Here is a 57,048-nt window from a genome sequence, read left to right as displayed (position 1 = left end):
GGTCAGTACCTCACTCCACCAGACTTGGCTAATCTGATTGGCAACCTGATAGACGTGTGCGAATCCGACCGAGATAAGCGCACCCAGCCGTATGTCATACATGATGATTGCAGTGGGGCAGGTAGCTTGACGTTACCAGCAGCACAGAGAGAAGCCAGAGTAGGACGCCACCGCACGCAATTACTCAATTTAATGGTGAACGACATTGACCCATTGATGTGTTGCGCAGCGGCCCTGCAGTTCGTATCGAGCATGGTGGTTCATGAGCATGACCTTCATCAGCTGAGAGTCATTTGCTCGAATGCGCTCACAGAGACGAAGCCTAATAGTAAGTCGATGGTAGTCATCAAGACTCCTGAAAAGGTTCTCTTGAACGTCAAGCTCGCTCATGACCAGCACATGCATGAAAAGCTTAAACTGTTCAAACATATGAATTCATTGACCAATAGGATTTTAAATAAGAGTTAGGGTAATTTTTGTCTAACCCTAAAAATATAAAATCCAAATGGTACGATATTTACACCTAACCCTGATTTTACGACAATGCAAATGGTAATATATTTATATGAAAAGCAATTATGCCGACATATTCGAAAGGTAATTAAAATGACAACATTAAACAAACCCGCAAACGAAAAAGCCCAAGCAGCAGCAAACACCAACTACAATGAAATACTAGGCTTGGGATTCAAGATAGAAATTAGATCTCAATCCAATGGTAAAAGCAGAGCTTATCTCACAGATAATAAAAACGAAAGAATCATGGAAAATGGTGTTCCGATATCCATAGACTTTTACGATAACAAGGGTCAATCCGTTAACCCAGTGAGATCACGCGAAGGCTCACACCTAGATTACGGATTAAAATTGTTGCTGGAAAAAGCTAAAAAGGCAAAACTGACGGAAACGCCTGAACCAAAGAGCAAAAAGGTAAAATTCAAAATGTAATAACTCAAATAGCCCTAATGGGCTTTTTTTGTATCATACGAAACCTCAATCAATTAGCAGCTACCATCCAAGGTTCAACGTCCTCGCCAAGCAACGCCCTCAACACGTTCGTCTTCTCCCCTTCCTCCAGAATGTAAGCAGCCGCAGAGCAGGTCATAGGCCATGCCGCCAGGTTACCTACAGACAAGGATTCCAGATCCACGGCGCTAGAAAACACCTGATAAGGTTTTTTAAAGGGTTCGACGGGCTCAGACGAATATAATATATGAAAACCAACAACTAATTAAATGCCTCAATACCCTGAAAGAAAAAACATTAACCAAAAGGTGATTAATTTCGACCAATCACTTGCAAATAAAATAAAAATGATAAGATGTTAAAAACAACACTAAATAACCATTATGAATCTATACGAAGAAATTATTAAACAAGGCTACAAAATTGAGGAAATGCGCTCTCATTCAAATAAGAATCGCGTTTACATTATCAACGAACACAATGAGAGGATTGGCTATTACACCAGAATGGAAGGAACCAAAACAAAAATTATCCTGAAAAAAGAACCAATCTTTGAAGACTATTGTGCAGAAGTAGGAATTCTTGAAAGTCTTCGTTTTCCTAGAAACATAAACGGCAGTGCTTACAAGGCGATAAACAATTTATATAAAAAGTTTGTGACTTGGAAAAGAACAGAAGAAATTAACAAGTGCTTTGATAAGGTTCTAAATGAATTAATCAGCACTGAAAAAAATAATTAAATAAATGTGATTTTCTTTTGCTTATCACTTGCATTTTAAAAATAAATGGTATTATGTATATATGGGAAGTAATTAAACAACTCAAACAATGATAATAGGAGAAATAACCATGAAAATAAAAATCGAACATTCAACTCAAGAAGACAAAGCAGTAATCAAAGTTTATTGCCCTTATGATGATCAATTTATAAAAGGCGCGGGTAATTCAAGCGGAAAATTTAGCCATTCAGAAAACTGCTGGGTATTCCCTTCAAGATCAGAATCGAAAGCAAGAGCTTTGTTAATCGAGATCTTTGGTACTGATGACACAGCAACAAGCCCTAAAGTTGACGTTCGTGTGACTTTCCCAAGCATGTATTACGCGAACAAAGATGCTATCAGATTAGCTGGAAGAATGGTTGCTAGGGCTACGAGCAGAGACAGCAAAGCTGTTCTTGGCGATGATGTTGAATTAGTAACTGGCTGGGTTCGTGGTGATGGTAGCGCGAAAAACTGGGAAACCAGAACGAGCGAAGGTTCTGTATATGAGATATTTGATTTTGAAGCGTCAAAGCTTGAAGAATTACGCGCTTTGAGTTTCATTGAAGTAGAAGTGATTGGCGGCGAAGTTATTGAAGATACAATAACATTTAAAGAGTTGGTAAAATTTACATGCAACGTAAAAAACGACGAGCAAGCCACAATTATTGAATACCCATTCCTCGTAGTTGTGATGAATCATGACACAAAGACAATAGATATTGCTGGTCGCGATTTGCTGATGACGAACAAACAATGGAAAAACGCTTATTCATTATTCTCTGAAATAGTCGAAAAACAGTTATAACTGAGAATTAACTAAAATAGCCCATTAGGGCTTTTTTGTGCCCTAAAATAAATTACAAATAAAAGTGATTTTCTTTTGCTTATCACTTGCTTTTAATAAATAAATGGTATTATGTATATATGGGAGCAATTAAGCTATTCAAATAATAAAATCGGAGAAACAACATGAACACACTTAAAAGAATTTCACTAAAAGACCTTTCAACATTAAAATATACCTATAAAGTACAAGTAGAAGATTGGTCAATCTGGAATGATGAAGAAACCGAATATGATTACGAAACTTGGAATGAACAAAATTACGCAGGTGGATATATTGAATTAATACACGGCTCAAGAAGAGACGATAATCACTTCACTATCAGGCTTCAATGGATAGCACAACGCGATACAGAAACAGGAGAAATAGTATTCATTGAAATTGAAGATGGTTCTTTAATGGATACAACATTTGAATACGACAGAGAGAAATTAGAAATATATGATGAAGATTCTCAATCAGATTTAAGTGATTATCGTGAAAATGTAAGTTTATATTTCAACCCCAATCAAGTATCAACAATCCAAGAAATAATAAGATTATCGAACTGGGAAGCTGAAATAAAATCAGAAATGAAAGGACATTGCTAATTCATCGAAACAAATCAATTAACAAAAAATTACCAAAATAGCCCAGCAGGGCTTTTTTTGTACCCTACGAAACCTCACTCACCTACCTGCAATCTTTAATGGTTCAACGTCCTCACCTAGCAAAGCCCTCAACACGTTTGTCTTCTCCCCTTCCTGCAGGCTGTAAGTAACCGCTGTGCAGCTCACAGGCCATGCCACCAGGTTAGCAATGGACAAGGATTCCAGATCCACAGCGCTAGGCATCACTACAACAGGCAAAGCCTGCACAGGCTCGCTAGGGAAGTCATGACTGCCAGCACTGGCGGACGCCAAGCTCAAGGCAAGGAAACCGCACAGAAAGGCTCTGGTGAAACCGTTAACGTGCATCACAAATCACCTATCCCAAGCTTTTCAAGTTTCTGCCTTTTGATCTCATTCTTGCGCGCCATTTCCAACCCTATCAACTTCTCATTGTGGTCAATCACAGCTCGATTTTTAGCATCTTGCTCTTCAATCTTTTTGTCTAAATTCTGATTGATGCGTACACCAAGCAGAAAGACCAAAAACAATATCGCGCAAGCGAATGCAGTAATCAAAGCGGGACCAATACTGAATACCTCCCACACCTTCAAAACACCTAGAAAAATTACGAATACAAAAAGGCCATATTGCTTTGGTTTTGTTTTCTCACTCATGCTTCACCTTCTGTTGTTGTAGAGTTTTTACGTTCTTCTTCTGAGAACTGCTTGCGAATTTCTTCCTTTCTTTTTCTACTCTCTGCATCATAGCTTTTAGCCCATGCGTTATTTTTTACCACTTTATCAAATGCGTTACCTAGCATTGGTATGCCTGTACGAAGGGCATTTTGTAATTGTGGGTGCATGATGAAAGCTTGCATTCTAGAAACTGAATCATCGTGTATGGCATCCTCATTCGATATAGTTTTCATCACTCTATTGAATGAGTCGATTCCGTGTTTATAAATCATGAACAATGTGTAGATTGCGTAAACCACAACCATGAGAATCGAAAGAATATCTCCAATGAATGTTCCGTCGCTCATGCCAAGGATTCCCCAAATCACAGCTCTAGCGTCTAGATTATTACCCATGAAATTCATTACAAGCATAAACAACATCAAGATCATCATGAACGAAATAAGGTAAACGAATTTCCAGCCCATGATTTTGATGAACTTACTGTCGCCGCTTATGGTTGAATAGCTGAGAAGAACTGGCACTTCTATAAATTTGAAGAAAATCACGAAATAGACGAATTTAATCAATTGCCCCAAAATCATGAAAAACATGAGCATTGGCATTATGTATTTGCAAAAGAAACCCAAGGCAGCAAAGACATATCCAAGCGGTAAATACGCCGACATTATAATATCCATCGACTTAACGACTATCTGTAGGGTTTTACCACTTAACGTTCCTAAGAACTTCGCAAGCTTACCTGTAAACTTACTTGTGTTAATTCCAGCAGAAGACGACGAATCACTATTACCAATTAATTCCATCAAACCATCAAGCGCACCATCAGCAGCCCCTGTAAGTGCCTTGATTAATATAATGTTCACACCGAAATCAAACATTTCAGAGCCCAGTTTGTACATACCCGCAGCCAAACCAATATGGTAGTTATTCTCGCAGCTTTGAGGATTTGAAGCACATTGAGCACGACCTTTAGGAATAGACAAGCTAGGATCGAAACCTGCCATTTCCTTAATTGACGTAAAATCTAATCCAATCATCTCAAAAATTAGTTTATATAAATCGATCTTACTAAGAAAACTGTCGTTTTCCGTCAACGTCGAAGGCGTGATGTTCATGATCGGAGAAAGGTAAAGACCTTTGTAATCGACTGGTGCGAAAGGTGTCAGGTTACAGGCACCATCTGCGCCATTAGGCTTAACATCAGTGATTCCACACAAGATCTTTTTGTTTACATAATCATAATTCTTCACATCAGCATTATCCCAATACACGAAGAATGAATTCTTTAGTATCTGAGAACTTAGATTTTTATTGCTCTCGAATTGCGTAATGGCCTGTGAAGACAAAGCAGCACCTAGAATTCCCCTTTTGACATTAGAAAGCACCTCATAGGTAAGAATATCCAAGCCCTCTTTATTTTCCTGTAGAGCCTTCTTCACGCCAATGTAAAAAAGATCATAGGCACGGTTGAATGCCGTTAAATAGGCTAATTGTTTTGCTTTGAATTTTTTGGCATCAGATTCATTTGGGCTACCGAGAATTTCTATCTTTAATGATGAGGCATTGAGGGTCGCGCACTGCATATCAAAATCTATGCCTTGCATACGATTTAAATCACGCCCCTTCGTGTCATTTGGCAATTCATTGAATACTGCAATTGCACGTCTAGAAGCCTCATGCTCAAACCAATGAGTAGTGCAATACTCATCAAGCTTCGCCCTGACAATCGTATTCTTGAATGCATTGAGGGTATTTCTAAACGAAGCACCGTTTTTATCAAAATCATGTCCCATGTATGCGGACAAAATATTTGCTACATACTTAGCCTTAATCACCTCGGCATCTGCTGATTTACTAACACCTATTTCATCTATCTTAAGAATGTCCATCAACTCTTTGGTTTTAGAATACGCATCATCTACTATAGATTGCTCTTCTGTCTCAAATTTTCCATCAACAACATTCATTGATGAGGTTTGAAAATAATCATCATTGATTTGAGCGTTGTATTTTTTACCAAGCTTGAAAGCGTTATTAAGATATGTCGAAGAACCTCCCAACATCTCTGTACTAGCCTTTGCCCCTTTTTCGAACATCGACTTCATCGTGCCGTCATTAAGACTTTGACCAGTAAGAGTTTCAACATCACCACCATTAGATCCAATAACGAATTTACCTACGCTCGCTGGGTATCCTTTCAATGCCCTATCGCTCATAGAGTAATCAGCCGTTTTTCTCATTGGATAGTTGTGGACTTCATTTACCAGGTTAACGATATTTTTTACATTTTTAGTGACATCAACATTGACACTATCTAACCAAGAGTTCTCTTCTTTCGAGATTTCCAATCCGCTTTCAGCAGCTATCTTTAGCATCCCTTCTTTCGTATAGCCTGCTTCTCCAAGAGCAATACGATTATTTGCGAAAAGAGCATCTATTGTTCTTGTGTCTTCAGTTGCAATATCGTTAATACGTTCGACGTTTGCAGAAAAAACCATTTTTTCTTCGGGTCTGATTACGTTGTAATCATCGACCTTTGAAAGCTTGCCCAAACTGTCTGCAAGCAATTCTTTGTTGGAAAACATAATTGATATTGTGGCAAACAGCAGTGCAAACATGCTAAATGTCCAGGGCGAGACTATTAACATGACGATGGAGACGATACGGGTAGTGTTATTCTTCAACGATGCTTGAATGCTTTGGCTTTGATACCAGTCGACCAAAAACCTATAAACAATATAACCAGTTAAAGCGCCAACAATGATAATTATCATGTTCCACATATAAGAGGTAAACGCATCAAGCACTGGGTTTGGTGTGGAAAAATGATCTTCACTCATACCGCCGCTTTTAAGAATCGGCTTAATGGTAGATAAGGCGGTAGAGTTCCCACCTTCAAGAGAATAAATAACGCTTAAGGCTTGGTCTTCATTACAGCTGAATAACCCAGGTGTGATTTGTGAGGCAAGCCCTTTAGATTGAGGGGTTGCCGTTTTCATCACTTCACAAAGGTTTGAATATTCGAAAGCATGTGAGTGGGAGCCAACCAGCATGAGGAAAAGCATTGCCAGAATTTTGAATTGACGCATTAGGTTTTGGGTTTGTTTTCTTAATTATACCATTTCGAACTTTTTAATTAGCTGTTAGCTGTATTCTTTGTTTTTTTCAGCCATAAAAAAAGGCCGCACATGCAGCCCATTGTTTCCATCGCCTCATCACTTATCAGTGATGCTTACAATCTGCCTGTAGGCTACTGACTGGACACTATTGAGCTGGGCAGACCACAAGCACACACCAACGCCTAGAACGATCAAGCTGACCCATGCAGGCAATCCTGCGAACCCGACAGCAGCGACAAGCAGTGACGGGGCAAGGAAGCACACAGCAGCATCCTTGATGACCAATTTCCTTTCGTTGATGTACTCACCAGGTGAAAGAATATCTCCCACTAGGATCTCGCCAGCTTGCTTAAGAGCGCCCTTGAATCCGCTTATGTACGAAGCATCCTTTATAGCGCATTTCGTTCTGAGAGCAGTCAAGGAGAACACACCAAGCAAGCTCATCAGGAACGTCATCGTGAAAATGTAAAAAAGGAAGCTTGGGTTCAATGGCTCTTTAATGAAAAAAGAGATATTGGACTTGATAACGAATCCTCCAAGAAACGCTATAGGCAGGATGCGAACAAGGTTCATACCCACACCCTCAAGGAGATTCCTTTTTACGTGCAATAGACTTTTGATTTCAGAATCTGTTGGTTGATTTTTCATTTGTAGTAAAGTTTGTTTATGTTCCAATTATACCATTCCCTAAAATCAAAACCGCCATTAAAGCCGATTTAATTAATTATGGAGAAAACACAAAGCTTTAGATTCCAAAATAACACGAAACCATGCCAACAAGCGCGACTAAAAAAAATACGGGCAGCATCATCGTGTGTCTAACGAACGGTTTTAGCTTTGGAAAAAAAGGTACATACAGTATGGCAAAAGACAAAATTACAATAGCAGATGCTGGATATATCAAATCTTGAGAAACAATCATCAAACAATGGGCAATATGATGAATGGACCCGACGAAAACGTTAACTATTATCGCAATGAATTCTTTAGGCTTATCTAAAAATAAAATCATTGCAGCTAATATTATTAAAATAGAAATAGGCCAAAACTTAAACCTTTTGCTTTTGGATATTCTCATGATGAGTAAAGTTTGTTTGTGCTCTAATTATACCATTCCCTAAAAGCAAAACCGCCAGCTATGGCGGCTTTATAAATATTTAATTTATTGCAAAGTTAATTCAGAATTAATCGGGCACTCACTTGAGGAAAAAGTAAGAAGCATAGCCTATTAGAAGGATGCCTATAGAAATGTAAACTAATGTCGGTCTGAGCTTGGAAGGAATGTTATCGACAACAGACGTTGAGTACAAAATGTTTAGCAAAACCCAGTACAAAATCGAACCTGACAACCACATGACTGTATTAATTACAAATCCATTTTTTACTATCTCACTTCCAACGTAAAACCCAACAGCTCCGTATCCAAGATCAGTAGCAATATTTGACAGATAAATAATTGCATTTATAAACCGGTCTCGACCTTTGTCTTGATACAGAACGCGAAAAATCGAAGCGATGACTACAAGCACTGCGCCTGTTACAACGCCAAATTTTACGTTCACTCCGGTGATATTTTCTTTGACGATTTCTTCATTCCCTAGGTGTAAGAAAAAGATCGCAATCACCATTGTCAAAAAGAACGGATAGATCGAAACTTTTAATCCACTAAACAGAGTTTTTTTTGCTTGGCATTCACAGGTTGATGCGTTCATTAACGGTCCTTGTTATCACGTAAATTGAGCCAGGCAGTTTACCCAATGTGATGGCAGACAGACAGCATTACTCTTCGCCCAGGAACAGTGCAAACCACACATCCCACCAGCCGTTCCAAGGACGTGCCAGCGTCACACAGTCCTGCCTATCAAATGGATCTGACGGAAAGCTCTTATCGCTTCTGGATGACGTACACGAACCATCCAGACACAGCCGATCCAGCTACGGCCAACACATCAGCTTGACGAGCCGATTCCGGCTGCGCAGCGGTCGGATGCCTCACTCACTCCCCTACTCCCTTCGGATGACCACGACAGCGTGAACTCCACCAAGAGCTATGCACCATTGGGTAAGTATTGGATATTCAATAGAGCTATTTTTAAGCAGGATTTGAAGCAGGCAAGGTCAGGTTGGTAATGGACAAGTCCATTTCAACAATCTATCGCGCTCCGCTTGTTTGGATACCGCATTTTATAAAGCTTTCAGTGAATCAGTGTTATCGAAAAGCAGGTTTGAATCATTAAAAAAGTGAAAGCACCAAAATGGTATCTAATAGAAAATTGAGCGCTACCCAAATGCTATAATCTGAGAACAACAACCTGATAACACGATGATATACAAACACCTAAAAACCTATTACCGCTTTCTCAAGATAGCTAGAAAAATTAAGCAGGGAGAAATTTACAAAATTCTCCTAGACCATAGAAACTCTGTAGAAGACAGCATGCGTTTATGCTTAAAGGAAATCGAGCGTACTCAACCCACAAAATTCAGGAAAGCTCTGTTCAAATCAGTGCGAAACAAGGCAGAAGATTACACTCCACAGGCAATGAATTTAGCGAGATTGAACACCTCAAAAATAGAAATCGACAACGCTATTTATGAGTACAAACAGATCTATCTTTCGAGCAAGGTTAAGCAAAGGGCATTGACCTACGGGAACGACTTTTCAGATTTTCTAAAACTGAATTTCAGCTTTACAACAATCATGCTTGTTCTCGCATACACCGCGCATCAGAACTTAGACGAACTGATCATTTTCACCATAGCCAGCGCCGTCGCCATATACCTTTTCCAAATGAAATCCAATCGAACAATTTGCGAAATAAAAAATGCTATAATAGGTACAAACAAACAACATTAAAAATGAATATTTCCGAAAAGATTATAGACCTAAAAGCAAAGATTAAAACTAAGCAGGCTGCTTTTGACAGGCTAGCTGCTGAGATAAAAAAATTCGAAGATCAAGAAAATACTATTCGATCTAAACGAGACAAGGCCAACGAAATATTAAACAAGGTATCGGCCAGCGACAGCGCGAAATCTACCGCAAGAAAAACCTATAATGACTTAACAAAATCTATTAAAAAGAATGAAGCGTCAAAAAAGTCAAAGGTCGATGCCAGAAGTAAAATATCCTCAGAAATTTCCGAGTTGGAATATTCAATATTAGTAATTGAGGCTTTAGATTTTGTAGAAGAAATGAAGAACCTTACTAACATCCGAGACACCGCCAAACTAAAAGAAGCTTTCAAAACAAAACTTCAACCTCAAAATAATAATTACCCTCATCAGCAGTGAGGGTTGATTTATGAAAACGTATCTTAGATTTAGGTGTTCTGAACGGTTCAAAGCCGACTTGCAAAACCTTGTGTTTGCCTGCGGCTACACCCGGCTTCCAGAGGTGGTGAATGAGATTGAGGTTGTCGCCAAGTATCGTAAAGGCGTGAGCCTTTTCCTAACCAATCTTCATAGGGATAAAGACATCTACATTCCTCTGAAAGATCAGAAAAGCCTTGCCGGACTGAAGGACACGTTCAACAGAAATCAGAGCAACATCCAGCAGCTTTTCAACCTATGTGAAGGCCAGCAGTACACATCCAAGCAAGGCAAGACGGTCAAGCTCCCCAACGTGCTTACGATGCTTCTGAAGCATCACGTCAAGGTGAACCAGCTCAGTGAAAAATTCACGTATGTCCACGTCGAATACGTGGAACAAACCACTGGTACGGAGGCCGTGGCCAGGCGCAAATTCTTACGCAGCGCCCAGCTTTATACGGAGAGCGAAACGCGCCTATCTGCGCTGTTGGAGGACGAACCATACTGGTTTTTCAAGAAGGACGATGATCCGTTTACGCAGATCGTGAGGGCAATCGAAGAAGCCAAGATATACAAGATTGGGGTTAGCTCCAAGCATCCGTTCTTCGTTGAAAGAAAGCGCATTTACGACCTTCTGAATCGACGTGTCAGAGATGTGAACGAGCTGGTGAAAATCGGAAAGGACTACAAAGAATTGTTAGTTCGCACAATGCTTGAAGCGTCAAAGGCGTTGGAGCTTTTACACATGAAATATAGGAATAATAAAACGATAAGAATACGAGAAGAATAATGATAATTGCAGCACCATTAAAACAAAAATTTGCCAGCATTACATCAAACGCAAAAATAGAATACGTTGAATCCTCTGACCCTGAAATCAGGGGTAAGGTCAGGATCAAAGGAGCTGTTGCATACCTGTACCTTCCAAAAATCAATGACTATGGATTAGACACTCACGTAGGTGTCCAATACGCAGAAACGAATCTGGACGTACAGTTAGACTCACCGTACAAAATGAAGAAGCTTGGACTCTTCAAGAACGACTTTGATGAAAAGAAATACACGTTAAAATTCGCATCTACTTGCGCACATGAATTTATGCAGCATTCTAACCAAGGTAAAAAATCTTCGTCCAAAGCGTCTGATGCATTCTCGTTTATTGTTTCTTGTACAGACAACGAGCTTGCTAGCTTAAAGACTGACGAAGAAAAAGCAAAATTCCTTATCAATTCCGCCAAAGAAACTTTACTTGAGCTGTCTAATTCCAAAACGGATATTGCATTCAAATACATGATTGTTCCTCACCTTAAAGACGGGAATCCACACGTACACGTCCTAATGTCTACTCGTAGACTGGATGGGTATAGACCTAGCTTTTTCCGTGGCAAAAAACACAGCGGTATAATCAAGAAAATGAGAGACGTAAAATTCCGCCTCGAAGAGAAGTATCCATTCCTTTTACAGATGGAGCATGAAGACCGAGCTAAAACTATTGATGTATCAACAAATCCAAATACAGGAGAAGTCTTTGGAAAAGACGTTGAGCTAGTAAATAGAATTGAGTCAATCACCTCAAAATTCATTGGGCAGAACTTCTCTTATCCACAATTCACACTCGCGCTACGAGAAAGTGGTTTTGAGGTTGTGGATGATTACCTTAATGGAAAACAGCACATCAAGATCAAACACAAAGATTATAGCGATGACTTCCTTTCTATAGACACCCTCCCCCATCAAACGAAGGGTGTGCTTGAGCTTTATTCAGCTTACAAATACAAAGCTAACCAAACTAAAACAGACGTGTCCCTAATCGTTTCTAAAGCCGTGGCGCTCATTAACGCTTCAGACATGAGCAATGGATTTGAAGAGCTGAACAAAAAACTGTACCAGGAGCTGGGCGCACGGCTGGTGCCAAACATCAGCAAAAATAAAAGTGGCGAACGTAAGGTTAGCGGTTGGTCGATCTACCTGGACGAATTCGACTTCAAAATCTCTGCCAAAAAATCCGGCGTCATCATTGATAACAAGCTGAAAATCGACATGGATGAGGTCGAATCAATCAACAGTCTTTACCAAATGGTCAAGAAACAGAACATCCAAAAGCAGGTCACAGAAGCCACGACTAACGGCTCTATCACCATCGCAGATGGCAGGAAGAAGAAGATCAAATTCAGGTTCATCGACAACACTGAAACCCTCCAGGACTTCATCACAAGGTTCAACGAAAACAGTAGATACGGCCCATCCATCACAAAACAGATGATCGTGGGGAACACCGTTGTGTCGAAATTTAACCAGAGAGACGTATGCACAATCGTCGGTAACGCTGTCGAGACATACCAGACCGACCTGAATTCGGCACTCATCACCATGTCAATCCACGTTGCCAGAGGACACACCAAAATCCGATGCACAGGGGAGCCGAACCCAAGGACGCAAGCAAACCTTTACCTTGCATCACGTATCTGCGGGACAACGCTTCTGGACTACACCCCATCCCCGGAGCTTGTCAGAGAAGCAGATTCAATGATGGACAAAGAGTACAAGAAGCTCGTGATAGCTAACCGTCAGAGGGTGAAGGACGCAGTAGCCATGAGAACCACAGACCCAACCGGCAAATCGAAGAAGGTGTTCATCCAGACGAACAACAGGATGGATAGAGAGGTTGATGCCCGTCCGAAGCTCTATGGCTTCCTATACGGTATCCATAAGGGAATACCCTTCCAGGACTTTACCTACGTCCAGCACCTGAACGATCTGCCAAGGGCAGTGAAAAAGCGGGTGATTGACGACCTGCGCAAAGATGAGCAGCTTTCGGCCAACGAGCTAGACAGCATCCTCATAAGAGCGGGGATAACACTGGAGGACGCACCACCGGCAAAACCACCAGTACATGTGCCGGCACTTGCTGCGCAAGATCAGAAGCCAGCCCTTGCAACGCATTCAGCTCCAGTGGTCACAGAGCAGGAAAAGCCGGATCAGCCAGGTTCTTTAGCATCTGGTAAGTTTAGAGACCCTATCCGATCACCTAGTAAACCGGGGAAGGCATGATGGACTCTTCACCCTTTCCAGCACTGCCAGGCTCTTTCGGTTTCTGTCATGATCATCGTCAATGGAGGCTCCCAAGGATCGAAGCAGTTGGGGAGCCTGACGTACCTAAAGGATTATCATGTTCCGCAAAGCTCACATCATTACCTTTCCAGCCCTTATCGCGACGGTTCTTTTACTGACCGGCTGCCCGCCATCACCTGAATTTACGCGGTGGAAACGCCCTTCTACCTCTGTTGAGGGTGTCAAAGCCGCAATGACAGAATGTGGCGACCCGGTAGGCACTTCGATAACGGATTTGCCAATCAACGAACAGGTGCTGCAATTCCAGTGTATGAAGCGTAATGGCTTCATTCGCAAAGACGGTTTTGAATACTGTGAAGTAATGAAAGACATGCCCGCCTGCGTCGAGGAAAGGCAGGGTCATCCTCTCAGCTTATCCCAGCTCGAGGCTTTGCCATTTGTGGAGGACGAAGCATTTCACCCTATCAAGCCGAATTCTGGCCGGGATGAACGCATGCAAGTCACCTGGCGCAAGGCGGGAGCATCACCGCATTTCTCAGTCCAGATAGCCAATGATAGTGAAGCCCTGCCAGTGATGTACGCATGCGGCTATGCCAAACCGCTAGGGTCAAATCTGGACGTTGCAAGTATCGGAGACACAGCCAAAGCGCAACGCTGCATGATTGATCACGGCTTTGAGCCGAAGCATAAATCAACGCTGGTTTGCCTTATCTATCCTCAAGTGTCGGGCTGTCCGTCAACGGCATTGCCACGTTGACCTCTTGGATAAGTAACTAGGAAAGCTTGCCGACTGCTTTGATCTTCCCAGATTGGGGTATGAGCTGATAATTGAATTTTGTACACGAACGCTCACTGATCGTCTCTAAAGGTTAATCGTCTCACGGTGATTTTTTCAGGATTGCCCAAGACCTGAAGAAGAACATTGTTTTTTGAATTGATAATTACTTCCCCGAAAATTCTTTCGAATTTCGTGTGACTGAACTGCATGCTTGGAAGATTTATGTCGGCGCATAGCCCTGCTAAATAATCTGGGAGCCTAACATGCTCCGCATAATCTTTTGCTCCATCCATGAAAGGATAGGCAAACAGAAACTTCGGTCTGTTAGGGTCTTTCACTGCACCTGAATTCAAACGAAACACGAGGAACATAATGAAGGCAATGTCGAATGCAACTTCGTCGTATTTTTCGAAGCTGGCATCGCGGTCAGTTACCCATCGGAGGTGAGCGGGCTCCTTCAACTGATTTAGAGTTAAGAAGAGGAACGCGGCGAAAGTAGACGTCAGTAGAACCTGTCTCGCGAGTTTGGCATTAAATTGCTTTCGCTTAACATCAAGTGCAAACACTCCAAGAGCCTTATCGATACGTTGCCAGTACTCTTTATCTGCTCCAGGTTCGGTAGACCATGACGCAATTAATTCGCGCAGCCCATGGCAAAATGTGTGGATATTGTCGTCGGTAATGAAATCTCTAAGCAGCTTCGAATTTCGATCAACGATGAACGAAACGCTAAACGCCATTGGACAATTGAGATATGAGATCAGACCTTCAGAAGCTTGACGAGTTTTCTTCAAATCCTTGGGTGCTACATTGGAAATATATTCTGAGAAATTTTTATCAGTATCGTGATGTAGCGTGATGACGAACGAGAAGCTGTCGTTTGCCTTATCAATATTGCCAACGCAATAGTCTGAGTAGACATTCCATGCTGCATCTGTCGGGTACTTTTCGAACCATGCCTGCATATCGTGAGTGAGCGATGGGCTATTTTCGGTGAGCAGCTTTAATAAGTCGAACATGAGCATCCCTGCCTACGATGTGTAAATGCCATCCTACCAGTAGAAAAAATAAAAAATATAGCTGATAACGGCGAAGTCCTTTTTTATCGCAACGCATATCCCAACCGCCAGAAACAGAAAAGCCCGGCGAACCGGGCTTTCTTGAACCGAACGCTGCTTATTTGGCTGTTTTCAGCTTGATCACGTCACCAGATACGGTGGTGGTGTAGCCGTTCAGAACCCAAGCCCAAAACCATTTTTCCTGCACTTGGGTATTGATCAGTGCATCGCCACCTTTTGCCTGAATAGCGGAACTCTGTGCGCGAACAAAACGGTCGTTTTGACGAATAGGGATCAGACCGAAGAGCATCAGGCCAGTGGCGCTCGCCTCACTATGGCCAACGACAGTATATTGGCTGCTGTCGTACTGCTGGGTTTTCATGGCGGTGCCAGTGCAACCCGCGAGAACCAAACCACATGCTGCAGAAACGATGATTTTGCTAAAAGACTTCACGTAAAAACTCCATGGTGTAGAGCCCGGATCCAATTATCGGGCGGCGACACTTTACCCGAAGGAGTACCACTTATGCATATCCTACAAGGCTTCCTACAGAAACGCGGCGAGGGTTGGCACCCGCAGGTCATTTTGCTACCGTCGCGCTACGCTCGCTGACATTGAGGGATGTGGTGAGAACAGAAGCCCCGGAGGTATGGCGAATTCGGGGCTTCGCTTTACTCAGCAATCAGGCCCACGGTCTCATGCAAGCCATCGATACATCGAATAGCCAGGATGCGGTCAGTAACACTGCCATCCATAGCGCGCAACGCGCCCGTTCTTCCTCACTAGCTTCGTAGCGTCAAACGCAATTGATCAGGGTGGATTCTTGAGATCGTCATTCTCCCTTGGTCATACTCACCAGGAACTGAAATCAACGGATAGCACCATGCCCCTCACGCTGCCCAAACAAGCATTGCGCGACGATCTTAAAGAAGCAGCAGCCACCCTCAAATGGGCTGGCGTTGATCTGGTCGCAGTAGCTGACCGTATGAAGGCAACTGGCGATGAGCAAGCAGCAAGCGAGCTGCTGGAGATAGCTCGCTCATTCCAAGAGGTTGAAGACAAGTTAGAAGGTGATCCAGAGAGGGTGAAAGCTGGCTTATAAAACACTGACCAGGAACACTTTAGGGCTTGGGTTTCTTGCGAGCCTTCCCTACCAACGCTACAAGTCTCTTCAGCTCATCAGCATCAGCGTTGTGGATAACTTCAAAGAGAAAAGCCCTCTGCTCAATCTCCCCATCCAGATCCGCAAAAAACTCTTTGACCGGCACGCCAAGAATTTCAGCAAATTTGTAGACAGCCTCCACGGTTGGAACGTACTCGCCCGTTTCAAATCGACTGATCGTCTTGGGGTCGAACCCTGACCGATTGGCTAGCTCCGCTTGTGTGATTCCCTTCCCTAGGCGGTATTTCTTAATCGCTTTTGCAAGCACCACAGTTTTTCAGCCTGTTCACATATTTCAAACAAGCACTTCACAGTAAAAATCCTTGTCTACAAACGCTTCGTGCCATCGGATTTTTTGCTAAGAATACGATGGCTGGCGTAGACTCCGCTTTAGGTATCAGACGGCCACCATGCCGTCTGTCAGGGGCGCTACGTTCGATATGGTTGAGGATTCAGGGAATGGCAGATCGCGATGAGAATGATAAATGGTTGTCGTATGACGGCCAGAAGCACGAAACCCATTTTCAGGCCAACGAGCGTGACAAAGCCCACGGCAAGGAAATGCGTGAGACCTTTCAGAAAGAAGTCAGCCTGAAAGGCAACCTTGTCCAGATTATCTACCTTGTCGTCTGCGTCCTTGTATTTGCGGGTGCGCAGGGCTTTGAGAGTGGCCTGGGGTACGTCCTTCTTCTCCCGATGATTTGGGGTTTGTACGCGCTCACCAAATTCGTCAACAAATTCACACAAGAACAAAGAGACCGAGTGTTCGGATGGACAATCTTCATCATTGCGGTGATTTCAATAACGATGCTGGTGCGAGGAATCGTTAAATGAAAATCACTGACCTAATGCTTTCAGCTTTGATTTTCTCTACTGCCACGCTTGTTCATGCTGCCCCTAGCTTTTCGAAGAATGAAAGCTATCGGGTGGAACAGGTGAGTGCAGACATACAAGGTTTCGGCAATCAGATTTTAGATCAGGCAGGAAAATCAAAGTATCTAAAATTCGATTTACAAGGAACTGAATATGCCTACATCATTGAACGTCTTGGTTCAAACGATGTGCAATACACGGGAAATGCTAAAGACCTAAATGGTGTCATTTTTATTAATGTGAGAGCTTTCAAAGACGGTTTTGAGCTTCCAAAACAGGTCAGTACTTTTACACCTAGCAAATATAATAATGCGATCCGCATTGTAAAAATGGACCGTAATGATGATCGCCCTTACGAGTTCGACCTTGGAATGGATGAAGACAAACGGTTGTTCTTAATCGACGGCCCTACGTCTACGACCCACTTAGAGCAGGTCGATACAATTAAGAAGTACGTTTCAAGAAAAGACAAAAAAAGTGCTTACGCTTTCTAAACCTTACGCTTTCTAAATGGAATTTCATACCATGATCAAAAAAATCAGCAGTTTTGCATTTACAGCTTTGCTAATTTCAACAGCTACACTTGTACAAGCTGACACAAGCTTTTCGAAAAACGATAGCTACAATGAAAACCAAGTCAGCGCGGATATTCAGGGCTTTGGTAACAAAGTCATCGATCAGGTAGGCAAGTCGAAATATGTAAAATTCGACCAGCAAGAAACCGAGTATGCTTACATGATCACTAGGTATGCAGAGGGAGACATCAAATACACTGGCAATCCTGCCGATATGAAAGGTGTACGGTTTATAAAAGTACAACTCTTCGTGGATGGTACACCGGGGCATACTCAAGTGAGTTCGTTTACACCCAGCAAATATAATAACGCTATCAAAATCGTAAAAATGGATCGTGACGATGATAGACCTTATGAATTCGATCTAGGAATGGATTCAGACAACAAGCTTTATATAATCAACAAAAATGGAAGCACAACACCGCTCCAACAGGTCAATGAAATCAAACGTGATATTCCGCTGACGGAAAAAAACAAAAAATTCATTTGGTAGAAATAGTAATAAGGCAGTAGTTATAACTACTGCCTTCAAAAACGCACTCCGATTTTTTATCCACCGATGATTTTCAACCTTATGATTTTCTTTTCATCGGGGGTTAAATTCATTGTAGACAGTTTACCTACTGCAAAAAGGTAAGCGTCCTTGGTAGACGGAAGGTTTTGAGCAAATTCATCTTCAAAATTGTGGAAATATAGATTAGCTAATCTGTCAGCTTCAACAACCAAGTCATATCTAGCCAATTCCTCCGCTAATCGTCTTCTTTTGGCTTCTTGATTGTGAAGCCTCACAGCCTTAACGTAGTCATTATCTTTCTTATCTTCTAGCTCAAGCGCAATCGTTTCATATGTATTCATTTTTAGTAAAGTTTGTTGTTAAGCGAATTATAGCATTTCACTTTAATCAAATTTACCATTAAGCAAAAATAACAAAACAGACTCAAAGGTCTGTATTAATAGGTTTCCAATTCTCCCTAAATTCTTTATGCTTTTTCCGCTCAAGCTGGATATTCAGATCCAGACTCAAACATTCGTCAACCTCATCATCTGTTTTTTTATGCGTGATCGGCTCTTCATCATCGTAGTAGTTAAATGGCTTCTTTTTTCCTATTTTCATTTAACAGCCTCCTTACTGATAAGCTCAAGACTTAAGTCATGGAGCGAAGAAACTGCTGACTCACTGAAAGTGATAAATATAGGCGCTCTGAAATTCATCACTTTGATTTTTGTTATCTTCTGCATTTTTTTAGTAAAGCTTAAAAACTTATCCCCCTTGATTCTGGCTTTCACCAGGATCGACAGTCTCTTTAGCTGATCGCCTTCGATCTCAAGACTAAAAGCATTTAACGCATTTACATCATCGACAGTTATTTCCTTTTTCATTTTTGGCTTGTTTGTTTGTATTTATTATAGCATTTTAAAAATGGTATAATTTGAGAAACAAACCTTCTAATACAATGAAAACAATAAAAAGATGGCTAATGATTCTTTTAGCAATCGTCGCCATTTCACTTACAACAATTCCCAATAGCTTTGCAGAGCCAATAACAGGCCAAACAGCATCAGATCGAACAAGCAGCTTTGTGGGAACAGATGACAATGACGATGACTATGACGCAGTGATGGATAATTCCAACGAGGACGAATATCAATATCTAATTTCAATAATTATCTGGCTAACTAAAACAATCAGCGTATTTGGAGGGCTAATATTTATAGTCATAGCCTTTAAAAATATGGTTCTTTACACTGAAGTAGGCGCACAGGGCAAACACGAAGTTAAGAACAAGATGATTTTCGGTTTGATCATTGGTGTTTTAATGCTCAACATCACTTCTACCGTGGATTCTGTCGTTAAAACCTTCAACTCAGAATCTAAAGGGGCTTGCTATATAACCAATGAAGATGCATTTGAAGATTGGAAAATCGGTAAAAATAAGGATATGTGTTGGAGTGTTGCAAGCAGTCAAATATCAGGACCAACCTTTGACAAGGTGAAATCAATGATTGATTCGCAACATTCAGGAGAGCTAGAAGGGAATCTTAAAAACATAATATCTGGTTTACAGATGGTGGGCTTTCTATTTTTCGTGAATGCTTTATTTGCCCTTCATAAAATTTCCACGGGTTCAGGACAACGTAGTTTCATAGGCGTTATGGGACAGCTCTGCGCTTCTACATTAATAGTAGATTTAGTTCACACCATCGTCATAGTACAAGGGACTATGACCAAGCTAGGGCTTCAGGTATAAAAATAGCCCCATACGGGGCCTTTATCATTTTTAAGCTTATCACTCACTTATGAATTGGTCGAACAGACGCCTTGAGATTTCATGTCTACATTCGTTGTAGACTCCACGCTTGATAAGAGCCATTTTCAGCACATTTTCAAGATAGTCGAATTCTGATGAGGTTGGGTCAAAATCGTAGCTGACTAATATTCGTGCAGTTTTAAAAGCATCTCGCAAAAGCGCTTCTTCTTCTTTCTTGTACTCAAGAGCCCAGCGTTTGTAATCAGCCAGGGAACCGCCCTTCTCTTCCACAGGCGTAGCCGGTGGCGTTGCTATAGCTACGTCTAAGCTTACTTCTTCCTCTACCTGGACGATGCCTAGAGGCTCATACGATTCGCTCACACCAAGGGGCACAATCACGTCAGGCACAACGACAGGCCACTCATCATCCCCGATGCCTTGCGAAGGCTCAACAGAGGCTACTGCAGGCGCTAAGATGGGTGCTGGTGCTGGTGCTGGTGCTGGTGCTGGTGCTGGTGCTGGTGCTGGTGCTGGTGCTGGGAGCTTGATCGCGGCAAGTGATGCATTCAAGCCACGATGTTCAGTTATCGAGCTTAACGCTTGGATCAGTGAGTCAGTTCTTCCCGCGACGTTCTCTTTTGTTTTTTCTGTTCCGAATAGATCTGGTAAATCAATCTGCACTGGCGGTTCGTTAAAGTTTAATTCATTCATATTTTACACAGTTGTTTTTGTCATTATAGCAAATGCGATTAGCTCAAATGGTATAATACGTTAAATAAATAATTTCCCGCACATGACGAATTCAAACATCCACGTATTAAATCCTCAACTAAAACTAACATTTCAAGACTTCACAGCAAACGGAAAGCCATCAATCAATCAAAACCTAATTCAAGCCCTGGCGAAACTTCATCAAACAAATACCAGTGAGTTGATGATATACACGGCCCAAAGAAAACGCTTCACTACAAAGATTCAGGTGCATTTCACAAGAGACTTGCTACTAGAACGACACATCAGTATCACAGCACCAGATGCTATACGCATCGAACACGAACACCACTGCTGCTTTGAATTCGACATTACACATAATGGTAAATCCAAAACAGCTAATGAAGATTATTTGAAGCTACACCTTTGCCGCTTTTTCAAGGTTGTGGTGAATTACGACACTTGGGATTCTTTTACTAACGAAGACTACAGTAAAGCGTATAGGAAATTCATGCCGTACAGGAGCCCTTCAGAAACGGCCATCAAGATTAACCAAACAGATCTTCTTCAAGGTTTACGCTCAATAATAAAAGACCTTGAAGCCCCGGTCATCAAATACATTCCAAGCGGAGCCGAAGCATTCGCAGATTTAACCCAAGATATAGAAACACGAACACATAAGCTTTACGTTGCAATTGAAAACCCATTACAGGAATTGCATTGCATGGTCGCAGTGGATGCGACCACTTGCCAAGTCTTTGCATACTATCCAAAATCAAATCTAAAAGACCTCGCATATTTTAGTAACGTCTTTCTCAAAGAATCCTCCTGACAAAATGGTATAATTATAAAAACAAACTTAACAATCATGCAAAACTCAAAACCATCTACAACTCAACCTTATGCTAAATACTATAAAATTGAACGCCTCTTCAAATTTGCAATACTTGCGTTTGCCATATTGATAGCTTGCTCAATTTTCATGAGCCATTCCATTGGTAGTTTCAGTTTCATAGACTGGCTGGTGGTAGCATCTCAAAAATCAAATGTCACGCAAATCATTTGCGGCCTGATTGCTTACACCATCATTCCAATGGGTCTCTCTTACCTAATCATTTACAGAAGAAAAAACAGTCAGGCTAATGCCTGATTTTTCTTTATTCTATAAGGCGAGTTACATCACCTACAAATGGTATAATTAGAGAAGAAAAACAAACAATGACATTATGTTTAAAGCTAGTCTGACCAAAGGGCGAGAGATCCCGATCAATGACTTGGATGAATTGCTTTACAGCAAGACTTTCGACTTTGATCCGAAACCCAACACTCTCGATGAAATTATCAACGCTGAAAACTACACAGAGCTGACTAATCCTTTCATTCTCTACAAGTACAACAAAGAAATTGAATTTCTACTTTTCTTTTCGAACTGCCCAACGCGCAACGATTTAATTAACGCGCTTATCTTTGACGATTATTCACAACGCTTGGCTAACAAACCTTTCGCTTTTCGTTTGAAGTGGTTCTATGAGAAAGACCTGAAAGGCTTCCTAAATTCTTTATATGCTTTTCCTACTGACGCACTCAATGTCAGTGGCTATAGAGCTAATAGCCGTTGTACAGATCATCGTTTTAAAATCAGAAATGACTGGGCACAGATTCAAAACGAAGAATCATTAAACAACTTCACTACGAATGAAGAAAACTGGCTGGCCTTTGATGCTTTTCAATTATGCCAATTTGATGAGTGGGCTGAAAACGCCAGACCAAACAGCATTAATGAATACATCGCTTTTTTGCTAAAGAAAAACTATGCACGATACTTTACCCATTACGTGAATAAACCTGAATGGCTTAGATACCCAACAGACTATATGACGGAACACCCTACGCTTCATAAAGACTTGTTAATCAGTTATGAACCCTTTCTGAGAAAATACGGGCACCTGTTCCAAAGGTACAACGAGAAATATCTCAATAAAAAAGCAAAGTCTTACAGAGCCTTTCTTACGGCTAGTAAAGCTCAACAAAGAATAATGAAAATACTTTCAATACCAACCAATATCATGAGGATATTATGACAGACGAATATGAAGAAGACGCGATAAATCAAATGATGGAAAATTTAAATTCAGGGATAAACGGGGATGACGAAAAAGATATACCCAATCCAAACTCAGACATTCTTGATCAGATTTTCAACTCCGGCCCGCCAACGGAAGACAAATCGTATGCCGGGATTAAGAAGAAACTAGGCGCCCCGCTGGATAAATACTGCACTGCATTTGATCAAATAATCACAAGCAATTTTCTGAAACAACCAATCGAAACCTGTGCATCTCTAATGTTTGTCACTAGCATGATTAGGACTTACACAAAAATCAAACCCGGCTCATCCGAATGGAAAATGTGCATTGAAGAGGTAAAGGCATTCGTAAAACACATGGATGACTATTATAGTATTTTTAAGTACACCCAATTCGAAAACAACAAGATCAACACTCACTTTGTAGAAAATCTATTCGAGCTGGACAGGATTATTTTCAAGATGGGTTATTCGAAGGTCAAATGGGAATACAGACAACCCATGGAAATTCTAACAATCTGCCTAAAATTTCCAACGAACAAATCAGTGCTAGCCGAGATATTTACAGATTTACAGGGCGACCTTTAATCGCCTTTTCTGTAGGTGCTTGTCGTATCAAATGTGTAAAGTTCATCGAATAGAACATCTGCATTCTTCTGTAGTTTCTTATCCAAAAAGCTTTTCAAGTCTTCATCACCCACCAGGTGAGGCGCCTTCAAGGCATCATGACGAGCTACAGCTAACGGGATGCGCTGATTGTCAGCGAAGTACTGCCCGAGGTTAGAAGCCAGCTTACGCGCAATCACAGCTTGAACTTGTCCCTCCACGGAATCACGCCCAGCTTCCAGCACCGAGTCAGGCAGATCGATGCACGCAGCGTGGATTACGTCAGTGATGAGCCTTACAAGGCCCCCTTCTGGCGTTACAGCTTCATCAGCTACCAGGGAGAGAATGATCTGGCCTTCGTTCGTGGCTCCCACTGAGAACTCATGGTGTATGTCCCTTATGACGGAAAGAACAAGCTCTGCAGACTGGGTACGCACGTCCAGTACACAGAATCCCTTGGCTTTCATGAGAACAGAATCCAAGCCGTTGGCCGTGGCTGTCAACTGTTCACCATCATGGGAAACCACAAGCGGCAAGGACCGTGACGAGCGAATCATGGCGCTGATCAAACGTTCTCGACATCTATTGAGGAATTCAGGCTTCGCCACCAGCTCATCTGCAGCTTTGGAAGCCTCCTTGCTTCTTGGCCTTTGAGCTTGGTTAGGTACGAAGAAGGAGAACAGCCCCTTCATCGAAATCATGGTTTGTACCCTCTTTTAACTGCCTCACGCACTGTGTTGTCGTCTTGCTCATTCTTTTCAAGCTTGTGCATTTCTGAAAGAATTTTACCTCCATTAATGCCATTTAGCTCTAATGATACTTTGTGTAGATTTCCGTCTTTCGCTTTTTCACCAACAATATTTTTAGAATCTTTTGAAATAGAAATATCAATACATAAACCATTTGAAGCCTTTACTGTTAAATCTTCAAATGTGGATAGGTTGCCTTTAGAGTTCATAACAATGCTACGAATTGAATTGCTTATCTCTCTCGTGCTTAATTCTTGAAGATACCTTTCTCCTTTTTCTACGGTTTTTGTAAGAAATGTTGCAGATAGCTTTTTATCAACAGTCGAACCTGTCACATGCTGACCATCATCGCTGAACGTAATGTCTAAATTATGTTCACTTGCGAGGACTGGTCTTTTACTATCCAAGAAATCCAAATCACCACCGAAAACTTTCAGCATTCTTAACGTGCGTTGTTCTAATGCTTCTTGTGCAGTTATAGTTTTAACACCACCAGTCAGGGGCGGGGCTTGCGAATTCAATGGTTTCGCATTGTTGGTTGACTCCGCATCAACCTTGACAGGTTCGATTTTAGGCTTTAACTCATCCATCAAGTACCTGAAATCTTTATCAAGAACGACAATTCTCTTATGATCGATACCCGCAGCATGAAGGGTTTTATAACATGACACGAAATATTTTTTACGTTCTTCATGGCTTACTAAATCTGGATCTGTTGAAAGCTCAATGCTTTTTCTGTTCCCGGAATAGTTATGCCTTGCTTCAAAATCAACAACCTCTTGAACCCACGGACCATTGATATTTACATAAAATCTAACCCCCCCTGATCTATTGAGGTCAAATTGAGTTCTATTTCTTTCATCCGCTATCTTAATCTTTGAGTTAGAAAACTCCATTATAGACATATTGTATTTTTCTAGAATTACCTTCAACTCAGCTAGATAATCTTTTGCCTCAACCATTGAATTTTCAGGGCTTTTAGCCAGCTCAGACTCTGGTATTCGCTTTACATTAATACTAGCAATAACTTTGTCACGAAATGCCCCATCTGTATCAGTCAAATAATCATATTTAGTTTGACTATTGCTTCCCATGCCAAAGGTTTTAGACTCTTCAGCGAAAGCCTTCAATATATCATCGCTATACTGCTCTTGATTCTCCGGCAAATCATTGATGACACTGGGCGTTGAATCTGCATCTTGAAAAGATTGAATTACATCTACAGTATTCTCTGTGAATCCACCGTCTTTTTTTCCGCCGAAAACCTCTTTGAGATTATCTTTAATTTTGTCTATGAACTTCATTTTAGATTTGTTTGTTATTGCTTTAATTATACCATTTCGCAATCAGTAAATTATGCGCAAAAAAAGAACCCGAAGGTTCTCTTATTTCATTCACATCGAAGGTTTGTTTCTTCGACTTGTTTTCCTCTCTTCCACATCCACAGGTTTTGGCTCAAACAAAGCATCCGCGCTTGCTGCTTTGGCTGCATTGCTTGGCTTTATTTCTTTAAACTGATTATCTGCGCTTGAAATATTATTCAGTGCGTTGAACAACCCCGCCCCTAATTTTGAAGTCCCAACCACGATGCTACTTAGAGGAAATGTCTCCCTCTCTTTTGTATTACCATTTACTTTCGAAACAACCACGTCTTGGTAATCATCTGAAAATGACAAATCAATCCCATTTTTCTTTAGATAAGATTTTTGCTTAACAAAATTTTCGAGATTCATACCTGATCTTATGATCGCCAGTTGCCCTTGACCTTCAAGCGAATTGAAGACCCTTCTGTATTCTTCAGCATCAGGCATCTTCGAAGTATCAAATTGAAAATTTCGATCTGGAATGCTCGCATCACCCCCAATCTTTGTGACATTAAAGGTACTGCCATCATGTGATATTTTAATCTTTAGCCCTTCTGTTTTATCTAATTCTACCCCTCTATTTATCATATCCAATATAGAATCTCCCCTCCTGAACAACCCTTCGCCCAAAAAGATCTCTTCAATTCTATTTTTCACTACATCGGCGCTCTGCTCCGCAGGAATTTCTTCTTTTGGTTGAGCGACCTTTTGAGATGATTCAGCTACTGGTGCAGCAGGTTCAACTGGCTTTTCAACAGGCTTGTTTTGACTCACGACATTAACACCAGCTACAGCGGGCTCTTCTGGATTAGCTGCCTGTGCGTCGGTTTTGTACTTTTCAAGAATAGAATTGAATTGCTCGTTTTTTAAAAAAATACGGTCGAGACTAACGCCTGACTCTATCAACGTACCAATTGTGTTCTTGATAAATAATTCTTGCGCAGCAATTGCTTCTGGAGTCTTTTTAGAATCATCTACCCACACCTCAAGCACGGTGTCAGGCTGGTGAAACTTGAAGGGAGCTACTGCCCGCACTATGTCCTGATTCATCTGGCAATTCAAATCACCTTCATTGAATCGTATATCACCACTATGCTTTACACTCACATCAATGGCGCGTTCTTGCCCTACTTTGATGAAGAAAAGGTCTACACCATCATGTATGTCGTCTTTCTTCTGCATTACTTTTCTATCGTAATTTTTACCTATTTTCAGCAGAGCTGAAATAAACTCATCAATTGGTAGCTGTTCTTCGTCTTCATTGGAAAGCTTAGTCAAAGGCAGGGCACGTTTAACATTTACACCACCACTCATAACCTCTTGTTGTTCTGGTTGAGGCACTGGATCTGGTTCAGGTAATTTCTTAAAAACACCTTTTTTGGCAAGCATGTCATCAATATCTTTTGTTTGCTGTGCATCATCTATTTCGTTTCCTTGATTTCTTTTTGCCAGCGCTTGCTTTTCTTCTTCTTTTGTATACTTCATATTAGACTTGTTAGTTATATGAACAATTATATCATTTTCTTTTATAAAACCACGCTAAACAAATTGACAATAGGTTTTCCATCAATTATCTTCAGGCAATTCTTATTAAAAACACCAACACGCACGCACGCAAGGAACGAGTGAATGACTGACAAAGCCTCTCAAACTGAATACGAAACCGCCATTGGTGCTGATCTCCACGCAGCTCCTGCCAGGGAGCTGGGCGCAAAGGTTTTGAAGCACATGCTGTCTGTCACGACTTCATCAGCCTTGACTGACATCCACGCTCAAATCTCCGCTGCAGCGACGTCGGGCGATGACGAAAAGCTGGTTAAGCTTTTTGAAGAATTGAAAAATCTAAAAGATGCGGAAAAAGCCAACCTCAAGTCACTGGCAGACTTGAAGAAAAGCACTTCTTTTGAACGCGTTCTGTTGGCGTTCCAGGACGAATTCAAAGCCTTGGCATATGACATTTCGCTTGAGGTCATCAAAGGCACACACGTAGCGTTGAAAAATGCCGGTGGCAAAACAAAAGGCACTCGCAAAACCAGCGAGAAAGACCAATCCGCCGAGCCGACTTTTCACACCGTGACGCACAACGGTAAGTCTGAAAAGCTGTTCGCCCGCTGGGGCCGAGCTGCTGTGAATCTGAAACAAGACGAAAAAGTATTCACCTTGTTGGGCTTTAAGATCGTCAAGAATGAAGCAGGTAAGGAAACACTCGATCCGGCAACCATCAAACTTAAAGACGGCTCCGAGGTTCCAGCTAATCGACCAAACATCGTTAAGGCTATCACTGAGAAAACCGCTTTCGATGGTTACACCATCGCTTGATGGTTCCAAGCTGCTAGCATGAAGCCCCGGCCTATCGGGGCTTTTTTTCGTCTGCCATAAGGGACTGAACATGGAAGAAGATTTCCCAGAATATGAGGATTACCAGCGCCATCAGCGGCCCACACTCGTGGACGACAAGAGCCATCAAAATCACTGGCGGAATCGTGCCAATGACCTTCATGCCTCTGCCGGTGCCATTTGGCTTTCCATGTCAAACGGGCGTGGTCATCACGCCGCTAGGGAGCTTGGGTTAGGTGAAGGGTTCGACATGCACCTTGCCTGTTCCCACGTTTACCACATGCTGTGTGGGCTATCCTTGGAAGTCGCAATGAAGGCGGCGCTTGTTAGCCAAGGGATTACTCCACCTGAAAAACACGACTTGAATTTGCTGGCTCACCTACTCAGCGTGAAGAGAAACCCTGCGCAGAAGAAGATCCTCAATTTTTACCAGCACAGCGTTGTTTGGGCAGGACGCTATCCCGTGCCAGTGAATGCGACTGACGAGAAGCTGATCGACTACTACGAGATGGCCAACACCGTTCTGTACAAAGGCAAGACAGTGATTAAGGGCACGACCATCAACATCAAGACCTACTCACCCACTGGGGCAACGTCTTGGGAGCGGTATGACGCTCTCTACAAGAGCTACACAGCCCTATTCGATCATCGATACCCAGGAGCAACCCATGGAAGAGCTTGAGTCTGAATCCTTCCAGTTCAAAGAGGTCTGCGCTTTCTACGGTGCAGCTATGCACATGGCCCAGGTGGGTAAACTATTGCTTGATGGTTCCAAGCTGCTAGCATGATGCCCAAGCCTATCGGGGCTTTTAAAACATACACTCAGGAAGAGTCATTAATGCAATATCACTCTATTAATCCAGGTGACCGCGATCTAGAACTGCAAAGAGCCATTCAAAAAGCAACTTCGCTTGCAGACCATGTACTCCTTGTATCACCTAGCTCGATTAAAGATTTAAACCATCAGCTCGAAAAAGTGATTGGTAAAAAATTCATAACCGAACTGTTCAAAGAACGCCGTCTTCCTATCAAATTTGAAGATGGTCGTACCTGCACTTATTATCTCGCAACCACTGACACAAAATCTTCATTCCCCGGAGGTGTAGTCGTCCTTCCCTGGGCTTCTTTACAGTCTGTTTATTGGGCAGTTAAAAACTTTCCAAGCTCACACACCGTTTTTGTACCTAACGAAGATGCACAAAGCTCCATCAGAGGCGAGGGTAAAGATGAGTTAACCCTTTACTTACTAGATTATCCAAAATCAATTAATTATTAGTAGGGCGTAAAAACAGCTTCACGCTTAAAAAAGCCTCATTTCTGAGGCTTTTTTCAGAGTCTTATTTAACGCACTCTTTAACTGCTTTTCCAATTGAGTCAACATAAAAGGGTTTAGGCTGATTCCCTTTAATTCGCCATACGGTATAACCTTCTTTATTGGTGGTTTTACCTCCAATAACGTCCTGCTTACCCTTCACAATGAATCTGACATGCATCCTTATTGTCTTACCCTCATAAATATCGAACATTTTACGAGCAAGAGCATCGGTAAGAAGGTGTTTTCCTTTAGTGTCCAGAGCGTAAACAATTCCTTTATTCCATACAAGGAAATCGGGATAAAAGTTAGCCGTGTCACCAGAGGTTAAAAGTGGGATGAAATAACCACCTGTAGATGGGTTTCGGTGCCATAGCATACTCGACTCATCTAGAGCATTTGCAAAAGCCAGTTCCTCAGAATTCATTTTCCCGTATTGAGGATAGAGACTGTTAACAAATGTATGACTTCCTTCTTTAACAACCCTAATAGGACTGAACTTAAAAGAATCTTGATCCTCATATATCAGTTCGGAGTGATTAAAATAAGCATCGGCTATTTTTTCCGCTAGAATCTTGACCTGAAATTCCGCGTTGCTTCGTACCTGTACACGCACATCGAATTTAGGATGTTTTGAATCAAGAATCTTGTTGGCTTGAGGGGCTGATGATCGCACAGCCAAAGACAAAAGCCAGCGCAGTCTCACTGGATTTGTCTGGCCACCTTCTAGCCATTCCACTCCTGCAGTATTTCCGTCTTTAGATCCTAGCTTAATAGTCAAGCTAGCTGATTCAGCTTTACCAGTAGTATCTTCAGACCCTTCAGAATAGGTTGGAAAAACTGACAATAGCTCGTTGACAGTTTCCATCGCCTCTTCTTTTTGAACATAAATATTGTGGAGGTCGGGAAGAGCTTCCTCTCTTGGGTATACCTCGATTGCTCCAGGCGCGTTACCCGTTACAAAAGATGAAGAAATCGCAATTGGAGCCCCTTCCTGGTCAAGCTTCGCTTTGACAAGCTCAAGAGCTTCGTTGAAAACGCTTTTCTTATCTACACGAATGAAGAAATGGGCAGCGTTCAATGCTTCACTATCGTAATGTGTAGCGTGTGGTTGACGAAGTACACGCCCAATCAATTGCTGTACCTGCAATGATGACCCCATAGATTTATCTATGTATGCAAGATAGCATTCAGGATCATCCCAACCTTCCTGTAACGATAGGTTGAAAATAATGTGTTCGTAATTTCCCTCTTGGAAATTATCGAAGTCATCATCGCCTTGCGAATAATGAATTACCGCGTCTGGCTTACTACCATCCGAAAATTTCAAATTAGCGTAAATAGCAATGGTCAACGGATCTATCCCTTTTTCCTCTACCAAGTATCTCCAGATCTTGATTGGTGGTGCTTGACGTAGATTAAAAGGTCGTGTCGGGTCGTCGGTTTGCCCGTCATCATTTATATTAGTTTTGCAAACATAAATGGCTTTAGGCTTAATTGGAAGATCTCTTAAAGAGACTTCCCTTTTTATAAGTTTCCACCGATCAATCAACTCATCGAGGCTGCGTTCCATAGGAGCAGTCGAGCCATCAAAATTAATTGCATTTTTGACCAGCTCAGCATTCACGACCTCTTTACTGTCAACAGCAGTCGTCATAAAGGTGTCTGAATCAGGCACTCCATCTTTAAGAGCATTAAGCTCTTTAAATTCAGAAACCTCATGTTCACAACGAAGAACCCAGCCGCGCATCTGCTGAATAACCATTGTCTGAAATTTTGCTGGCAACTTTACAGTTGCACTCGCTAAAAGCCATGCTTCAGGCTCTAATTCCCGCAATATGTCGGTTTGCTGCTCTGAAAGATTGTGGGCTTCATCATAAACAATAATCAGAGGCCTTCTAGCTGAACCGTCATTACGCTGAATGAGCCTCTGCCACATAGAGAGACTCCCAAGCTTATCTTCGCCTGGCCGGTAAACCTTTAAATCACCTTCAGCTTGATCTTTATTGTTAAATAGACCTGTAGTGGTCAAAATCAATAGGGGCGAACCGCTATCTTGAATCATTGAAGGCGACAAGTCTTTAATCAAGCAAACCTGAAAACCCTCAATCAACGGTGCGTATTTACCACCATTGAAATTGTTATATGTCTGTCCTACAACAGATCTAGCCTTGGACATCCATAATACAATTGGCTCCCCCTGAAGCTCATTACGAATTAGGGTGACAGCCTCTGCAAGAATAGGAGTTTTACCAGCTCCAGTTAAAGCTGAAAGAGCTTGAAAGAAAGGATCAGCCGTTTTTCGCGTACCAGGGCGAGCATCATGGTTCGCAAAATACGCATAACGCTGTGCAATTTGTTGCGCAGCATCGTTCTGAAATTTAATCTCTTTCATCCTTGCTCAACCTCAACTTCCATATCATTGTTATAAGCATCAGCGCGCGAGTTAAATCCGATATGTTCGAGAACCTTATCAGGTATCTTATAAAACTCTACAGTCCGCCCTGTATAAGGAGCTAAAGCAGCATAAACGTGATAACGCTCAAATAATTGATGAGCTTTAGCTTCCGCAACTACTTCCTTAAAGACCTCTCTATTTAATATAGAAGGTTGATCTGCACCTTCCCATATTAGGAAAAAACCCTCTTGACGATTATTTATAGCAAAAAGATGTTTAACTTTATCGTCACTTACTCGTGAAAGAGAGTTTTTCGCTCTGTCAGATTTGTCCCAATGACTACTAAGCAATAAATCGATCATTTCTTCACGTTGTAAAGCTACAACTGCAGATGCATCCACTTGCTGTCTTTTGAGCTGAGCGAACTGAAATCCACCGCCCAAGGGCTCTCTTGATCCTGTTTGCCAGTTACCACTGATAACACGGCGAATACGATCTGCAGTTAACGTTTTGGCATACAAATCACCTTTTTCATCATTCCCTTGCTCAATCATGATGAATCGACGATCCGTATTGGTAGCCTTATTAACTTCGAGGACTGCGTGACCCGTTGTACCTGAACCGGCAAATGGATCTAAAACAATTCCACCGGGCTTACACCAGATTTGAATAATCTTCGACATTAACTTAAGTGGCTTAACGGTTTTAAAATCGTGCCCTTTACCGACGACTGCTGTTAGCTCACTGATTCCGGCTTGACTATGCCCCGACTCTTCGTGGTCCCAAGACTGCGCTCCAAGCGAAAATGGAGTTTCATAATCTTCATCAGCCCAATAGGAAAGCGGCACTTTACCCTTTCTAATATTTTTGAGATAACGCTTTAAGCGTGGTCCGCCGTAACCGTTGCCGGTAAAAATAAGCCTAGGCCAGGGATCAGAATCCCTGATTTTTTCTGCTTTTAACTGAGAACTTTTAACGATTTCATTTGGCCCTTGAAAAACGCCATCTTTGAATTCTGCGCCTTTCAAAACAAGAGCTTTGACCTTTACTACTTTGTTGGTTTTTTCGTCAATAAATTCATTTTCATCATCAATCCATTTTTCCTCATAGGTGCTTCCCCATGCTTGCAACCACGCTTTCATGTCTTTTTTATCGCTTCTCCAGCAAGCTCCTGACGGCGGATAATGTAACTCGCCGGTAAAGGGACTCTGAATCGCGTAAACCATTTTTTTATGACTTGATGCGCCAGGACCTGAAGGGTTATCGGAAGCCCAGTCTCCTTCTGGATCGTTATCATTATTGGTATACCGAGCATTCATTTCATCGGTGCGATCTAGCAAACCAGTTTTAGCTTTATCACCATCCTTTGCATAAACTAGAACGTACTCAGTCGCGGTTGAAACACCACCTTTCTTCCCACCCGTATCACTTTTAGGGGAATAAGCTTTCTGCCAGTTGATAATGCCAATGCGGTTTTCTTCACGGAAAATCTCATCCATGAGCATGCCCAAACGGTAAAGCTCCCTATGGTCGATGCAGATCGCAATCACCCCACCCGGCTTTAACATTTCCCTCATCATCCAAAGACGAGGTGTCATAAAACGTAGCCATTTCGAGTGTCTCGACCCGTCTTCCTTCGGTACGAGATCTCCTAGGTCGGGATCGTTGGGATCTTGATCCCACTTGTCGTTATATCTGAAATCCTCGCCTGTATTATATGGAGGGTCAGTTAAAACCAAATCTACCTGCCCCCTGTACTTATACAGAGTCACCATGGCCGAAAGGTTTTCTCCTTCCATTATTAAATTTTCTGCCTGCTCCGAAGGCAAACCAACGGATACCCGTTGGTTGATTTTTGTCATTTTTGGTTTTACTTGACGAATAATCTGCCAAGGAGCGGTTCGGCCCGTGTAGGACATGACGATGCCGTCTTTGCCTGCTTCAGAGCGGGCCTGATCGTGCTGCTCCAGCAATCTGATGAGATCACTGCGAGTCATTTGCTCGTAGCTCATTCGGTGTTCTCTACTCAAGGAGATGAGGATTCATCGCAAATCGCTCAACTCTGTACTAAAAATTGTCCGCTGGGATGTCGTCACCTAGCGGGCTCATGCTACCTATAATACTGTAAATTTATACAGCTTTCGATGAGGATATGATCTCATGAATAAGGGTCGTGATCCTATACCGTAGCGAGAGGATATGACCGCTGAACCCAGCCTCAATGACGTCGATCTAGGAGAACGTGCATGACCCAGCTCAAGCCATTTGAGGCGTCTGAATACCTCACTAACGAGGACACCATCAGCGAATTCCTCACTGCCTCGCTTGAAGACCCAAACCCTGACGTGTTCCTGCGCGCCTTGCAAGAAGTCGCCAAGGCCCGTGGTATGTCGCAGTTGGCCCGAGATGCAGGCATGAACCGTGAGAGCCTGTACAAAGCAGGCACCAGGTGCAAAGCCCCGGTATGACACAGTGTTAAAGCTTGTGAATGCGCTAGGCGTGAAGCTGACGGCACAGCACGTTTAGGCCCGATACCCTCCCGGACTGACCGGGAGCATGAGTAAATCAAACCTCCATCTAGGAGGCTTGTAATTCAATTTCTTTTAAATATTTTATCTGCTTATGAGTTATTACTGTCTCGCCACGGAAAAGCAATACCTCTTTGTTCTTGAATCTTCGAACAGCAACCCCTACTTCTTTGACCAGATCCCAGCTCACCATCGAATCTAGTTTTACATCATAGTAGTCCAAAGAAATTACAGTTCTTCCTGAATAATCTTTGTAAGATAAGCCATACGCGCAATAACCGTAATCACGGGCTATATGCCTTAAAGAGTCAATCAACCCTTCGAAATGGGTTAAATATTCGTCATCAGATTTGAATTTAATTTTACTCATAGTAAATATAGTTTTGTTTATGAGTCAAATTATACCAAACCAAATAAGCAAAATTCGCCCATAAGGCGAATTAATTTCATAACTTAAATCTTGGCCTACCAGGCTTATTTTGCTCAACCGGGGCAGGCTCAGAAAAAACGCCCATCACTCGTTTAGCAAAAGAGTTTTCAAAATCAGCAAACCTGTTGGGAACAATGAATTCGTTTTTAAAGCCTTTGACGTATGGATTGTGGGCTATCCAGGTATTGGGCATGTCTAGTTCACGCCATTTAGTGAAATCGTCGCCAGAAAGCTTTTGGAGGTCATCCAGCTTCTTGATAGGAATCCCCTTCTCAGTGATGTTCCTCACCAACTGCGCTTCAGTGTCTTTCAACGTCATACCCTTCACCTTTTCGTACCACTTCTTAAAGGTGTTATCGAGATCAAGCATAAGCTCACCTTGGCTGACACTGTGATTCCTCAAGGTGACGTAATTATCCACAGTCTTGGTTAAGGCATTGATGGTCATTGGAGCATGGTCTTTCTGTGTATAGACATTGCACATGTCAAAGCCATAGTAGTCTTCTCCATCCTTCTGAATCACGGTGTTGGTGAAAACAGGGCTACCAAAATTAAGTATGTTCGGGGCTTTCACGCCTTGCGCACGAACCTCTTCTGCAATCAAGGCTGTTAACCAGCGCGGTAGAAACGCTTCTTCTTTGATTTTCGACATTTTGTAATCAACGTCAGGGCTGACGTTGTTGGAGTAATCCAAAGCTTTGATGAAGCTTTGAACCTGTGCGCGGTATTCAGATTTTAGATTAGCCATGGATATTATTAATTGTTATGAATAAATCATAGCATTTCTTTCTGCCTACATCTAAATCTCTTAACCCTCTTAAACCTTTAAACCTTTAAACCCCTTTCGGCATTTTATTTGAAAACAGCATTTGATCTTCATTGATTGATAATGGGCTCTCTGAATATCCTTCCCAATATATTTCATCCGCGATAGTGCCGCCGCACCATGTGACTTGCTTTCTCAATTGATCAATCTGATCATTTGAAAAAATTTGGTCTGGCGAGTATTTAATATCTGATACGTCAGTCATGGAAACTTAATATTTTGTTATACCCAAATTATACCATTTAGGTTATCGACTTTATGAGATAAGCCCCTTTGTTCTTCACGTTCCCTACGTCTTTGCTGACCGGATACCACTCAAAATCTTCTGCAGGTTGCCCAAGATCGCGGGCAATTTCCTTTGCTCGATCCTTCGTCAGATCAGGAGAAAGCCATTCCCGCGCAAGCACGGGAGAAAGAACCACGGGCCTACGGTCATGTACGTCTACCATGCCCCCACCAGCATCGGCAGTGATGATTAAAAAGCCCGGTGGCTCATCAGGCGATGGACCTGGCTCTACCTGGGCCAGTCCAGCGAAGAACATAGGCTTGTGGCTCTTCAACCTGATGAAGAAGGGTTGCTTCTTCTCATCACCCGGTTCTTTGACCCATTCGTACCAGCCGTCCGCTGGAATCAGCGCCCGATGGTCAGGGAAAAGCGTTTTATAGAATCGACCACGAGCTATGGTTTCGATTCTGGCATTGATCGGCTGCACTACCTTCGGCTTCGGCCAAGACACCTCGCGCTTCCAACCCCAATGCACGGGCGAGATCTGCGGGCCATCAGGTTCGGCGTGAATGACAGGAACGTCAGTGCTGGGAGCGATGTTGTAGCGGCCAATGGGTGTCTTATCCACCTTGGCGAACAGATCACCTTGGGGGTCGAGTTCCTGCACATACTCATCAAGGCTTCTGAACATCACGAATCGACCACACATAAACCTTCTCCTTCAATCACAGCTTGGGAATCTCACCTGTGGCTTCAGCAATCGTTGCTAGGGTTTCTTCCATCTCGCCTATCTGGTCTTGAAGCTTCATGAATGACAGGTGAATTGAGTCATCCACATCGACAGTCTGACTGCCCCGGAGAGCATCAACTTCGATCTCAACAACAGATTCCAATTCAGAGACCGTTGCACGTAACACCCGGAGATGTTCAAAGATCCCAACTAGCAGTGTCTTGCTGTCCTTGCTCATCAGTCCCACCCAAGCTTTTTGATCTCTCGCCGGTAGGGTGTATCGATCTGGTCCGGGACGTTTTCCATGTACGCCTTGGCGTGTTCCAACGTCTTGCCGTCCAGGGAGATCAGGTACGAAAGCACATCAACGAGAGAGGGTATCAAGCCTTCTACGTCTTCAAATCGTGGAGGCAAGGCAGTCCATATGACGGCATTGAGCTGCCTATCCGCTGCCCATTTCCCAAGTACACCAACCGTAGAACTGTTGATGGTAAAAACACCCACTCCATCAGCTCTATAATCGGGAATCTGCTCACGTATGCGGAGGGCCTGCACAGCCTCATCGAGCGACTGAACGTCTAGGACTGCCCAAAGCACCTGACACGGTGGACCGTTGAGGCATACCGCCGTTGCAAGCTCCCCACCATCGCCTACCCGTGAAAACTCGATAGGCAGTTCAGGCCCGTCACTGAACCAGTCTGAAGCTAAAGGAAGCACACCCGGCTTCCATATCAGCGATCCCCATCCTAGGCATGCAATTTTCAAGTCTCAACCCTCATCCACTTAACTTCAGGTAGAAATTTGGAGGCCCTCAATGGTAAGAAATTCATTAAAAAGCATAGACTAGAAACTAATATTTGGGTTGAGGTGGAACGGTCCAAGAACGGTTAAATCACTATAGAGCCCTTGATAGGGCTTTATTTTTTACCGAAAAAAACCGCCTGTGTGGGCGGTCTGATTGTTTAGCATGGGATGCTCTCACATTTTGGGCTTTAGCCTTTGAGGTTCTTTCTGCTTTAAATTTAATTCTTGTTGTTGCATGTGTTCATATGCTGACTTGACAGAACCTTCAGCAAACATCAAACCTTGCAACAGACCTTTTGCTCTCAAAGGTGCGACGTTGTATTGCGAAGGAATGTCAACGGTATAACCTTTCCCTATCGGCTGATTATGCAACGGCTTAATATTCAACAGAGTCTCAACTCCATTATATCGAAGTAGTTTTTCTTCGGTTATTTTTAAAGTAGTATGAGGACCGGTTGGATCAATTTTGAAATGACCATTCAAATAATACTCTTTAAAATCGACCAAATGATGATTGCCAATTATATAATCATGAATTTGTTTAGCCACTAAAACATTTTCAATATTAATACTCTCAGGAATCGATGACTCTTCCACTCCAGCGTTTTTAAGAATCAACGATTTATTGTTAGAGTACCGTTCAAAATAAGTTTGATCCGGCTTGGGAATACCTCCTCTTGCTCGAGTCACAGCTTGCTTATTATTGTAGTTTAAAGAATCTACAATAGACTCAGTAACTATGTCATTTAAATTATCCTTCGTAAATTGTTTGCTCATGCTTGTTTACCTTTTGCTATGAAAGCGTAATTACTTTCATAGAGTTAATTATATCATTTTAAAACCCACAAATAACGATAAGCACTATTCACGAATCAATCCAAATAAAAAGATAGAGTCTTGAATTCATCCTCATACTCAAGCTCGTATCTTTTACTAGCCACATTCCACTGCTTTATTCCATCCGATCTCAAATTAGAAACCTGCCCAAAAACCCAATCAATATAAACATAATCAATAGTATCTACATAAATGAAGACACAGGTTTCATCTGTTAAATAGATTTGAACACATTCGCTATCGATCACATCAACCCGCGTAACCTTTCTCTCAAATCTCCCATTATCAACCATTAATCGAAATTTGTTTTCTTCAACAAACATGCAAAATCCTTGAAAAACCCTGCTTTTGCTTTTGCCGGCCTCAAGAGAAATAGTTTCTATTAGCATCATAAAACCACCATTCTTATCATCCAATCAGCGGAATTGCTGAATGGCATTATTCAATCATCATCATTAAATAAATGATTCATTGTGTCCCACGACTCAAGAACAGCACGCAGTTGCTCGCTAACATCAGCTATGTCGCCCCCGTTGAATTCCTCTCTTACCATTACCTCAGAACTGAAATCCACGTAACCCGCAAATTCACCGTCATTGTCTGCATAATTTAAGTAAATTTCGGTCATACCTGATGCAATAAGCTTTTCAAATGTTTCTTGAAGAAAATCGTCATCAAAGCCATAACACTCATAACAAAAAATCAATGTCTCCGGGTTTGAAAGATTCATATGATAAACAGAACCCATTTGATCGATTAATTCAGAAACTGCACCACTATACTGACTGATATCCGAAACCTTGTCCCATTGAGGAAAATTATCAAAAACGAATTTATCGATTTTTACTTGCTCGGCATTAAAGCTAAACTCCACTTGCAACATATATTCACCTTATCTTAAACCAACCAGCAGAATTGCTGATAGGTAGTTCATTCATTCTTCGAATGGGTCTTCGTCAACTTCAAAAGCAAGGGTAGTACCATCAGAAAGCGATACGCTCATGGCTTCGAAATCCACAGACATAAATTGCTGTTTTAAAAAATGCAAATCCTCATCAATGCCCCAGCACTCAATCCAATAAACTAGAAAATCACCAATTTCTGATTTTCCTAGCCAAATTAATTGAAACCTTTCGGCTTCATCAATACTGACAAAAATAGCCTTTTTCTTTTCCTCACCATCGTAAATCTTCTTCTTTATAAGTTCCCAAAAGCTGTCTATCTCTATTTCATCGACACTCATAAATCACCTTTACAAATTATTGCCAGCGGGATTGCGGACATACATTTTCCGTCTAAAACTTGTTATGATTTCGCAGTGATTTTTACCTTTCTTTGTGCAGCACATGAAGAAATTCAGTAACGGTTTCACCACCGAATGGATTCTTTTGCCCCTTTATTGAACTGAACCTTTTATGTTCCATTTCGTGAACAGAATATTTCCCATTTGCAGACATAATGTCAGCGATCAGCGCAGGTGGCATGAGGCTTTCACTTGAATAGCTCATTACAAGGAATTCGAAATTTGCCAACTCAACCAACTTCCTGAATTCGTCTTTTACCAATTTCTTGCTCGACCACGGAGAGCCAACCCTTCCAACACGCTTGCCAGTGATTCCGGCAATCTCAGGTTTATCATTCAGCGCAATGGTATTGAGTAGGTGATAATCCCCGCTGTACTGACGCTGGTTGTACGGAGGATCGAGATACAAAATGTCTCCACTAACATGCGTGATTAAATCAGTGGCATCACCCATGTATACATCATTACTCGCCACAGCTTCTTTCAGATCGAACGCTTTGAAGTGAATTGGATTGAGAGACGATGCTTTGAATTTCTTTAAGTAGGCTGTATATAAACCAGTCGTATTCGAAACCTTGTCAGCGCCTTCCAGCACGGAACAGAGGCAGTAATAAAACTGTTGTTCAGTCAGCTCGCCACGCCCGTACATTCCATACACAAGGGCAATCCCCGCATCAATCAGCTTTGCGTTGTCATTGGTGAAATATGTGCGCCCGGCAGATTCACTATAATTCTGAAAAATGAACCCTTCTTCACCACTCATGTTGTGATTCATGTAATCCAAAATAGGCTGACATTCATACACTGTCGAAGAGTCATTATTCAGAAGATTTTCCAAGGTCGCATAGGAGTAGTACTCCAGGTCATTAGCTACGACCTTAAAACGGTTTTTGAAGTGATTCGCTACCCTGCCCGACCCTGAAAAAAGGTCACACAGTACAATCTCATTAGACGGCTTTGAGATAGTTGAAACACATTCATTAATTACAGAATCGATGAAACCAAGCAGCTTTGTTTTGGAACCGAGATATTTCAAACGCGCACAGAGCGGCGCACATCGTCAGAAGTGACGTGTGGAAAAGACTTTAACTTTTCTGGCATGCATTGCAGTATTGTTCAAAACTGCTTTTAGAAACGTGAAAGCGTTTCAGTTAATGCATAAGATTTAAGCAAGTATCATTTGTTATGCGGGTTTAAATCTCGGATACAGACTTTCATACTCATCAGGTGTGTAGGCTTTAACAAAATGACCCCCACCGACATCTATAAATCCCTGCTCTGCCAAGCTAGGGCGTTCTGAATACCCCCAAAGCATAAGTCCTATATCGTTAATCCATCGTTCTTCATTGAGGCTACACTCACCTTTGTAAGCGCTCACAACCAATGGTTTTACTCGATTCGAAATACGCGTGAGAATTACTGCACACGAAAGCATTTCACAGCACAACAAATGCGAAATTAAACAACTTTTAAATTTATCAAATAGAATTGGAACAATACGATGAGGTACACCATTCAACGTATCAAATCTAAAAACCAAAACCACGTCAGTTTTATTTGTTATTTCAAAATTAAATGCCTCAGAATCGCAACCCCAAACTTCACGTTCGGAGCTACCACCTAGTGATGCAATCTTTTCAAAATCGAAATAATACCTACCTCCATCTTCGCTAAAACAAAAATCAATTATTTCATCTAAATCGCTCTTGCTGCAGTGAATCTCAATCTCATTTCTAAAAATATTAGCCATATGGAAATACCGGGTACGCCTCTCAGAATGAGATAGCGGAAAAGACTTTAACTTTTCTGGTTCGCACTGCTGAAATCAATCAGCGTTTAGAAATGGGCTATTTCAGATAGTGCGATTGGTACGATTACTTACTGGTAATACCGTTGAAGCTTCGCATAGAGCTTTCACGCCAAGGCATTTCCATAACCACTATTTTTCGAATCCCGTTGATTCGATGAAGCGAACTTTAATGATTTTAAAAATATTGTCAAACAGCCAGAATCTAGAAAAAACAGATTTTTATTTAGCCAAAAAATCTTAAATCCAAAATGATGATTTTGGTAAATAACACATAGAAGCTCGCACATCGCTGCAGCTCTTAGTTTCTCGGGGCTAGAGGTCATTTAAGAAAAGGAAATGACTATTTTGGAAAAAAATATAAATCTGATTTTTTTGGAAATGCTGTTCACACTTGCCATTTCTGATAGTCAAACTCGATCAGGTGTAAGGAGGTCGATTAAAACGATTTTGAAAAAATATGCGGATCACAGCTTGAGAACAGAGAACAAAGCAACCTAACACGTCTGATGTTTCGCACAGCTCACCAGGAGCTTGCTTGTCTCCCCGGCACAGTAGGCCACAAGCTATGCAATGTGATGGGGTAGGAAGCAGAGCGAGAGCTACACACTGCCTATCCAAGGAGGGAGGAAGATCCACCAGGAGAATGGCAAATGGGTAAAAAGGCAATCGGCTTATCAGCCGAAATCACGAAGCCAAATGGTATAATTTAGAAAACCAAACCTATTACTAATGCGTCAATTAGCTCTCGCCTTTCTTCTATTGCCTTTCCTGTATATGTCACAAGCATCTGCAGCAGAATGTGGATTCAAATCAGATAACAAAACAGTAGATCCTAATTCATCAACGCTTTGCCCTGAAAACATCGCCATGAAACTAATGAGCAGTTCCGTTGGCGAAGGGGTTCTTCTTCTAAGCAATGATCAAGATACACAATACGCAAAGATCCAGGAAACAAAAACAGATTCACAGTTACGTTTTGATGAAGCGAACCAAGATCATTTTATAAGAGACAAGCAATACACAAGGGATTTAGCTTCCTACCTAATAATTGCCATATTTATTATAATATGGTTAATCATGGCGCTCAAAGCTTGGAAAACGGGTGAATTTCATGACTCAAAAAATGATCATGGAGAACAGGTAAAAGCCAGATATAACTTCTTGAATAACCTATTCATAGCAATTGCGGCGGTAGGGATATTTGGGCTAGGGATGGTTGGACAGAAAAACTCTTTATCCATAGCAGACGCAGTAATTATAAGGCTTGACGTAACATCTGAAATCGCAAAGCAGAAATTCATACAAATGGTAAGTTGGGTTAGACAGAAAGGATATTTGGAAACAACCGTTAAAGACTCTGAAACAGGCGTTGTAGATGATGTGACAAAGGGACAAGCCGCCTTTACGGCTTCAGCTTTGTCAAACCAATTAATTTCAAAAGCCATTGTCGCGAGGCTTTCAAGTCAACTCTACAACGACATTTTCAACAAGAGTGACTCATCGAATTGGGTTGTATCGAATTCGCTATCTGACATCTCAAAACAGGAAAACAATACCTTCACATTTAAGAAATTAAGCGATAACGGAGAGCTATTGTTTAAGCTTGACCCTGTGACGGTATTCAAATCAGAGCTTGATGCAGGTGCAGCAACACCTTACCTAAAGGAAGTCAGGTACAACGAAAGGTACAGGGACGAAGCTGACATTCGCACAGTAGAAGCAACTGCAAACCAGTTAAGAAATGAACTGCGTAACGGCCCGTTTGAAAACAAGAAAGCAGAATACGAAGACATAAAAAACAACGTAATGGTGATGTTCTATAAGGATACAAGAGCAAACACTTACCTCAAAGAATTACCAAACGATTTTAAGCTAGCAGACGATGTGGCTGTGACTGTCTTGAATCTGGTATGTGCCGAAAATAAACAACTGCGCCTTTCCGCGAAAACCTACATAGATGCACATAAAGGTATTGGGACAAGAGGCACAGGTTCAATTGAATGCGTTGGAAACGACTGGCAAGTAATGGGCGAAGACCCAATAGCGACTTACAAAACAAAGCTCTACGAAACAAGAAAGAAACTGGAAGACACTTATCGTGACAGAATTTTAGCCTTTAACGATGCGTTCAGCACGGCTTTGGAAAGTCCTTCGATCCTGACTCAGTTGAAAAAAATGATTAAAGAGGGGGAGCTAAATTTCTATTTCAATTACCAGAATCTTGTTGAAGAGACTACTTTTACGAGCATCAATCAAAACCTATTCAACACCAAAGTCTTGCAAATTTCAGAAAGAAAAGCAGTGGATTTCTTCATAGATGATGAATGGGCACGAGCGCACGGATATGAAGCTGACTACAATAACCGAGTCAACATCAGCCAATACGTCAGAAATTACTTTATAAAGACTGACCGTGCAACATTGCCAACTATCACTGATGCAGAAGCTATTACTCAGAAACTGATCTTCGATAATGGTACGTCTGCCGGAATGCACAATGACTTTGAACAGGGCGCAGGAATAGGCTTTGAATTGCCTTCCACTGCCTTAAAACGCTGCAAGCTTTCAGTTACCCACCCAATCAAATGTTATCAATTGTACGCAACCAGCTTAAGCAATACGGCTAGCGATTTGAGAGCCTTCGGACTGACCCTAGCTATTACAGGGCAAATTGCTAACGATTATGCCAAGTCAAAAATTGAAATGCCTAAAACCGATAGCGCAGCTAACATTGGAAAGCCGAATAAAATCCAAGCTGGAAGCTCATTAGCACAGACAGTAACTTTCATAGCAGCAGGTATTGGCTCAAGCATTGTGTCTTTGAGTCTGACACTTGACATGATTAGTAACGGTTACAGATTTTTGCTTATCTCAGTAACTATATTGCCGTTCTACACAATGGCGGTCACACAAAAATACTTCGTGATAGCACTCATAAAATTCTCACCATTCTTCCTATTCGCTTTCGTGAGACTGAATGACGCTGACAATTTCGCCGCAATGCGCAGGAATATTTTTGCGTTTGCAGTGAGCATTGCAGTTTTCCCTATACTGCCTCTTATTGCATATACAATAAATTGGGAGGTAATCAGGGTCGTTTTAGTATTCACAGATGCATCGTTCTATTATGAAAGGGGAGGTATCTTTGACAACATTGTTGGATTCTTTATTGAGTGTATAAGACCGTTCATAGTGACATTGGTTTCGACAAGCATTTGTCTGCACTTTATGCAAAACACCCTTAAATTACTCGGAGGACACATGATGTTTGCAGAAGCGGGAATCAAGGTTATAGGCTGGATGATGACAATCGTGAACGTTTTATCAATCGGCTCAATAGGTATGATTAACAAGTTAAGCACAGGCTTTATTTCTTCTTTAACATCTTACAAACGAAGCTGATTACGCGTCATTAGGAAGGGCTTGAAATGGTATAATACTTTAAAACAAGCCCACCTTTAATGAAATTCTCAACTTATGCATTTCTGCTTCTATTAACCCTATTCCCACAATTTGCTAATGCAGAGTCTATTGGTTCTAAAGCAACTGCATTTATACAGTCTCAAACAGATGAAGAAAGAAGGTCTGGATTCACAGAGCCAGTATTAGACTCATTGTATGGCTGTAAAATGACACAGAGCATTGCTCAAGGGACAGAGACTGGCAAATATAACTGCACAGGAAAGAACAACAAGTTTAATAGCGGCGTATCCAAGATTGTAAATCAGTCTATCTGGAAAATGCTCACAGTGATTACCACTCTTGCGTTTTTAATTCTTAGCAGGTGGTTTTATATTAAAGTATTTGCCGCAGCCTCTCAAAAAATGAACGAGAAAAACTCCGCATTAACGGCCACATTAATCACCTTACTATTTTATGCTTTTGCTTTTCCCGCTTTCGTGAATGAACAGGGGATTAGATACAACATATTTACAAAGTTAGCGATAGGGACGTTTTACAAAGCTCACTCCATAGCGGAATATTATTTATTCAACGATGCTCAACAAACCAAAATTGAATACCCAAAGCGCTTTATCCCCGCTGTGAATTCAGGTGGACCAGCTAACGAGTACAACGCGATTAGCTTTCAATTGTGTACGTCGAGTATGTCAGAGCAAGAAGCCTCAAAAAAACAAAAAATCATCTTCAACTTTAACGAGTCTACAGGTGAATTTTCAGCCTTTCACCAAGTGGGGAGCTGCATACTAGATGTCAGCTTCACTATCGACATGAATACTGAAAGCATTGCAAAACGTTATGGCTTATCCAGCTATGTGGAAAATTCGATTGAGACAATGAAACGTATCATTGAGGAAGAATATATTCAGAAGGCACAAGGAATCGCTGAGAACGTAATCAAGGCAGGTAAACCTAGATTGGGAGTACCTGACACATACACATCAGGTCAGCTCGTTTGCAGTGACGAAGAGAATTTCAATCTTAGCGGTATGAGCCCTAATAGCATTAAAGACTATGCCTACGATGCCGCAAAATGCATGCACGGGCGCGTGATTGATGACCTCAACAGGGTTCCAGGATACACAGAAGCGTTGATACCCAAAGACCGAATGGTAAGAGTTTGCTCAACTGTTGACCACAGCGCCGGGTCAGAAACCAGTTTAGATCGTGATGCCAACTCAACCACCTTTACTAGCAATTCGACTCTTGAATCAACGTTGAGAGCTTGTGCAGAAAGGGCTTGTGCAAATGATTCAAGCCCAAAGAACTGTGCTGACTCTCTGAATTTTTACAACCTGTATTTCAAAAACAGATACATGACCAATCCCAACATGGTTACTTTTTTTGCAAAGATATTGAATACCGATTTCAAAAACACCCTATTCTCTGGCCCAGGTGAGCAATTAGCTTCAACGTTAAAATTAGACATGTATCAATCGTCAAGCATACTCACATCTGAAATCAAGGACAAAGAAGCTTTTACTGTCGAATACGAAAGGATTCAGTCGAATATTAATTTACAGTACTTCATAAACAATAGTCTTGATGCAAGCCAATTATCACCAGTTGCAAAGGATTGGGACACAGCATTTTTGAAATCCATTACAATCGGAAATGACGGTCCTTTAAGTATAGATAGAGTTGTTGACTGCTTGCAGTACTCTAGCTCAACGTCGCCAAGTGGCAGAGAATGTGGTTCTGTGTTTTTAGAAATTGAAGGCTTTGGGCAAAACCTTCTTGCAGTAGGTATGATCATCAAGGCAGAACTCAGAGTAAATGATGCGATAAGAAAGAACACTTTTAGCAGAACTAAAGAGGCAGCAGGATTAAACGCTAGCAAGAATGTAATAGAGCTTGCATCAAGCTTCTTCGGATCATTCACAGGTAAGATTGCAATCCTTGCAACAGGCATAACCGCTTCCACAAGCTTTAATGAGATCTACAACCCCGTAGGATTAAGCGTTGGCCCTGAAGCTCTCATAGCGCTAGCTATAATTGTCAAGGTTCCGCAAATGGCTGCCTTCCTGGACACTTTTGCAAACTCCCTGATTTTGGGTGGAAACGCTTTGATTTGGGCAATTCCTCTTGCAATTGTTCTGAGTGGTTTGAGCGTAATATATACATCTATAAAATCCATGATAGGTTTTTCTGTCACCGCCCCGACTACAATTCTTCAAAACATCAATGGAACAACAGTTGATAAACATACGGATATTTTTAAATTCATCCAAGAATTGGTTTTACTTTTTCTCTCAATAACTTGTTATGCCGTGATGCTGTACCACTCCTTATGGTACATAAAAGCGCTATTTATCTATAAGGTTATCGACATAGAAAAGATAACCGGCAGTTTAAATATCGGATACAGAATCACCGGAATTGGTGACATTTATTCAACCTTGATGGGAATCAGTATCTACCTTTGTATTGTCTTGATGTTATGCATTCACATAATTCGCAGATCCACCCAAATCAAAGAATTCATTGGAGTGATTCTGTATTCAACAGAAAGAAATCTCCCTGAACACGCCCAAGGAATAGAATTCTCTTCAAGCAAATTCGGAAAAAACAATATATAAGTTGGCCTTATGGCCAATTTGAGATTGCGCAGATGCTATAATTAGGAAAACAACCTAACACTATAATGTCAATCAAAATATCAAAAAATGAATCTCAGTATTCAGATGAAGAGAAAAGCGCTATTCAGCAACAATTCGATTATGCAATGAGCCAATATTGTGAAGTAGACAACCTCTACAAAATAGCTAAATTGACGGCGCTATTTTTCCCATATGGATTATTAGCGACTTTCTTTCCAATACGAAGGTTAATGCAAGCAGATCACAGCCTTTTTAGGTATTGGATGATTCTGCCAACTTTATTGGTTATCATGTTCATTTCAGCAAACATCTATGTTTGGTATGCTTATTTTTCTGTTCGCAGCACACCAATCTCCGACATGTTCCCCTTCCACTTAGTAATCATCTGTTCGATTTGTTTATGGACAATCGGATTGTTCGCACAGAAGATTTCAAAAGTAGCATGGCTAATCAGAGAACTCATCTATTACAAACAAGTCAATCGGTACAATCACTATAAACGAATCGTAGCTAGCCGCTTCACCACGTCAGGAATGAAAGGTCTATTCAATAAATTTGCAGGTAGGATTAAATAAAGCTCAATGCCTGCGGCAAATGGCAAGCATTAAAGCTCAACCCATTTGCCATTTACTTCTATCACACTGAATAGCCCGTGAATAAAATCCAAAAAGCCTTTTGTTTTGTACAGTCGAATCATTCAACGAGAATCTACTTATCCAATCATATAAGCCATACCAGGTGCTTCTCGCGTCAGCGAATGCTCCACCAGGTACTCAACCTTCCCTAGGCCGTTCCTAGGCCATTCCGAACAGAATCCGAAGCCTCTATTACCCCGATAGAATCTGTCCAAGTCCAGGGAGCGCAGGGCCGGGTATACTCATCCATACCGCAGGTTCAGGGAGTTGACCGTATGGACAAGGAATTCAGCTACAACCCTCAAATTCCGTGCATTGTGCTGCACAACGGCCAAGATGTAGGCGCGCTGGTAGCCGGAAGGCTGTACAGATTCGATTCCAGCCTAACCGCCGCCAACCTCCATACAGAAGCAGGATTCCTTGTGGATAACGTCCTATTTCAGTACGGAGAGCCCATAGGCCACCTTGAAGGCAGAAGGCTCATCATTGATAGCCGTTGCGAAATCCTAGAACTGGTTGAAGCCTAACCGCCCTTCTCTGGTCCACCGGCAAGCTGACTACGTGCAGCATCGAGGGATTCCAGCAGGCTCTGTGAGTAGCTGACGGCATCAGCTAGAGCCACTTCTGCAAAGCCCGTATCAACCTCTACGAATTTCTCCATAAACGCCCTGCAGTACTCCTGCCATTCCCCATCCTCACCCAAGCCATAAAGCCCAAGCCAACAGGCGATGATCTGGTGTACGTGCATAGCATTCCTTGCAGCCTCTCCTTGTGTCCGTAGAAAGGCTTCGCGGTCATCAGAGACCGAGTATTCACGGAAAGCTTGTAGGTGCTGATTCAGGTTCAGGACACACGCAGACACGTCAAAATCTAGCTGAATGCGCTCCCTAGGGTTGTACCTGTTGCGTATCGGTCGAGACATGTCAGTGCAGCCCTGGAGGTAGACGATCTGATCCTACCTCCAGATCTCGCAGCAAAGCCACTTAGCAATCAGAGAAAGCAAAAAGCCCGCATGATTGCGGGCTTCTCTAAAAACAAACCTAACTACAAGCAGCGGACTTTACTACAAGAAGAACAACATGCTGCTTGCTTTTATAGTTTACCATTTAAAACCTAAAACGAAGCCTTAACGAAAAATCTTTTTCAGAAAATTAGATTTTCTTTTTTTAAATGCTATTATTTAAAAACAACAAACCTTTACTAAAATGAAAATCAGATTATTTACCTTTGCAGCTTTAGCGTTGCTTTCGAGTTTATCCCATGCGAATGACTCAACTCAAAACAAATCAGGAAAACAGAATATAGCTGAACAAAACCTTATTCAAACCACTCGACAAATTGTTGACTCAGTGGGTTTCGTTGATATGGATGCACAGTCACGTTCTTTTTTAAGCACAGACTTCAAAGGAATTCCTATTGAAGATTATGAAGACACAAACGATTATGACGCCCATATAGACGCTTCATGATTAACCACTTATCAATTAAAGCCTCAACAGAGGCTTTAATTTTGCCAAAAGGAAAAGTATGCAAACGGCAAAATGGTATAATTAAGCTAATAAACAAACCTTTAAATCATGCAAAAATCACTAATAGCCATATCAACACTTTCTGTTTTGTTGATAGCAAACACAGCATCAGCAATTACATGGCCTGCTGAACAAACATACGAAGAATCGCTAGGCGCAGAAACATGGTCAACAGACGGGGGATGCAAGTCGGGGCAACAAATCAGTATGAGACGAGTCTTTTTTATTAATAAAGATGGTAGTAAAACCTATGTAAACAAAGGAAATGGAGTTTTTGTAAATGGTAGTGAATCGTATGGCGACGGATTTGAAATATTGTCAAAATGCTACGAATCGACAAACACAGCAATGGAAGAAGCTAAAATATCGGAAGTTGTATCAGAAGTAGTTTCGCAAAAATGCGAAAATCCGTTAGAAACAGGGTCGATAAATAAACGTCGTGAATATACGCTATGGAGTTCAGACAGAGTAAACAGTAACTTTAAAACAGGTTTTGGTGTGATGGTTACTAGCACTTGTAAATTAGTAGAAACAAAGGTTTTTGATAATCCAGTTTGCTCAATAAAAAACCCTGAATTTCCATTCGGAACGATTTTTGGGACATGGACAAGAACGACAAAAGACGGCATAGCAGGAGAATGGAATTTAAACGGATTTTTTACAAACGTTAACAAATGCTTTAAGACAGTAACTGAAACCAAAAATCCTACATGCCCCGCTGGTTACACCGGGCAAATGACGCAATCGAGAACGTATGATTTATGGAAAACTGGTAGCACAAAAAATGATTCTGGCTTTATCACAACACAAGACACTTGTTCAAAAACTGAAAACAAACAGCTTGTACAAGAGAATTGCCCATCAGTGAACCCAAACTACCCACTTGGAACTACGAACGGGCTTTATTCAAGGACGGTGACACCAGCAGGAATTGCCAGCGATTGGAAATTAACAGTGCTTATTTCTAATGCCTGCTACTACATGAAAGACACAGTAACAAGCACAAATGAGGTTTCATGCCCAACAGGCCAATCAGGAAAAATCATAAGAGAAACGCACTTAAAATTAAAACAATACATCTCTTGGTCACAAAACGATTCTTCATACATTGTTGAAACTGAAAATAGCTGCAAAGCGTCAGGCCCCGTCACTGTTGAAGTAAAACCCGGTAGCGAAACCGTAAGCTGTGATTCGTATTATGGAACACAAGCAGGAACGTACACAGGAAACGTTACCAAGACTGGAGACAACATCACAATCTTTGACCCTATAAGCGGAGCGACAAACACAACGTTCCAAACGAAAAGCGAAGACACAACATCGTGCATAAAAGAAATCACAACGACTACGAAAGAAATCATTGAAGAAGAATGCCCAGCCGGATTTATAGGTAAAATCACAAAGTATTTAGTAAAAGCTGAAAGCACCACAGGTACTGTTTATCCATATGGAACCACGCCAATTCTTGATTCAAATACCTGCACTGCTGTTTCGGTAAGCGATGAAATAAACGCACCTAGCACTGAACATTTGCAAGATTCAGTTCTTTCAAACTTGAGTTTCACCACAACCTCTATCTCAAAAAGCGATTTGATAATCGACCAACTCAACAAAATAGACACATCGAAGCTTGAAGGCAAAGCCTATGTAATGAATATTAATGCTGACAATTTAAGTTCCGAGGCTTTCGATAAAAACAAAATAACTAATCTTGTAAAAACATTTAAAACGAAACTGGGTCAATCAGCTAACGTAAAAATATCATCAGTACCAGTGACATTGGATAAATACATTAATCAAGATGGCTTAACACAATCTAGAATTCGATTAGAAAGATTATCGCTTTCTGGCACTAGCGTTAACAATGGCACAGTCACTGTCAAATACGTTTCTCTTGCGAAATCAACACCTCAACATTTCAGCTTCACAGTAAAGGTCTTTGATTAAGATAAGCCACCAACAGAAGCCCTACGGGGCTTTTTTTGTACCTTGAAACCACCGCCATGAGCCGTCCTAACCTTACCCACCACAAAGGCACCCTCCAACCTTAGAAAGCTCTCAAATCAATCGACAGCCATCCTAAATAGGAACTCTTCAACTTTCATTGCTTACGGGCTAATTTGCAAAACCAAAATGCTATAATTCGATTAACAAACAAACCACTACAAAAATGGACAACAATCAACCAGCGACAGACAAAAAAAGTAAGTTGAATACATTATTAATGCTTATGTTAACCTTTATTGGTGTAAGTTTATTTTTACTATCTGCTTCATATTTAATTCTTCTACATAAAAGCCTTGATCGACAAGGATACTATGTTCATCAGTTCTTAAAAGAAGAACACCTAGCATCAATGTTCTACATCGCTGTTGCAGCGGGCTTTTCTTATTTTATATGGCGATGCATCAAAATCGTTATCAGAATTAAGAAAGAAAAATTCTGTCTGGACAATATTCAGGGAGCTTTTATAGTGGCGCTTTTCATATTTTTTATGACTTTTTTTATTTTCTTAAACACACAGATTAGGTTTGAGCTTTTAAAAATCCAGGATATTAACGTAATACTTGAAGATGCAACCTTGGAAAAATATGAAGCATACAGCCCGTCACGATTCCCACATTACCAATTCAAAAATGCACAGTTCAGATTCATAAGAGAACAAAGTACCAGCTTAATAGAAATACGAAAGATCAGTAATCTTTATGCCACGAACAAGCTGGTAACACCAATTGAACCGCCTTACTATGATTTGCACAATTTATCGAGCGTAGAACTAAAAGCGGGGTTATCGCCACTATTTGCATTTTACTACTTGGTTATTTTTCAATTTCTCTTGACTATATTCTTAAAGCTATGCATTTATTTACCATGTAAAGTGATAAATTATAGCATTCAACGAAAGGCTTGACACTTAATGGTGCCAGCTGCATTCCAAGTCGTTTTATCACTAATTAATGCGCGTTCAAATGTTATAATTCTTGTATTCAGCACTTATGCTGAAAAACAGGATTACATAATGGAAGAAATTAACGATGATGAGTCATTTAAGGAGCTATATGAATTTCTAGACCTAATCAAAATAAACCAAAAAAAATTGAAGAAAGCCCAAATAATAAGCTTTACCTATCAGAAAAGGCTTTCAGCAGAGGGGAAAGAATAGACGAGGTAATATTTGATTAGTTAAAAAATAAAAAAGCCTCTCACGAGGCTTTTTTTAGGTCAGTCATCAGAAGGTCATGAGCTTCACAGCATGCTCAAATGCATTTTCCCTCGCTTTGACGTGACCCTGGCTCAACAGGAAGGCCAACACGTCATCACCGCTGTAATGCTCTGCAAATGCTTGTCTAGCCACTCTCCTATCGATCACATCATCGATCACGGCATCACCAAGAAGCCGAGATTTGTACACCAGCGTTTCTCGTAAAGCCTTTAGGTAGAAAGCGGTGTCATCAGGGCTACCAGCTCCAACAGCAGGCGCTGTGAGCTTCATTCCCCTTACCTTCTGTATCTGATCCACACATTCAGTGCAGGAACGCTTTAGCGAGCGATTGCAGGTCACGAATGACCCAGTGCCATGGTGCTTGAACCCAGCAGCGTGTATAGGTGCTTCAAGGCTCTTTGGACGAGGTACGCGCAAGGTGCTGACACTCTTGTTCAGAGCCCACACGAACATCTGTGCGTTGAATGCGTACTGGTCATCGTCCTTATGCTTGCCGATCCTACACACCAGGTCGTAAAGCTTGCTATGCAGGCTTCCCTTGATGGTTGTTACCAGAGTGGGGGCAAAGCCAAGGCTAGCCAGGTCGTTCAGCTTTAAGGACGTGACAGAGCTGATTGTGAGGTAGTGGAAGGTCTTTGACTTCGGGACAATCGTTACGTCATACCCTTCGATGTTTTTGGCACTCATCAGCTTGAAAAGCTTGTCGGTCAGCAGGTCATCAGCAGTGAAGAACTGATTCTTCACACCTTGCGCATTGAATGCTTTCAAGCAGAAAGCCGCCTTCTCTTTGGCAATCAAGGTTTCTGTAGCGGGGTTGAATATGACTTGGAATTTGTCAGCTTCAAATGATGCTAACTGGTTTGAAAAATGGTCGATTCTAGCTATTTTTGTTTTTGTCATTTTGTTCTCGTATTTTTGTTATTTTCTCCTTACGGAAAAGTAGGTAATTAGAATGGGATAAGACCATCAACACCTTCTTGATTCATATCATTATTAAATTGCTTATATTTCTTGAATTTCTCTTTACAAATCTGTCCATTTACCAAAGCAGCAGATCTAAACGACTTATTCAATGCGCTAGGCATTTTCATCTTCTCTTCAATACTACCTTTACAAGCGAACTGGACATTCACCTTAAAAGTCGTTTCACCACCAGTCCTATTACTATTTTTAGTTTCAATGAAATTCATATACCTCAAGACATTCAGGGATTTCTTACGAGTATTTTCAGAAACGTCCAAATACTTATCAAGGTCATGAAGGTTAACTTTGCATTCATTAAATCTATCCATATTTTCGACTGCAGCCATCAGGATCTGCCCAGCCACTTTATCAAATCCAACCACCGCAATATAATAAGGCATTGCGCTCGTAAAAATTTGCGCGTAAAAATTCTTTTCTAATTTATTAAATGTTATACTATTAAAAGGGTTCTTCATCTCAACCTCAACTCATTAATTAGACTGTTTGCCGCAGTCTTTTTATTTTTCTATCAATTAAAGGTTAAGGAACTTAACTTCAATCCACATCATTCCATGGGCTTTATCATGCTCAACAGCAATTAATTTCTGCTCAATTAAAACGTTCATGCATCTGCGTACATTTTCGCTTGTGCAATCCATCCACTTCATAATCTCTGCTTTGTCCGTATAAACGACATGCAAGCCAGTTTCTGTTTTATCAGCAGCAGTGCAGAGTTTTATCAATAGCGTATGCGCGGAGTGTTTTGTCAAAGCCACTTTACAAAGAGCTTCCAAGGCTTTGTCAGAAGTAGGCAGTTTTATATATCTTCTATTCTCAATGTTCATGTTGATTATTATTTAGTTTGTTTTAATACGATAGCATTTGAAAAACACAAAATTGTGGTTTAAGCACAAATTTGTTGAAAAATATTTTAGTATGAGTAAATAAAGCAAACTTTGGAGTACAATTTTTTGTACTCCAAAAAGAGAAATTCCACAAATATGTTGGAAAACACCGCTTTAGAGTACAGTTTTTTGTACTCTAAAATACCTTTACAGTACAATTTTTTGTACTGTAAAGTCTCTACAGGCCACGGAATTCAAGGACTGAAAACCTATAGCGCGCGCGTATAATTTTAGATCTCATTAAAAACCTAAAGGCGTCAGCAAATCTAGCCATCAATTGTTGGGCATTGGATCATGCATTAGAATTGAAAATGCATTCGACAGGTCAATAACTTTTATTGATCCTTGATGATCATTCATTTTAAGAAGTTCGGGCACTCGCTGCGCGAAATTGTTCAGCACTGCAAGCCCCAAACCTTTGGATCATGCCTTTGTCGCTTAAGTATCCGCCAAGACACTTTTTAAATTAAAGCTATTCCGGCATTTCCATAAACGTACATCAAATATCAAATTTAACCTTTTCAATAGCTTCTTTCTTTGCCATAGGTGTTGGTCCATCAGAGTAACGATCAAAGGTCATAGAAAGGCTACCGCCAACGTCATGCCCTACAATCGACATAACAAGGATGTTTTTCGTATCGGCACGTTCAAGCTCCGTGACCATTGTGTGTCGAAAGGAGTGAAAGACTAAATCCTTTGGATATCCAAGAGCGATTTTAAAGGCAGAGAACTCACTGCTCATTTCTTTAGATTTTGTTCCATACTTCCCGCCTCGATTCGTTTTCAGCAAATATCCGTCTTTGGATTCAGCCTTTAAGCGTTTAACAAGTGTTAGCAATTCTGAGTGAATTGGTACAAGCCTTTCACCAGCGTTGGTTTTAGACTGTTTAATGTCTATACAGTAAACACCATCCACCTCAACCAAATCTTCAACCTTGATTTGGCATATTTCTTCGATTCGTGCGCCTGTGTAGCATCCGAGCCTGATCAAATCAGCAAGACGTGTCTTTTCTTGGCTTATAGCATTGCTGTAGAGCGCCTTGACCTGTTCCTTGGTAAATCCTTTACGAGCATCCTCTTTCCTCGCACCACGGCGTATTTTAGCCACAGCGTGATTTGCAAATGGATTAACTGGATATTTTTGTCTGAAATCCACGTTATTGAACATGAATTTGTAAAAGGCATTGTAGGAACAGAGGTACTGCAATTTCGTTTTATCGGCACATTCAAGCGATTCCAAGAAAACACGAACCGATTCATAATCAAGCTCAAATTTCTGTTTTTCCAGAAACGACTTAAGCATGTTCAAGCGTTTTACGTGCCGATCAATAGAGCGCAGCGTTACCTTACGTTTCACTTCATATTTGTGAAACTCAACGAAATTCTTCTCTGTCAGAGGATGCCTTTTGACGAACTTGGTTGGTTCTGCAATGAAGGTTTTGACCTGTTCCTTCTCTGCATTGGTTTCTGCATATCCGTGGAATGAACCTAATTCAAGGGTATTTTCCAACTTCTCAAGGAGCCCTTCCGATTGCTTGAAGGTTTTGCTTGGTTGGCTCTGGAATTCGTTCAGCTCAGTCAAAATCGAAGCCAGTGCCGGGTGCAAATCCTCACCAAGAGCCTCTTTTTCTTCAGCCAAAAGATTCAGAAAACTATGGTGGCTGTCTATTTCTTTCACTGCCTGTACGTCTTCAAATTCTGAATCTTGAAAAGCCTTCTTCCTATCCTCTTTCCGCTCCATCAGCCTGCGCTTTATCTCGCCCAGGTTCTGGAACATTTCGTCAAATTTCACATCGACTGGCAGTGAAGCTAGGGTCTGCATTTCTTGCTCAATGACGAGCTTGCGCCGCTCCACTGCTATGCGGTTTTTGAACTCATGCAGATCCTTGGTACGAAGCACAAGGGCTTCGCTCTTACGACCCGTTTTGAGGCTCTTGATGAACTCAGTTCTGTTCCCAAAAGCAGACCTAACATCCTTGGGAATCGCTACGCGGACGTACCACGTCCCATCGATGTTTTTGAGATTATCGACCGCCATAGCGTGAGCATCCTGTACAATTTTTAGCCTGAAGGCATATGGCCTTCTCATCTGCACAGAATGTAATGCCACGAACAGCTTTTTGGAAGTGGTTTTTGGAAGTAAAAATTGCTGTAAGCACCGCATATCAAGGTTTACAGGGGGTTGCGCCATTTTTGGAGACAGTTCGAGTCTCCCTCGGGGCACCATCTTAAAAAAAGACCTTGAAATTCAAGGTCTTTTTTTTCGTCTGTAGAAAAGTGCGAAACTCACGCCGCCTTCCTTTGCCTGGCGATCTATCGCGCCGAGACCTCCCCAGAAGCCCCCTGGCACGCCAGGGCAGCACGACCCTCCCTCCTACCGTTCATCGCCACTCACGGCCCCCTGAAGGCCTGCTGGAGAGCATTACGGCGACCGGACAGATTGGCTCCAGCAGTGACCCAAACGCACTCAAAAACCATGAACTTGCCCGCGGCTGGAAACGACCAATCAGCCCTTCCCGGGCTTTTCTCGCGCCCAAAACAAAACCCCATCTGCTTTCGCAAATGGGGTTTCGGAATTTAATCTTGACGATGACCTACTCTCACATGGGGAAACCCCAC

The 57,048-nt window shown here is 41.6% G+C and carries 61 protein-coding genes and 1 pseudogene (1 of these 62 only partly in view); 29 read left to right on the top strand and 33 right to left on the bottom strand.

What is annotated here, in order from left to right; all coding sequences use genetic code 11:
- The 5 genes from ACZRMO_RS15065 to ACZRMO_RS15045 form a co-directional block, all read left to right on the top strand.
- Positions 1-468, top strand: partial view of an N-6 DNA methylase gene (locus tag ACZRMO_RS15065; RefSeq protein ID WP_463973345.1) — the 3' portion only. Its footprint begins 384 nt before the window's first position; only the last 468 of its 852 coding nucleotides appear in the window; its start codon lies beyond the left edge, outside the window; its stop codon occupies positions 466-468.
- Positions 469-606: 138 nt separating this feature from the next.
- Positions 607-948: a hypothetical protein gene (locus ACZRMO_RS15060; RefSeq protein ID WP_124356262.1), complete on the top strand. Its 342-nt coding sequence runs from the start codon at positions 607-609 to the stop codon at positions 946-948.
- A gap of 401 nt (positions 949-1,349) precedes the next feature.
- Entirely contained in the window at positions 1,350-1,706 is a 357-nt protein-coding gene (locus ACZRMO_RS15055) for a hypothetical protein (RefSeq protein ID WP_463973344.1), read from the top strand.
- A gap of 109 nt (positions 1,707-1,815) precedes the next feature.
- On the top strand, positions 1,816-2,532 hold the full coding sequence (locus ACZRMO_RS15050) for a hypothetical protein (protein WP_340051340.1): 717 nt from the start codon (positions 1,816-1,818) through the stop codon (positions 2,530-2,532).
- Between the two features lie 164 nt (positions 2,533-2,696).
- Positions 2,697-3,161, top strand: coding sequence for a hypothetical protein (locus tag ACZRMO_RS15045; protein WP_463968104.1), 465 nt, complete (start codon positions 2,697-2,699; stop codon positions 3,159-3,161).
- A 365-nt stretch (positions 3,162-3,526) separates the two neighbouring features.
- On the opposite strand, the gene ACZRMO_RS15040 is transcribed toward ACZRMO_RS15045, so the two are convergent.
- The 4 genes from ACZRMO_RS15040 to ACZRMO_RS15025 form a co-directional block, all read right to left on the bottom strand.
- Positions 3,527-3,835: a hypothetical protein gene (locus ACZRMO_RS15040; protein WP_301278839.1), complete on the bottom strand. Its 309-nt coding sequence runs from the start codon at positions 3,833-3,835 to the stop codon at positions 3,527-3,529.
- Positions 3,832-6,948 carry a hypothetical protein gene (locus tag ACZRMO_RS15035; RefSeq protein ID WP_463968103.1) on the bottom strand — a complete coding sequence of 1,039 codons (3,117 nt, stop codon included), beginning with the start codon at positions 6,946-6,948 and terminating at the stop codon, positions 3,832-3,834. Before ACZRMO_RS15035 ends, ACZRMO_RS15040 begins: the two co-directional genes overlap by 4 nt.
- A gap of 126 nt (positions 6,949-7,074) precedes the next feature.
- Positions 7,075-7,653: a hypothetical protein gene (locus ACZRMO_RS15030; protein WP_301278841.1), complete on the bottom strand. Its 579-nt coding sequence runs from the start codon at positions 7,651-7,653 to the stop codon at positions 7,075-7,077.
- Positions 7,654-8,174: 521 nt separating this feature from the next.
- Positions 8,175-8,690 carry a hypothetical protein gene (locus ACZRMO_RS15025; protein WP_301278842.1) on the bottom strand — a complete coding sequence of 172 codons (516 nt, stop codon included), beginning with the start codon at positions 8,688-8,690 and terminating at the stop codon, positions 8,175-8,177.
- 611 nt (positions 8,691-9,301) lie between these two features.
- Between ACZRMO_RS15025 and ACZRMO_RS15020 the strand changes: the two genes are divergently transcribed.
- The 5 genes from ACZRMO_RS15020 to ACZRMO_RS15000 all read left to right on the top strand — a co-directional run bounded on the left by ACZRMO_RS15020 (position 9,302) and on the right by ACZRMO_RS15000 (position 14,119).
- Entirely contained in the window at positions 9,302-9,835 is a 534-nt protein-coding gene (locus ACZRMO_RS15020) for a hypothetical protein (protein WP_008438350.1), read from the top strand.
- A 2-nt stretch (positions 9,836-9,837) separates the two neighbouring features.
- A complete protein-coding gene (locus ACZRMO_RS15015; RefSeq protein WP_008438352.1) occupies positions 9,838-10,272 on the top strand; it encodes a hypothetical protein in 435 nt (144 codons plus the stop codon).
- A 10-nt stretch (positions 10,273-10,282) separates the two neighbouring features.
- Positions 10,283-11,080, top strand: coding sequence for a hypothetical protein (locus ACZRMO_RS15010; RefSeq protein ID WP_008438354.1), 798 nt, complete (start codon positions 10,283-10,285; stop codon positions 11,078-11,080).
- Entirely contained in the window at positions 11,080-13,341 is a 2,262-nt protein-coding gene (locus tag ACZRMO_RS15005) for a hypothetical protein (RefSeq protein ID WP_008438356.1), read from the top strand. Before ACZRMO_RS15010 ends, ACZRMO_RS15005 begins: the two co-directional genes overlap by 1 nt.
- A 118-nt stretch (positions 13,342-13,459) precedes the next feature.
- Positions 13,460-14,119 carry a hypothetical protein gene (locus ACZRMO_RS15000; RefSeq protein WP_032899767.1) on the top strand — a complete coding sequence of 220 codons (660 nt, stop codon included), beginning with the start codon at positions 13,460-13,462 and terminating at the stop codon, positions 14,117-14,119.
- A gap of 92 nt (positions 14,120-14,211) precedes the next feature.
- On the opposite strand, the gene ACZRMO_RS14995 is transcribed toward ACZRMO_RS15000, so the two are convergent.
- Both ACZRMO_RS14995 and ACZRMO_RS14990 read right to left on the bottom strand, forming a co-directional pair.
- A complete protein-coding gene (locus tag ACZRMO_RS14995; protein ID WP_008438359.1) occupies positions 14,212-15,159 on the bottom strand; it encodes a hypothetical protein in 948 nt (315 codons plus the stop codon).
- A 157-nt stretch (positions 15,160-15,316) separates the two neighbouring features.
- Positions 15,317-15,652: a hypothetical protein gene (locus ACZRMO_RS14990; protein ID WP_032899769.1), complete on the bottom strand. Its 336-nt coding sequence runs from the start codon at positions 15,650-15,652 to the stop codon at positions 15,317-15,319.
- A gap of 430 nt (positions 15,653-16,082) precedes the next feature.
- On the opposite strand from ACZRMO_RS14990, the gene ACZRMO_RS14985 reads away from it, so the two are divergent.
- Positions 16,083-16,301 (top strand): hypothetical protein, encoded by a 219-nt coding sequence (locus ACZRMO_RS14985; protein ID WP_008438363.1) that lies wholly within the window; start codon positions 16,083-16,085, stop codon positions 16,299-16,301.
- A gap of 19 nt (positions 16,302-16,320) precedes the next feature.
- Here the strand turns inward: ACZRMO_RS14985 and ACZRMO_RS14980 are convergent, their stop codons facing one another.
- A complete protein-coding gene (locus ACZRMO_RS14980) occupies positions 16,321-16,629 on the bottom strand; it encodes a helix-turn-helix domain-containing protein (protein ID WP_008438365.1) in 309 nt (102 codons plus the stop codon).
- Between the two features lie 191 nt (positions 16,630-16,820).
- On the opposite strand from ACZRMO_RS14980, the gene ACZRMO_RS14975 reads away from it, so the two are divergent.
- The 3 genes from ACZRMO_RS14975 to ACZRMO_RS14965 are packed head-to-tail and all read left to right on the top strand — an operon-like array spanning position 16,821 to position 18,302.
- Positions 16,821-17,195, top strand: a complete 375-nt coding sequence (locus tag ACZRMO_RS14975) for a hypothetical protein (protein ID WP_008438373.1) — start codon at positions 16,821-16,823, stop codon at positions 17,193-17,195.
- The gene (locus ACZRMO_RS14970; protein WP_008438374.1) at positions 17,192-17,728 is read left to right on the top strand and encodes a hypothetical protein; all 537 of its coding nucleotides are present in this window, start codon (positions 17,192-17,194) and stop codon (positions 17,726-17,728) included. Before ACZRMO_RS14975 ends, ACZRMO_RS14970 begins: the two co-directional genes overlap by 4 nt.
- Positions 17,729-17,759: 31 nt before the next feature.
- Entirely contained in the window at positions 17,760-18,302 is a 543-nt protein-coding gene (locus tag ACZRMO_RS14965) for a hypothetical protein (protein WP_008438375.1), read from the top strand.
- A 56-nt stretch (positions 18,303-18,358) separates the two neighbouring features.
- Here the strand turns inward: ACZRMO_RS14965 and ACZRMO_RS14960 are convergent, their stop codons facing one another.
- The 3 genes from ACZRMO_RS14960 to ACZRMO_RS14950 form a co-directional block, all read right to left on the bottom strand.
- Positions 18,359-18,664: a hypothetical protein gene (locus tag ACZRMO_RS14960; protein ID WP_008438376.1), complete on the bottom strand. Its 306-nt coding sequence runs from the start codon at positions 18,662-18,664 to the stop codon at positions 18,359-18,361.
- Between the two features lie 82 nt (positions 18,665-18,746).
- On the bottom strand, positions 18,747-18,923 hold the full coding sequence (locus ACZRMO_RS14955) for a hypothetical protein (protein ID WP_157222872.1): 177 nt from the start codon (positions 18,921-18,923) through the stop codon (positions 18,747-18,749).
- Positions 18,920-19,189 carry a hypothetical protein gene (locus ACZRMO_RS14950; protein ID WP_008438377.1) on the bottom strand — a complete coding sequence of 90 codons (270 nt, stop codon included), beginning with the start codon at positions 19,187-19,189 and terminating at the stop codon, positions 18,920-18,922. The genes ACZRMO_RS14955 and ACZRMO_RS14950 overlap by 4 nt, the downstream gene beginning before the upstream one ends.
- 98 nt (positions 19,190-19,287) lie before the next feature.
- On the opposite strand from ACZRMO_RS14950, the gene ACZRMO_RS14945 reads away from it, so the two are divergent.
- Positions 19,288-20,058, top strand: a complete 771-nt coding sequence (locus ACZRMO_RS14945) for a hypothetical protein (RefSeq protein ID WP_008438378.1) — start codon at positions 19,288-19,290, stop codon at positions 20,056-20,058.
- A 39-nt stretch (positions 20,059-20,097) separates the two neighbouring features.
- Here ACZRMO_RS14945 and ACZRMO_RS14940 read toward each other — a convergent pair whose 3' ends face one another.
- Entirely contained in the window at positions 20,098-20,769 is a 672-nt protein-coding gene (locus ACZRMO_RS14940) for a hypothetical protein (protein ID WP_463973343.1), read from the bottom strand.
- 82 nt (positions 20,770-20,851) lie between these two features.
- On the opposite strand from ACZRMO_RS14940, the gene ACZRMO_RS14935 reads away from it, so the two are divergent.
- The 3 genes from ACZRMO_RS14935 to ACZRMO_RS14925 all read left to right on the top strand — a co-directional run bounded on the left by ACZRMO_RS14935 (position 20,852) and on the right by ACZRMO_RS14925 (position 23,443).
- Entirely contained in the window at positions 20,852-21,601 is a 750-nt protein-coding gene (locus ACZRMO_RS14935; RefSeq protein WP_463973342.1) for a hypothetical protein, read from the top strand.
- A gap of 394 nt (positions 21,602-21,995) precedes the next feature.
- Entirely contained in the window at positions 21,996-22,850 is an 855-nt protein-coding gene (locus ACZRMO_RS14930) for a hypothetical protein (protein ID WP_463973341.1), read from the top strand.
- The gene (locus tag ACZRMO_RS14925) at positions 22,847-23,443 is read left to right on the top strand and encodes a hypothetical protein (RefSeq protein WP_463973340.1); all 597 of its coding nucleotides are present in this window, start codon (positions 22,847-22,849) and stop codon (positions 23,441-23,443) included. The genes ACZRMO_RS14930 and ACZRMO_RS14925 overlap by 4 nt, the downstream gene beginning before the upstream one ends.
- On the opposite strand, the gene ACZRMO_RS14920 is transcribed toward ACZRMO_RS14925, so the two are convergent.
- From ACZRMO_RS14920 to ACZRMO_RS14910, 3 genes are all read right to left on the bottom strand, one after another.
- Positions 23,440-24,162 (bottom strand): hypothetical protein, encoded by a 723-nt coding sequence (locus ACZRMO_RS14920; RefSeq protein ID WP_463973339.1) that lies wholly within the window; start codon positions 24,160-24,162, stop codon positions 23,440-23,442. The two genes, ACZRMO_RS14925 and ACZRMO_RS14920, sit on opposite strands and share 4 nt — an antisense overlap.
- A complete protein-coding gene (locus ACZRMO_RS14915; protein ID WP_463973338.1) occupies positions 24,159-25,514 on the bottom strand; it encodes a hypothetical protein in 1,356 nt (451 codons plus the stop codon). Before ACZRMO_RS14915 ends, ACZRMO_RS14920 begins: the two co-directional genes overlap by 4 nt.
- 90 nt (positions 25,515-25,604) lie before the next feature.
- Complete coding sequence (locus tag ACZRMO_RS14910; RefSeq protein ID WP_463973337.1) at positions 25,605-27,059, bottom strand: hypothetical protein; 1,455 nt, start codon at positions 27,057-27,059, stop codon at positions 25,605-25,607.
- 144 nt (positions 27,060-27,203) lie between these two features.
- Here ACZRMO_RS14910 and ACZRMO_RS14905 point away from each other — a divergent pair, with 144 nt between their 5' ends.
- The 3 genes from ACZRMO_RS14905 (at position 27,204) to ACZRMO_RS14895 (ending at position 29,187) form a co-directional block, all read left to right on the top strand.
- Entirely contained in the window at positions 27,204-27,893 is a 690-nt protein-coding gene (locus tag ACZRMO_RS14905; RefSeq protein WP_301278864.1) for a hypothetical protein, read from the top strand.
- Positions 27,894-27,963: 70 nt separating this feature from the next.
- Positions 27,964-28,593 (top strand): HEPN domain-containing protein, encoded by a 630-nt coding sequence (locus ACZRMO_RS14900; protein WP_301278865.1) that lies wholly within the window; start codon positions 27,964-27,966, stop codon positions 28,591-28,593.
- Between the two features lie 105 nt (positions 28,594-28,698).
- The gene (locus ACZRMO_RS14895; RefSeq protein WP_463973336.1) at positions 28,699-29,187 is read left to right on the top strand and encodes a hypothetical protein; all 489 of its coding nucleotides are present in this window, start codon (positions 28,699-28,701) and stop codon (positions 29,185-29,187) included.
- 61 nt (positions 29,188-29,248) lie between these two features.
- On the opposite strand, the gene ACZRMO_RS14890 is transcribed toward ACZRMO_RS14895, so the two are convergent.
- Complete coding sequence (locus tag ACZRMO_RS14890; protein ID WP_122752465.1) at positions 29,249-31,618, bottom strand: DEAD/DEAH box helicase family protein; 2,370 nt, start codon at positions 31,616-31,618, stop codon at positions 29,249-29,251.
- Complete coding sequence (locus tag ACZRMO_RS14885; protein WP_097191574.1) at positions 31,615-33,633, bottom strand: site-specific DNA-methyltransferase; 2,019 nt, start codon at positions 33,631-33,633, stop codon at positions 31,615-31,617. Before ACZRMO_RS14885 ends, ACZRMO_RS14890 begins: the two co-directional genes overlap by 4 nt.
- A gap of 234 nt (positions 33,634-33,867) precedes the next feature.
- Here ACZRMO_RS14885 and ACZRMO_RS14880 point away from each other — a divergent pair.
- Positions 33,868-34,147 (top strand): annotated as a pseudogene (locus ACZRMO_RS14880) (addiction module antidote protein).
- 51 nt (positions 34,148-34,198) lie between these two features.
- Here ACZRMO_RS14880 and ACZRMO_RS14875 read toward each other — a convergent pair.
- The 12 genes from ACZRMO_RS14875 to ACZRMO_RS14820 all read right to left on the bottom strand — a co-directional run bounded on the left by ACZRMO_RS14875 (position 34,199) and on the right by ACZRMO_RS14820 (position 41,055).
- Complete coding sequence (locus ACZRMO_RS14875) at positions 34,199-34,519, bottom strand: hypothetical protein (RefSeq protein ID WP_156890628.1); 321 nt, start codon at positions 34,517-34,519, stop codon at positions 34,199-34,201.
- A gap of 76 nt (positions 34,520-34,595) precedes the next feature.
- The gene (locus ACZRMO_RS14870) at positions 34,596-35,327 is read right to left on the bottom strand and encodes a hypothetical protein (RefSeq protein WP_463968092.1); all 732 of its coding nucleotides are present in this window, start codon (positions 35,325-35,327) and stop codon (positions 34,596-34,598) included.
- Positions 35,328-35,412: 85 nt separating this feature from the next.
- The gene (locus tag ACZRMO_RS14865; protein ID WP_156890629.1) at positions 35,413-35,610 is read right to left on the bottom strand and encodes a hypothetical protein; all 198 of its coding nucleotides are present in this window, start codon (positions 35,608-35,610) and stop codon (positions 35,413-35,415) included.
- A gap of 37 nt (positions 35,611-35,647) precedes the next feature.
- A complete protein-coding gene (locus tag ACZRMO_RS14860) occupies positions 35,648-36,340 on the bottom strand; it encodes an SOS response-associated peptidase (protein WP_463968091.1) in 693 nt (230 codons plus the stop codon).
- 16 nt (positions 36,341-36,356) lie between these two features.
- Positions 36,357-36,599: a hypothetical protein gene (locus tag ACZRMO_RS14855; RefSeq protein WP_122749025.1), complete on the bottom strand. Its 243-nt coding sequence runs from the start codon at positions 36,597-36,599 to the stop codon at positions 36,357-36,359.
- Complete coding sequence (locus tag ACZRMO_RS14850; protein ID WP_463973335.1) at positions 36,599-37,126, bottom strand: hypothetical protein; 528 nt, start codon at positions 37,124-37,126, stop codon at positions 36,599-36,601. The genes ACZRMO_RS14855 and ACZRMO_RS14850 overlap by 1 nt, the downstream gene beginning before the upstream one ends.
- Before the next feature lie 213 nt (positions 37,127-37,339).
- Entirely contained in the window at positions 37,340-37,942 is a 603-nt protein-coding gene (locus tag ACZRMO_RS14845; protein WP_157222877.1) for a PHP domain-containing protein, read from the bottom strand.
- A 95-nt stretch (positions 37,943-38,037) separates the two neighbouring features.
- A complete protein-coding gene (locus tag ACZRMO_RS14840; RefSeq protein WP_177324617.1) occupies positions 38,038-38,418 on the bottom strand; it encodes a hypothetical protein in 381 nt (126 codons plus the stop codon).
- A 26-nt stretch (positions 38,419-38,444) separates the two neighbouring features.
- Positions 38,445-38,885 (bottom strand): hypothetical protein, encoded by a 441-nt coding sequence (locus ACZRMO_RS14835; protein WP_463973334.1) that lies wholly within the window; start codon positions 38,883-38,885, stop codon positions 38,445-38,447.
- 51 nt (positions 38,886-38,936) lie between these two features.
- Positions 38,937-39,245 (bottom strand): hypothetical protein, encoded by a 309-nt coding sequence (locus tag ACZRMO_RS14830; protein WP_367235975.1) that lies wholly within the window; start codon positions 39,243-39,245, stop codon positions 38,937-38,939.
- 82 nt (positions 39,246-39,327) lie between these two features.
- Positions 39,328-40,341 (bottom strand): DNA adenine methylase, encoded by a 1,014-nt coding sequence (locus ACZRMO_RS14825; protein ID WP_463973333.1) that lies wholly within the window; start codon positions 40,339-40,341, stop codon positions 39,328-39,330.
- A gap of 147 nt (positions 40,342-40,488) precedes the next feature.
- Positions 40,489-41,055, bottom strand: coding sequence for a hypothetical protein (locus ACZRMO_RS14820; protein WP_463973332.1), 567 nt, complete (start codon positions 41,053-41,055; stop codon positions 40,489-40,491).
- An 834-nt stretch (positions 41,056-41,889) separates the two neighbouring features.
- Between ACZRMO_RS14820 and ACZRMO_RS14815 the strand changes: the two genes are divergently transcribed.
- The 3 genes from ACZRMO_RS14815 to ACZRMO_RS14805 all read left to right on the top strand — a co-directional run bounded on the left by ACZRMO_RS14815 (position 41,890) and on the right by ACZRMO_RS14805 (position 48,336).
- Positions 41,890-44,517, top strand: a complete 2,628-nt coding sequence (locus ACZRMO_RS14815; RefSeq protein WP_463968087.1) for a hypothetical protein — start codon at positions 41,890-41,892, stop codon at positions 44,515-44,517.
- 59 nt (positions 44,518-44,576) lie between these two features.
- Complete coding sequence (locus tag ACZRMO_RS14810) at positions 44,577-47,153, top strand: hypothetical protein (protein WP_463968086.1); 2,577 nt, start codon at positions 44,577-44,579, stop codon at positions 47,151-47,153.
- A gap of 931 nt (positions 47,154-48,084) precedes the next feature.
- Complete coding sequence (locus ACZRMO_RS14805) at positions 48,085-48,336, top strand: hypothetical protein (RefSeq protein ID WP_057021777.1); 252 nt, start codon at positions 48,085-48,087, stop codon at positions 48,334-48,336.
- Here the strand turns inward: ACZRMO_RS14805 and ACZRMO_RS14800 are convergent.
- Positions 48,333-48,557, bottom strand: coding sequence for a hypothetical protein (locus ACZRMO_RS14800; protein WP_463973331.1), 225 nt, complete (start codon positions 48,555-48,557; stop codon positions 48,333-48,335). The two genes, ACZRMO_RS14805 and ACZRMO_RS14800, sit on opposite strands and share 4 nt — an antisense overlap.
- Before the next feature lie 457 nt (positions 48,558-49,014).
- Between ACZRMO_RS14800 and ACZRMO_RS14795 the strand changes: the two genes are divergently transcribed.
- The 4 genes from ACZRMO_RS14795 to ACZRMO_RS14780 all read left to right on the top strand — a co-directional run bounded on the left by ACZRMO_RS14795 (position 49,015) and on the right by ACZRMO_RS14780 (position 52,501).
- Positions 49,015-49,278 (top strand): hypothetical protein, encoded by a 264-nt coding sequence (locus tag ACZRMO_RS14795; RefSeq protein ID WP_156890633.1) that lies wholly within the window; start codon positions 49,015-49,017, stop codon positions 49,276-49,278.
- 108 nt (positions 49,279-49,386) lie between these two features.
- Positions 49,387-51,285, top strand: a complete 1,899-nt coding sequence (locus tag ACZRMO_RS14790; RefSeq protein ID WP_157222879.1) for a hypothetical protein — start codon at positions 49,387-49,389, stop codon at positions 51,283-51,285.
- Positions 51,286-51,508: 223 nt separating this feature from the next.
- Complete coding sequence (locus ACZRMO_RS14785) at positions 51,509-52,249, top strand: hypothetical protein (protein ID WP_157222880.1); 741 nt, start codon at positions 51,509-51,511, stop codon at positions 52,247-52,249.
- A 108-nt stretch (positions 52,250-52,357) separates the two neighbouring features.
- Positions 52,358-52,501: a hypothetical protein gene (locus ACZRMO_RS14780; protein WP_156422427.1), complete on the top strand. Its 144-nt coding sequence runs from the start codon at positions 52,358-52,360 to the stop codon at positions 52,499-52,501.
- A 66-nt stretch (positions 52,502-52,567) separates the two neighbouring features.
- Here ACZRMO_RS14780 and ACZRMO_RS14775 read toward each other — a convergent pair whose 3' ends face one another.
- The 4 genes from ACZRMO_RS14775 to ACZRMO_RS14760 all read right to left on the bottom strand — a co-directional run bounded on the left by ACZRMO_RS14775 (position 52,568) and on the right by ACZRMO_RS14760 (position 56,467).
- Complete coding sequence (locus ACZRMO_RS14775; protein WP_463968084.1) at positions 52,568-53,461, bottom strand: hypothetical protein; 894 nt, start codon at positions 53,459-53,461, stop codon at positions 52,568-52,570.
- 47 nt (positions 53,462-53,508) lie between these two features.
- Positions 53,509-54,000 (bottom strand): hypothetical protein, encoded by a 492-nt coding sequence (locus ACZRMO_RS14770; RefSeq protein ID WP_463973330.1) that lies wholly within the window; start codon positions 53,998-54,000, stop codon positions 53,509-53,511.
- 57 nt (positions 54,001-54,057) lie between these two features.
- Entirely contained in the window at positions 54,058-54,369 is a 312-nt protein-coding gene (locus ACZRMO_RS14765) for a hypothetical protein (protein ID WP_144269764.1), read from the bottom strand.
- A gap of 559 nt (positions 54,370-54,928) precedes the next feature.
- Complete coding sequence (locus ACZRMO_RS14760; protein WP_463973329.1) at positions 54,929-56,467, bottom strand: tyrosine-type recombinase/integrase; 1,539 nt, start codon at positions 56,465-56,467, stop codon at positions 54,929-54,931.
- Positions 56,468-57,048: the final 581 nt, after the last annotated feature.

The sequence above is a fragment of the Pseudomonas sp. B611 genome (assembly GCF_055407965.1).
This window is presented reverse-complemented; position numbering and strand designations above follow the sequence as displayed.

Coding starts and splice junctions, on each gene's coding strand:
- ACZRMO_RS14780 (WP_156422427.1), top strand. CDS start 52,358: ATGGAAGAAATTAACGATGATGAGTCATTTAAGGAGCTATATGAATTT.
- ACZRMO_RS14890 (WP_122752465.1), bottom strand. CDS start 31,618: ATGAAAGAGATTAAATTTCAGAACGATGCTGCGCAACAAATTGCACAG.
- ACZRMO_RS14930 (WP_463973341.1), top strand. CDS start 21,996: ATGTTTAAAGCTAGTCTGACCAAAGGGCGAGAGATCCCGATCAATGAC.
- ACZRMO_RS14795 (WP_156890633.1), top strand. CDS start 49,015: ATGAAAATCAGATTATTTACCTTTGCAGCTTTAGCGTTGCTTTCGAGT.
- ACZRMO_RS15025 (WP_301278842.1), bottom strand. CDS start 8,690: ATGAACGCATCAACCTGTGAATGCCAAGCAAAAAAAACTCTGTTTAGT.
- ACZRMO_RS14845 (WP_157222877.1), bottom strand. CDS start 37,942: ATGAGCAAACAATTTACGAAGGATAATTTAAATGACATAGTTACTGAG.
- ACZRMO_RS15060 (WP_124356262.1), top strand. CDS start 607: ATGACAACATTAAACAAACCCGCAAACGAAAAAGCCCAAGCAGCAGCA.
- ACZRMO_RS14995 (WP_008438359.1), bottom strand. CDS start 15,159: ATGTTCGACTTATTAAAGCTGCTCACCGAAAATAGCCCATCGCTCACT.
- ACZRMO_RS14915 (WP_463973338.1), bottom strand. CDS start 25,514: ATGAAGTTCATAGACAAAATTAAAGATAATCTCAAAGAGGTTTTCGGC.
- ACZRMO_RS14920 (WP_463973339.1), bottom strand. CDS start 24,162: ATGATTTCGATGAAGGGGCTGTTCTCCTTCTTCGTACCTAACCAAGCT.
- ACZRMO_RS14870 (WP_463968092.1), bottom strand. CDS start 35,327: ATGGCTAATCTAAAATCTGAATACCGCGCACAGGTTCAAAGCTTCATC.
- ACZRMO_RS14955 (WP_157222872.1), bottom strand. CDS start 18,923: ATGAAAATAGGAAAAAAGAAGCCATTTAACTACTACGATGATGAAGAG.
- ACZRMO_RS14975 (WP_008438373.1), top strand. CDS start 16,821: ATGGCAGATCGCGATGAGAATGATAAATGGTTGTCGTATGACGGCCAG.
- ACZRMO_RS14950 (WP_008438377.1), bottom strand. CDS start 19,189: ATGAAAAAGGAAATAACTGTCGATGATGTAAATGCGTTAAATGCTTTT.
- ACZRMO_RS14910 (WP_463973337.1), bottom strand. CDS start 27,059: ATGAAGTATACAAAAGAAGAAGAAAAGCAAGCGCTGGCAAAAAGAAAT.
- ACZRMO_RS14775 (WP_463968084.1), bottom strand. CDS start 53,461: ATGACAAAAACAAAAATAGCTAGAATCGACCATTTTTCAAACCAGTTA.
- ACZRMO_RS14985 (WP_008438363.1), top strand. CDS start 16,083: ATGCCCCTCACGCTGCCCAAACAAGCATTGCGCGACGATCTTAAAGAA.
- ACZRMO_RS15015 (WP_008438352.1), top strand. CDS start 9,838: ATGAATATTTCCGAAAAGATTATAGACCTAAAAGCAAAGATTAAAACT.
- ACZRMO_RS14790 (WP_157222879.1), top strand. CDS start 49,387: ATGCAAAAATCACTAATAGCCATATCAACACTTTCTGTTTTGTTGATA.
- ACZRMO_RS14885 (WP_097191574.1), bottom strand. CDS start 33,633: ATGAGCTACGAGCAAATGACTCGCAGTGATCTCATCAGATTGCTGGAG.
- ACZRMO_RS14960 (WP_008438376.1), bottom strand. CDS start 18,664: ATGAATACATATGAAACGATTGCGCTTGAGCTAGAAGATAAGAAAGAT.
- ACZRMO_RS14805 (WP_057021777.1), top strand. CDS start 48,085: ATGGACAAGGAATTCAGCTACAACCCTCAAATTCCGTGCATTGTGCTG.
- ACZRMO_RS14860 (WP_463968091.1), bottom strand. CDS start 36,340: ATGTGTGGTCGATTCGTGATGTTCAGAAGCCTTGATGAGTATGTGCAG.
- ACZRMO_RS14965 (WP_008438375.1), top strand. CDS start 17,760: ATGATCAAAAAAATCAGCAGTTTTGCATTTACAGCTTTGCTAATTTCA.
- ACZRMO_RS14875 (WP_156890628.1), bottom strand. CDS start 34,519: ATGAGTAAAATTAAATTCAAATCTGATGACGAATATTTAACCCATTTC.
- ACZRMO_RS14810 (WP_463968086.1), top strand. CDS start 44,577: ATGAAATTCTCAACTTATGCATTTCTGCTTCTATTAACCCTATTCCCA.
- ACZRMO_RS14830 (WP_367235975.1), bottom strand. CDS start 39,245: ATGAGTGTCGATGAAATAGAGATAGACAGCTTTTGGGAACTTATAAAG.
- ACZRMO_RS14815 (WP_463968087.1), top strand. CDS start 41,890: ATGTCACAAGCATCTGCAGCAGAATGTGGATTCAAATCAGATAACAAA.
- ACZRMO_RS14940 (WP_463973343.1), bottom strand. CDS start 20,769: ATGAATGAATTAAACTTTAACGAACCGCCAGTGCAGATTGATTTACCA.
- ACZRMO_RS14770 (WP_463973330.1), bottom strand. CDS start 54,000: ATGAAGAACCCTTTTAATAGTATAACATTTAATAAATTAGAAAAGAAT.
- ACZRMO_RS14785 (WP_157222880.1), top strand. CDS start 51,509: ATGGACAACAATCAACCAGCGACAGACAAAAAAAGTAAGTTGAATACA.
- ACZRMO_RS15040 (WP_301278839.1), bottom strand. CDS start 3,835: ATGAGTGAGAAAACAAAACCAAAGCAATATGGCCTTTTTGTATTCGTA.
- ACZRMO_RS14970 (WP_008438374.1), top strand. CDS start 17,192: ATGAAAATCACTGACCTAATGCTTTCAGCTTTGATTTTCTCTACTGCC.
- ACZRMO_RS14760 (WP_463973329.1), bottom strand. CDS start 56,467: ATGGCGGTCGATAATCTCAAAAACATCGATGGGACGTGGTACGTCCGC.
- ACZRMO_RS15050 (WP_340051340.1), top strand. CDS start 1,816: ATGAAAATAAAAATCGAACATTCAACTCAAGAAGACAAAGCAGTAATC.
- ACZRMO_RS14905 (WP_301278864.1), top strand. CDS start 27,204: ATGACTGACAAAGCCTCTCAAACTGAATACGAAACCGCCATTGGTGCT.
- ACZRMO_RS14900 (WP_301278865.1), top strand. CDS start 27,964: ATGGAAGAAGATTTCCCAGAATATGAGGATTACCAGCGCCATCAGCGG.
- ACZRMO_RS15055 (WP_463973344.1), top strand. CDS start 1,350: ATGAATCTATACGAAGAAATTATTAAACAAGGCTACAAAATTGAGGAA.
- ACZRMO_RS14820 (WP_463973332.1), bottom strand. CDS start 41,055: ATGGCTAATATTTTTAGAAATGAGATTGAGATTCACTGCAGCAAGAGC.
- ACZRMO_RS15005 (WP_008438356.1), top strand. CDS start 11,080: ATGATAATTGCAGCACCATTAAAACAAAAATTTGCCAGCATTACATCA.
- ACZRMO_RS14835 (WP_463973334.1), bottom strand. CDS start 38,885: ATGTTGCAAGTGGAGTTTAGCTTTAATGCCGAGCAAGTAAAAATCGAT.
- ACZRMO_RS14895 (WP_463973336.1), top strand. CDS start 28,699: ATGCCCAAGCCTATCGGGGCTTTTAAAACATACACTCAGGAAGAGTCA.
- ACZRMO_RS15045 (WP_463968104.1), top strand. CDS start 2,697: ATGAACACACTTAAAAGAATTTCACTAAAAGACCTTTCAACATTAAAA.
- ACZRMO_RS15035 (WP_463968103.1), bottom strand. CDS start 6,948: ATGCGTCAATTCAAAATTCTGGCAATGCTTTTCCTCATGCTGGTTGGC.
- ACZRMO_RS14855 (WP_122749025.1), bottom strand. CDS start 36,599: ATGAGCAAGGACAGCAAGACACTGCTAGTTGGGATCTTTGAACATCTC.
- ACZRMO_RS14935 (WP_463973342.1), top strand. CDS start 20,852: ATGACGAATTCAAACATCCACGTATTAAATCCTCAACTAAAACTAACA.
- ACZRMO_RS14765 (WP_144269764.1), bottom strand. CDS start 54,369: ATGAACATTGAGAATAGAAGATATATAAAACTGCCTACTTCTGACAAA.
- ACZRMO_RS15020 (WP_008438350.1), top strand. CDS start 9,302: ATGATATACAAACACCTAAAAACCTATTACCGCTTTCTCAAGATAGCT.
- ACZRMO_RS14865 (WP_156890629.1), bottom strand. CDS start 35,610: ATGACTGACGTATCAGATATTAAATACTCGCCAGACCAAATTTTTTCA.
- ACZRMO_RS15000 (WP_032899767.1), top strand. CDS start 13,460: ATGTTCCGCAAAGCTCACATCATTACCTTTCCAGCCCTTATCGCGACG.
- ACZRMO_RS15010 (WP_008438354.1), top strand. CDS start 10,283: ATGAAAACGTATCTTAGATTTAGGTGTTCTGAACGGTTCAAAGCCGAC.
- ACZRMO_RS14925 (WP_463973340.1), top strand. CDS start 22,847: ATGACAGACGAATATGAAGAAGACGCGATAAATCAAATGATGGAAAAT.
- ACZRMO_RS14945 (WP_008438378.1), top strand. CDS start 19,288: ATGATTCTTTTAGCAATCGTCGCCATTTCACTTACAACAATTCCCAAT.
- ACZRMO_RS14800 (WP_463973331.1), bottom strand. CDS start 48,557: ATGCACGTACACCAGATCATCGCCTGTTGGCTTGGGCTTTATGGCTTG.